This window comes from Hyphomicrobium sp. B1, assembly GCF_049532635.1.
Taxonomy (GTDB): Bacteria; Pseudomonadota; Alphaproteobacteria; order Rhizobiales; family Hyphomicrobiaceae; genus Hyphomicrobium_B.
Genome location: NZ_CP134871.1, coordinates 3,066,477 through 3,124,147 on the forward strand (window position 1 = coordinate 3,066,477; position 57,671 = coordinate 3,124,147).

Genomic DNA, 57,671 nt, shown 5'->3' on the forward strand with positions numbered 1-57,671 from the left:
CAAGCCGCGTCGGCGCCAGCCTCGTCGTCCGCATCGTCTGCCGTGCCGTCGCGCCCCGAAGAGCCGCTCGCGGCGAAGGCCTATAGCATCCTCGATACCTACTGCGCGCGCTGCCATCAGACGGGCAAGCTTGAACGCCCGCTGGCGTCAGGCGGCCTCGCGAATATTCTCGATATCGACGATCTGGCGCGCGATTCCATTTTGGTGAAGCCCGGTTTCCCCGACGCTTCGCGTCTGTACGACGTTCTGGAAACGCGTCACGCCCCACTCGATGTTTTTATCGGCGCCAACGCGGCGGTGGAACCGCAGCCGGACGACATTCTCGCCCTTCGTCGCTGGGTGAAGGATCTTCCCGATACCGCTCAAACGTGTCCGTCGCGACGGCCGATCAGCCTTACCGACCTCGACAAGCTGATGCGGGACGCCCAGCGTCTGGAACGCGAGCAGGGCAAGGACGTCCGCTTCATTTCTCTCGCCCACCTCTACAACGCGTGCGCGACACCGGACGAAATGGCGGCATATGCGGCCGCGCTGAACAAACTGATGAACGCGCTCTCCTGGGCGCCCGAACCCATGAAGCTGACGCCGCTCGATGCCGCTGGAACGGTGCTGTCGTTCCGGCTTCCAGATTTCGGCTGGGACGCGGCGCGCTGGGCGATGATCCAAGACGCCTATCCGCCTGCACTCGTTCACGCCGTCGCGCCGGACATTTTAAAAACCGCGCAGACGAAAGCGGTCATCGTCAACGGCGATTGGCTTGCCGCTGCCGCAGGCGAAACGCCGCTTTATTACAGTCTTCTCGGCATCCCGCAGAAACTATCCTCTCTTGCCGCCATGAACGGTGCGAAGATCGACGACGATATTCGTGCTGGATCCGTCCGCCGCATTGCCGTTCGCGAGAGCGCAGTGACGCGCGGCAATCGTTTGATCGAACGCCACCCCGGCGATCATGCGGGACTGTGGCTGGTCTACGACTTTGCAACCAGTACCAGCGACCAGAACGTTTTCGATCACCCATTGGGCCCCAAATCCGCAACCAGCGCCGCGGCTCCCTTCAAGGCGGATGAAGTCCGCGCGCTGTTCGCGCTACCCAACGGCTTTTATGCGTTCGCGCTCTACGATGCGTCGGGCAACCGCATCGATCGGGTGCTGCCGGGCATTGAGAAGCCATACGCGGGCGATGAGGCCAACGCCGTTGAGCCGACAACGACGGCCGGCACCGATTGCTTTGCGTGCCATACCGAAGGATTGGTCAAAGCCAAGGATGATTTCAGGCCTGCTGGTCCGGTCGATATCTCATCCGCACCGATGCCAGCCGATCGCCGCACGGCGCTGCCGTTGTTTGGCACGGACAGCGAAAACATGCTCCTGATGCTTGGCGGCACGGATCGCTTCCGCGCCGCCGCCAAATCGGTCGGCGTCGATCTCAACCTTCAAATTCACGGCGAAGAGATGGTTTCGGGTCTTGCTCGCCGCTATCGCGAAGGCGCCGATTTTGAGGTTGCGCTGTCCGAGACGGGCCTCGAGCGCACAGACTTCCTGAAAGAGCTTTCAAACGCCAAAGGCCAAGCCGCGCCGCTCGCCCGCCGCCTTCTGCACGGCGTGCTGTCGCGCGCGCAGCTCGAACGACTGTTTTCGCTGCTCAAAGGCATAGACAAGCCGAAGCAGACGGCATCCGCGGGGTTTCTGCGCGAAGTAAAGACAGACATTGGGCTCAGCATGTGGCTCGATAAGCCACGCCCGGTTCCCGGAGACCTCGTGACGATCAAGGCCGAAGCTGACAACGACTGCTACCTGACAATCATCAGCGTCGATGCCGAGGGCGTTGGGACCGTGCTGTTTCCGAGCGATTTCCAGCACGACAATCTGATCAAGGCCGGAAAGCCAGTGAGCGTCCCACCGGCCGATGCACCGTTCCAGCTTCGCTATAAAGCAGCGGGCAGCGAGACGATTCTAGGTCGCTGCTCGACCAGCGCTACGCCGCCGGTCGGCATTGAGCACGACTTCGTGCATCAGCGCTTCACGGTACTCGGTAACTGGGAAAACTTCATTCGCGACACGCTCGTCACCGACTGGGAGATGCGCGCCAACCCGGAAAAGGCCGAGCGCGCCCGTATCGCCCGGGCTGGCGCCATCAGCCGCCGCGAAGCTCAGGGCGAGCGCATCGAGCCACCGCGGCCCGACATCGTGACGGATCGGCCACTACGCGACGGCCGCGCAGTCCTCATCCTCGGCCTTCGCTGACGTCTCGAACGCGGCGCCAAATGCCTGAAAACAAGGCGCTTCATAAAACTGTCGCAAACGGTAGGTGCCGAAACGCATCGCTCCGTAGGCCAATCGCATCCCGCCACTCGCGTTCGGGAGAGAATCCGACAACCCTAAAAAGCGTTTGGGTTCGGAAAGGCTTTACAGAGGGAGCCGAGGTACCTAAATGCACCCCTTCAACATTGTGTCCAGAGCCGACATCGCTCGGCTGCCGCGCGCGAAACCGGATAGCGCTTCCTCAGGAGGTTCTTTCGCGATGGAGAAGTTTGCCACCGCCCTTGAAATGGTGACCGAGATGAAGCCGGATCTTCCGGTCTTCGCCGCGCGTCCCCACGCTGCGGGCCGTGCCGCTCGGTGGTTCATCAACAACTTTCCGGGCGAGGTCGCTTACGCTTACAAGGCGAACAGCTCCGTCTTTCTTCTCGGCGCGCTTTACGGTGCGGGTATCAAGCAGTTCGACGTCGCCTCTGTCGCCGAGCTTGAGGACGCCGCAACGATCCCCGGCGTGCGCCTGCACTTCATGCATCCGGTGAAGTCGCGCTACGCCATTCGCCGCGCCTACTTCGATTACGATATCAAATGCTTCGCGCTCGACACTGAAGACGAGCTGCAGAAGATCATCGAAGAGACGGACGGGGCGAAAGACCTTGAGCTGTTCGTGCGCGTCTCGGTTCCGGCCAAGAACAGCCGCGTGCCGCTGGAGCACAAGTTCGGTATCTCCGGCCAGAAGGCGCAGCGCCTGCTCGTCAAGGCGCGCCAGGTCGCCGACGAACTCGGTATCACCTTCCATGTCGGCTCGCAGACGACGACGCCCGACGCCTACGCGATGGCGTTCGAGGAAGTGAAGAAGCACATCGTTAAGGCTGGCGTCGTGGTCGACGCGATCGATATCGGCGGCGGTTTCCCGTCACGCTACACCGATAGCGTGCCCGCGCGGCTGTCCGACTTCATCGAAGTCATTAAAGCGTCGATGGCGAAGATGCCCGTGACCGAGGATTGCCGCTTGATCTGCGAGCCCGGCCGAGCGCTCGTCGCCGAAGCCGAAAGCCTGATCGTGAAAGTCGATCTGCGCAAACCGGGCAACCAGCTTTTCATCAACGACGGTTCTTATGGTGCGCTCTTCGACAGCGCGCATCTGGGCTTCGTTTTCCCGGTTCGCCTCATTCGTCCGGGCCTCGATCCGAACGAGCCGCTGGAGCCGTTCGAGTTCTGGGGACCGACGTGCGATTCCATCGACCACATGAAGGGGCCGTTCATGCTGCCCGCTTCGGTTCGCGAAGGTGATTACATCGAGATCGGTAATCTCGGCGCCTATGCCCGCGCCATGGGCACGCGCTTTAATGGATACGGCGAATACATCGACGTCATCCTGCAGGATGAGCCGATGTATTCGATCTACACGGAAGATCTCGAACCGATCGCGCGCAACGCCTGATAGTCGGTTAGGCATGGAAAGCGACAACATCGCGGATATCTACCGCGAGTACATTGCGTGCCTGAATAATCGGGACTGGGACCGGCTAACTGCATTCGTTGCCGACGACGTCACGCGCAACGGCAAGCCGCTGAGACTTTCCGGCTATCGAGAAATGCTGGAGCGCGACGTCTCGGAAATTCCCGACCTCCGATTTCACATTCTGCTGATGGTTTGCGAACCGCCCTTTGTTGCAAGCCGTCTGGGCTTTGATTGCACGCCAAAAGGCAGTTTTCTCGGGCTCACCGTCAATGGCCGGAGGGTGTCGTTCACCGAGAACGTTATCTACGAATTTCAGAACGCGAAGATCCAGCACGTCTGGTCGGTCGTAGATAAAGCTGCGATTGAGGCTCAGATCAAAGTCTGAGCCTCTTACGCAATCGCGTGACCTTAGTTCGACGCCTTCGCGAGCGCGACCAACTTCGGCTCGGCCCGATAGTTCTCCGGGAACAGCCGCTTCAGATTGGCGACCTTCGGCAGGTCGTTGATTACGATGTACGGATAGTTTGGATTCAGCGTCAGAAAATTCTGATGATAGTTCTCGGCCGGAAAGAACGTGCGGCCGGGCTCCACCGTCGTGGCGATCTTGTCCGGGAAGATATGCGCCTTGTCCAGCTGTGCGATGTAAGCCTTCGCGACATTCGCCTGTTCCGCCGTCATCGGAAAAATCGTCGAGCGATACTGCGTGCCTGAATCCGGCCCTTGACGGTTGAGTTCGGTCGGATCGTGCGCCACCGAGAAATAGATCTGCAGCAGCTTACCGTAGCTGATTTTCTGCGGATCGAACGTCACTTGCACGGATTCCGCATGACCCGTCGCGCCCGTGCCGACGATCTGATAGTGCGCATCCTGCGCGTCGCCGCCGGTATATCCGGAGACCGCGTTTTTCACGCCGGCAACGTGCTGGAACACGCCCTGAACGCCCCAGAAGCAGCCGCCTGCCAGCACAGCCGTTTCAAGATGCGCGCTTTGAGGCGCGGGCTCATCGATGGCGGGCGGCGGCACGCGCGTGCCTTCCTCCGCATCGACGCCTACGCCGCCGACCGTACTCAGAACAAAGACGACAGCCGCAACGGTGACGATTGAAAAGAAAATGCGGTCGGACCGCAAAAGAGATTTGAACTGGATTGCCATGGACGTCTCCGGGGGGATTGGTCGTGTGCTTCCACACACTCCAATGCCTACGTCTGCCGTGCGCAATCCGTTACGCGAGCGTCCGCGGTAACGTCTTGTTGAACCTTACCGCTTGCACGCGGAATGCGCCTCGGCGGCTTTAGAAAGCGGCCGAGGCGACGCGAGATAAATTGCGTTAGCGCGATATGCGCGAGATCTTCGACCCTTCGAGCGTCAAATTATACATGAGCCCCTTGGGGTCGAGGATGAAGCCGACGACCGGGCTCGTGATCTTGTTGGTGTCGATTGATCCGCCGACGCCGACCGTGATGATTGCCACTGAAGCGTCTGCGCCGACCTTCCATCCCGCGGTTTTGCGAAACTGGCGCAGCGCCTCGGGTGTCATGAACGCGATGATGACCGATCGCGCCTGCACACCGATCTGAAAGCCGAACGAGCCCGAAACGGTATTGTAATAACCGGCGGTGCGCCCGCCGATCAGCAGCGCGCCTTCGCCATATTCTCCGCCGATGCCGAAGCCCGCCTTCACGACGGACGGAAACACCAAAATACCGACAGCCTTGTGCGCTAGCTCGCGCGCGCCGCCGACTTGGCGGAAAAATCGCTGCATGGTCTCATGCACACCGGCGTCGATCTCTGGTCCCGATTCTGCGTGGCTTGCCGGCGACGCCGCGACGAGCGCGAACCACGCGACAAGCGCCACGCTAAGGTGTCTGATGAACATTTTGTGTCTCCCTCGTGCCCCGACCGACGCTTGCCTGCGCTTCATGGCCGAATTTCGCTTGCAGGCCAAAAATTCGGCCCGCGGATTAAGTCGGCGATTAACGGTGTTCGGCAGCAAACACAAATGCCGGATGCTGATTTTCCGGCGAGGCGAGTATTGGGGGAAGGGCGGGCCACCATACGATGAGGCCCGCGTCCTTGGGATGGAAGGCTATCGGATCGTCAGCCAAATCAGCGCCATAGCTGTTGCACCGACAGCCAGACTGACCGGAAGGAGCGCGATCTGAAGCATGGCCTCGCGTCCGCTCACGAGGCCCGTCGCGATGTCGACTCGGCCGTGGAGAAACTGGCGGAAGCTGCGACGCTGCCCGGCTGCGCGGTCGTTCGCGGCGCTGTTGGAATTATAGGCGCCGAGAGTAATACCGCCGAGATACATCGCCGAGATGATCGTCACGATGACAACAGCCAGACCGGTGCGGAGGTCGAACGCGCCAAAACACGTCCAGCTCAAAACCAGGAACCAGGCGCAGGAGGCGAGGCCGATGACGACAGGTGCCGGATGCACGGAGAGGTCATAGCTCGGCACGGCTTCGGCCGTCGGCACATGCGAGGCGGTGAACGGGCGGGGCCTTTGAGGGAGCCAAATCTCAGCTTGGCGAGGAAAGCGATCGTTCAACAGGGATGCGAAAGCCATGAGACTATTCCTTCATTCGTTCATCTCCCGGAACGGTCACACCCTGCGGCGTCGCTCCGGCCATGAACCAAAGATCGATAGTCCGGACCTATAAATCCAACGCATTGGTCCAATTGAACCAATTTGGAAAAGAGATTGAATTGCTGTTCTCCAGCGCCACCTCGTCTCAAGTTTGACTGTTGAAATCCCCGTGTTGTTGTTCCGCTCCTTACGCGCGACTGCTGAGGTGTCGGTAGAGTTGCGCGGAGAGGTCGATGCAATCGATCGATGCCATTGTAGATTTTTTCAGCCGTCTATTTGCAGGCGCAAATTCTCTTTCTTGGCCGCTCGTTGTTTTGTCTTTGCTGCTCTTTTAGGCGCGCCGTCTGGGACCTTTCGACCGCGCTCGTGAAACGTTAGCCAACGCGTTCGTCGCTTTGGAGACATCGATTTTCAAGAACAGGAACCTGGGCAGGTGGTTGCCGCTCCAGATGTCGCGGAAGCGGCTTTGGCCGATGTCGTCGATAACGACCCTGATCTTCAACCATGGATGGAGAATGCCGAGCAAATTCTTCAGCAGGCGAATATTCCCGCAAATCAAGTCCGTGCTCGCCTCATCCGTGCATGGGCCTTCGCCAATCGTGCGCGATCTTTCGACGATATAGGCCGAGTTATTTTCAGGACTCAGGTCGCAGCACTGCGCAGAATTGCTCAAAGCGGTGTTGACGGCCGTGGTCTAAGACGTTTTCACCGCGAGCACGTTTGGGATTGCCGATTGCAGTCGATATGTGAGCGCATAGCCTACCTGCGTGCCCATTAACCGATCCCAATACCGTCCGCACGCGCCCAAATTCGATGAGCGCTGCAGCCGCAGACCAGATCCGCAATGAGTTTCAGTGCATCAGGCCGCCGAGATAGGATGATTGCCGTGACGAGCTCTGGAACTGCTGTGATCCGGCTCATTTTCGAGACTTTCGTTTGCCTCCCGAAGGTTAGCTCGACCCCAAGGAAGCGCACAATAACTGCATCTTCAGATCATAAATCCGGTTCAAAACAAAATAAGCAGTCGACGGATTTATGTTGTCCCACGGTCACGGCCAACAAAGGAAACTGGTGCTAAATTCGAGTCGCGGGACCACGCTCTTCATGAGGGCTTCCAGATGAAACATCGCCTCAAAGCCGCGGTACTAATTATTGCTTCCTGCACTGTCGTTGGATCGGCTGTTTCGGCTGGTGGTGCGGAGCTATCGCATGGATCTTCGCCGACAACTGAGGACGGAAATTGGTCCGTCATCTTCACGACCTACGGCTGGATTCCTTGGCTATCAGGTAATACGGTGATCAAAGGGCGGTCGTTCGACGTCAGTGTCGACCCGAGCGATCTGTTGGGGCATTTGGACTGGTCTACACTACCAGCGTGGATGAGCTATGCCGAAGCTCGCCGCGGCCCGGTCGGACTCTTCAACGATATCGTTTATGCGAGCTTCAGCGGTTCGAAAGGTTTCGCGAAGGACGGGGAGCACGCCACGTTCTCAGGCCATATCTCAGCTGATTACACGCAAGTGACGGTCGAGGCCGGCGGCGCTTATGAGATTTGGCAGGGTCGCAATCCTGTGCTTATGGGAACCTCCGTATTCGACGTGTTGGCCGGCGCTCGCTATTGGCATCAGGACAGCGTGGTTTCCGCCGATTCCGTGACGACCCTGAATGTTGCCGGCCTCGAGTTTGAAAATGGCCGTTGGTTTGCAAAATCAGGTTCGGTCAACTGGGTTGATCCGTTCGTCGGAGCGCGTCTTCGGAACAAGATCGGCCCCGGAGAGGAACTCGACGTTCGTGCGGATTTCGGTGGCTTCGGCGTGGGCAGTGATTTCTCTTGGCAGGTGCTTGCGACTTACAATTGGCAGATGTGCATTCTCGATGGTCATGTGCTTGACGGCTACGTCGGATACAGAGCCCTTTCGGTTGACTACTCGCAGGGCTCTGGGACATCGAGATATGAATACAATGTGCTTCAACAGGGCCCTGTCGTCGGCACAACGCTGCATTTCTAGCGCAAGAACGGCTTTTGCGCTCGATCGAGGGGCTTAACGCCCCCAACTCCTCATACCTACGCCGACAGCGGCAAAGATCGGGGAGGGACCCTAATCCTTCGCCTTCGCATTTTCCTCTTCCATCGTCTTGTGGTCCTCTTGGGACAACTGCTCCGGTCCAATTTTGTAGGTCAGCTTGTCAATTCTGCCGGTAAACCGGAAAGGAAGTTTGTAGCTGCTATCAACTGGCGTGCGGGTGTCCATACCGATGTCTAGTGACTCATCGAGCGCCATCAAGAACGGAATTGTGTGTTCGACCTTCTGCTTCGACAGTTCCCTGCTATCGACGGAGAGCACACCTGTTCCACCCTTGCCGAGACCGGGACCGTCGTATTTGAAATCGAACACGATCGTGTGCTTGCCGGGTGCGAGTGGGGATCCCGCTAACCAGTCCTCGGCTCCGATTCCGCCTTCCCAGCGATAGCGCTTCAAGTTGAGCATGTTGTAGACGAAGACCGGCTTGCCATTGAGCAGGTAGAGCCCATAGCCACCAAAGCGACCGCCCATCGTCGTGATCATGCCGTCGGAACCACCTTCGAGAATAGTCACGTCAGCAGTGATCGTATAATCGCGATTCAGAAGGCTCGGCGCATTACCGACCGGGATGCCTACGTTTTCTCCTTCATATGTGAAGATGGATCGGCCAGCGGTCGCACTCGGACGCGGCGTCAGCAGCCGCGGCAACACCGAGTTGTCGAGCGGCAGAACCTGGTATTTCTTCGCTTCGGTGAGAAACAGCGCTTGCAGCTCCTGGAGTTTCTCCGGCTCCTTCGCGGCAAGATCGTTAGCCTGCGAGAAGTCATCAGCAACATTGTACAGTTCCCATTTGTATTGCTCGACCGGTGGCAGTGGTTTCGTCCCAAGGAGCCACGGCGGGGTCGGTGGCGTCGTGCAGGCATACCAGCCGTCGTGATAAATGCCGCGGTTGGCAAACATTTCGAAGTACTGGGTATCCCGCTTCGACTTCGTATTCGCATTCGCCTTATCAAAGGTGTAGGCCACGCTGACACCTTCGATCGGCTTCTGCTTGATGCCGTCGACCATCTCGGGCGGTTGGATTCCGGCTGCGTCAAGGATGGTCGGCACAATATCAATCATATGATGGAACTGCGTGCGGATGCCGCCAACATCTGTGATGTGGCCCGGCCAGGAAATAGCCATTCCCTGGCGCGTGCCTCCGAAATGCGATGCGATTTGCTTGACCCATTTGAATGGCGTATCGAATGCCCACGCCCACGGGACAGCCATATGCGGATACGTTTCGTCCGATCCCCACGACTCGTAATAGCGGAGGTATTCAAGTTCCGGCAACTTCAGCACGCCATTAGCCGCGGTCATCCAGTTGGGCGTGCCCATCATAGTGCCCTCGGCGCTCGTGCCGTTATCGCCGTTGATGTAGATGATCAGCGTGTTATCGAGTTTGCCGATATCTTGGACCGCCTGTATCACGCGGCCAATCTCATGGTCGCTATAGGCTGTGTAGGCGGCAAAGACGTCGGCCTCACGGATCACGATCTTCTTCTGGATCTCCGAGAGCGAGTCCCACTTCGGCAACTCGTCCGGCCACGGGGTCAACTGTGTGTTCGCCGGGACTACGCCAAGCCGCTTCTGGTTCGCAAAGATCTGCTCGCGCAAATGTTCCCAACCATTGTCGAAGAGGTGCATGGCGCTGATCTTGTCGATCCACTCCTTGGTCGGCTGATGCGGGTCATGAGTTGCGCCAGGGACGTAATAAACGAAGAACGGCTTTTCCGGAGCAGAGGCATTCAGCTCCTTGATGTGCCGAATGGCATCATCCGCCATGTCGCGGACGAAGTTGTATCCAGGCTTGTCGAGCCATGGATAAACAGGAGTGTGATCGCGGAAGAGGTAAGGAGTCCACTGATCGGACTCGCCCCCCATGAAACCGTAGAAATACTGGAAGCCCATGCCGCTCGGCCATTGGTCGAATGGGCCGGCCACGCTGTACTGGAATGAGGGCGTGTTGTGATTTTTACCGAACCACGATGTCGCGTAGCCGTTGTCTGACAATATCCGGCCGATGGTCGCGTTCTCGGGTCCGATGATGGAATCGTAACCTGGATAGCCAGTCGCCATCTCACCAATCTGACCGAACCCGACGGAGTGGTGATTGCGACCGGTAATCAGCGCCGCACGTGACGGAGAGCAGAGGGCGGTCGAGTGGAATTGTGTGTAGCGCAAACCCGATTTGGCGATGCGATCGAGAGACGGCGTAGGTATCACACCGCCGAATGTGCTCGGAACTCCATACCCCGAGTCATCGGTCATTATCAGAAGCACGTTCGGTGCGCCCTTGGGAGGCACAACTCGCGGCGGCCACCACGGCTTGGAGTCAGGGGCGGTCTCATTGATGACCCCGCCAAATTTGGGGGGCGCTGGCGGCAGCTGCCTTCCATCTATTGTCGTGGTGGTGTTGGGTGAACCGGGTGTGCCGGTAATCTGCTGTGACGAAGCTGGCGAGATGCCAAAAACAAATGTAAGGCCAACGGTTCCGAGAACAGCTTTCATGGCGTGTCTCCCATCTGGAAAGACGCTTTTTTCAATTTCTTTTCGTCTCGCGAGCATCGAGGAGAGTCAACGTCACGATGCGAATTCGTTCGTATACGTTGTTTTTCAAAGTACGTTCGTGCGTACTGGGCCTATTTGAATCACGTTCTGACGGTCTGCTTTTTGCCCCTGGCGGAAGAGGCGGATCAGTCTGCTCGTAGGCGATCGGCGGACCAGCGGGTATTCGCATCGAAAATGCTGAAGGAGTTCGAGCGGCGCCAAGGTTTGTGAAGACCGGGGGAGGCTCACTTGGCGCCGCTCGGATGCTCGCACGGGGGGAGCGGAGCATCTTGGCCCGAGCGAGGGATCTCAGGCAAAGGTGATTGTATTTACACTGAGCAGTAATAATTTGATCTAGCTCAATCGACCGCCGGTGTTCGCCAAGTGATGGACGATTTCTTCGCCAAGCACGGGCTATCCATCAAAAGCGAACAGAAGATCGACAATCTTAGGATGGCGATGTCGTTGGTGGCGTCCACTCGGGCGGTAACGCTACTACCAAGATATGCGAAGGACTTCTTGACCTGGTCATCCGTGACCAGCCGTCCGATCGAAGGCGAAGGCGAAATGATCGATCTCGTGGTCGGCTACAACAAGGCCAACCGCTCGCCGGTTTTGCAGCTCTTTCTTTCGCGGCTCAGCGACATTGTCTCGCGCATCAACGAGAGCCACGTCTAAAGCGATGTCAAATGATCCGCTACCGCTTCGCAACCGCAGACATCGAGTGGCTTCATCCCATTAGCAGAGGTCGACTGCAAATTCGTCAGTGATCGCGACGTGTAGCGGAGCACGCCCGCTAGTTGACGAAGACCGCTTTCGTCATGCCTGGGCGTAGACGAAGGCCAAGAGGAGCGCTAAGCGCAATTGGGGTGGGGAGGATCGCGGATGGCCTTTGGAAGCTCTACGCGCGTGTCGGCGCCACCACTATATGGTTTTGCTCTTCTGATTGTGCTTGGCGCAGCGGTCGCTGAATACGCCATGGGCCGTGTGCCGATTTGCACGTGCGGCACGATCAAGCTTTGGCACGGGGCAGTCCAAAGCTCGGAGAATTCGCAACACCTGGCCGATTGGTATACCTTCACGCACATTGTCCACGGCTATCTTTTCTATTTTGTGCTGTGGCTTGTCGTGCCGCGCTGGAGCATACCGCAACGATTCCTTGCGGCAGTTGCTGTTGAATCGCTTTGGGAGGTTTTGGAAAACTCATCCTTCATCATCGATCGCTATCGAACAGCGACATTTTCATTCGATTATTATGGCGACAGCATCGTCAACTCCATGTCCGACATCGCGGCCATGGCCATCGGTTTCGCCATTGCCGCCCGCTTGCCGGTTGCGGTGACCGTCTTGCTGGGCATCGCCAGCGAAGCGCTTATGGCCTACGCCATCAGGGACAATCTGGTTCTTAACATCATCATGCTGATCCACCCGATCGACGCGATCAAAGCGTGGCAGGCAGCAGCGCCTCGATGACGCGCGCAAGCGCGGTCGAGAGATGAACATGTATCCCGCGTGCGGCAGGCCTAGCCTTTACGCTTTTCTAACCCCGTTCCCAAGCTACCTGACGGCTTGGAGTACATTTTAGAAAAACATCCATTACGATTCGCAGCCGCGCCGCCTAATGATCAGCGCACGCATTGAATCGCACAAGGATTGTTTTGGTAATGCAAATGCTCGCTCGTTTGTCGGCAATAACCGCCATGGTCGCATTGACGTGCGCGAGCGAGGGAGTGTTGGTCACGCCTGCTTCTGCGACCAGCGACTCGCTGCGCAATTCGCTCGCGCAGAAGAATTGTCGTCGCGGCACGTTCAAGGACTATTACCTTCAGGGCAACGGCGGCGATCCTCCGTCGAGCTACAAGGGTCGCGTTTACAAGCTCAGCCAAGATTATCCCTCGGAGCTTCCGGCGAAGGAAGAATATCCCTGGCTAAAAATTCCGTTTAAAGATGGCGGTCCGGTAGATCCAGAGGCCTATCTGCGCGCGCTCCTGGACTACGGCCTGGAAGGCAACGTCGCGGCCGACTTCTACGTCGAAGACAATCAAATCCGTAAATGGTACGGCTCGCCGTGGATGGATTGGAACACCGAAGTCGCTTCCGACTGGCCGGGGACCGACGGCCGCGAATTCGTGCACGGATTAACTCATGAATTCGACTCTGCCGGCAACACCTTCGGTGAACGGCAGCTTGAGTTTGTCGACACGTGGGCTCAGGCTTACGTCAACGATCGATACGCATTCGCATTAGGCCAAGTCTATTGCGATCCTGACGATCCTAAGCCCGGCGCGCTCAATCCTGATCCGACAGGTTTGAACAGCATGCCGGATGGCGCGTTTGTCATCAAACTTCTGTTTTCGACAGTGACCGAAGCAGAATTGCCGACGGTGAAAGGCGCACTGGAGTGGGATGCCGATATCTTCGTCAACAAAAGCCCGCGCTTTCGCAACGAAGGGCCGTTGTCACGGTACGAGCGTCGTATTGGCAAGGTGCGCCTTATTCAGATCGACCTGCAAGTGCGCGACGAGCGCAGCCCTACGGGCTGGTTGCTTGGAACTTATGGCTATGACGGGAACGCCAAAGGCGAAACACCTTGGACCCGCATGACGCCGCTCGGCCTGCAGTGGGGCAACAATCCTAAGGTCACCTACGCCGAAACGTGCAAAGGGCCGAACGGACCGTGCAATTATGAACCACTCACCGAACAGTGGATCAATCGTCAAGCCGTCAAGGATCTGGCAACTGCGCCGCTGAGCTTCAATCATCTGGGCTTCGGCGGTCGTCTCGCTGGCCCGGTCGATAATCCGAAAAGTTCGTGCATGGGCTGCCATCAGACAGCCGGCTTTCCGATGGTGCCTATCCTCGCGGAATTTGCGCCTAATGGAGCTGTCCTCGGGCTCGACGCAGAAAAGCATCCCGAAACGGCGCAGGGCCTTCGCATGATGTACTTCGGGAACGTCCCGGGCGGCGCGGTCTTCAGTGATACTCAGCTCTATTCGAGCGATTATTCCCTGCAGCTTGCAATGGGCTTGCAGAATTTCGTCTCGCTCCGCTGTGCAAAGGACGCCCCGTCTCCGCGCCCCTCGCTTTGCGGACAACTCGCTGATTGGACGCGGCTGCAGCGCAAGGCCATCGACAGTGTGACCGTGTTTGGGACGCCTGGACCGGGCGGCGCACCGATCACTCCGAAGTGACAATAGATAAGCGCTTTCGGTAATTCACGTTCCTTCCACCGAGATACTTTGACCGGGCGGCCTTGCCTACAACTTTGCGCAAGTCAGGGGGCACCGCGCCAAGCGGAAGAAATTCAACGATTTCAGGGTGATGGTGGGCGGTATAGGGATTGAACCTATGACCCCACGCGTGTGAAGCGTGTGCTCTACCGCTGAGCTAACCGCCCGATTTGGGAACGGCCCTTATGCGAGGCGGCGGATCGCGCTGTCAAGCCGCAAACGGGCCGCGATCTGGGCCGGAAAGCCGCGGACGGCACATCACGGCTTGGCGGCTGGTGCAGGCGTCACCGTGGCGCTGGCGAGGATAGCCTCGATCGTAGCGCGGCTGGCGTGACCATCGGCCAATGCGATCTTGGGTGCATAGGCAGTCACGATAGCGGCCCGACCTTCGCCGCCGATAACGAGCAGGAACCGTGACTCGGGGCCTTGTGCGCCCTTCGCCTCGGCCGTGACGAACGTATATTCGCCAGTCCGCTTTAGGCCGCCGTCGACGTAGGCCGGATCCGTGAAGCCGAGACTTTTCAGGTAGTCGAGAAACGCCGGTCCTTTGAATTCATGTAGCGCTTCGGACGGTAATGGCGAAGCTTCGATTGTAATGCCGGAAGCATCCTGGTGGATCGCCGGAGGTTGGCTCGATACATCCTTGAAGTCGTCCGCCACTTCGACCGACACGGGACCGACCGTCGCGGTCTTCGCTACGGCCTCCGACACCATGACCAACGACAATGCGAAAGCCGCGAGTAGGGCCGCAACAAGGCGTTGAAACGGAAACGTCTCGGGCATCTAAAACCTCAAGATTGAAGCACTGTTCTTGCTATGTGTCGTTGGCACCGACGCTCTCCCATACACTGCTGCCCCGTTGCAAGAGAAACTCGGCGTACCGCCGTGATTCGCTGCGTGGGCGCGCCGCGCCTCTCTCGTCAAAGTTGCCAAGTATCGCACCGCACCCTTGAAATTCGGGCATTTCCCTTGGGACGTGAGGCCAAGTGGACCTTGCGCCGAACACCGTCATAGTGCCATGTCACCCGGCAAAGACAAACGACGCCGGGGGGCGCTGGTGGCGACTTCTCAAATCGAAGTCGTTGGGGAGGACATTTTTTGCAGTCAGCGGAGCCGGAACGCCCGAACCTGATTTCTTTGGGCCTGAATAAGATTGGCCTATTGGGCATCAGGGCGCCGATCATATCGGCAATCATCGTCCTCATTCTAACGGCTGCTGCGGCGGCCGGCATTTCGCGCCTCAGGGTCGACGACAGCCTGTCGGAGCTGTTCCGCACCAACACCCCCGAATTCAAGATCTACGAAGAGATCGACAAGCGCTTCCCATCGAGCGAATACGACGTTCTGGTCGTCGTCGAAGGCAAGAGGCTGCTGACGAAAGAAGGGCTGACGGCCTTCGGTAATGCCGCCGCCGATCTGCAACTCATTGACGGCGTCAGCGGCATCGTGTCGATGCTGTCCGCGCGCGGCAAACCCGACGCGAGCGGATATCCCCCGCCGATCGTGCCCGACGACCTGCCCGACGATCCGGTCGAGTTCGGTAAGATCGTCGATGCCCTGAAAACCAACGACATCGTCAAAGGCAAGTTTCTGTCGAACGATGGTCAGCTCGCGCTGATGGTGCTGGCGCTCGATCGCAAGGTCGTTGAAGAGAAATCCGCGAAAGTCGTCATCGGCGAGATCGAAAACACGGCGAAGGAAGATCTCAATCCGGTCGGGCTGTCGGTGAAGCTCGCCGGCGCGCCGGTCATGCAGCTTGAGATCCGCAACGCTGTCGAGCGTGATCAGATCGTCTATAACGGCCTCGGCCTTCTCTTCGGCGCAGCGATTGCAGCGATCTTCTTCCGCCGCATATCGCTGATGCTCGTTGCCGCGCTGCCGCCGGTCATTGCTGTGGCCTGGTCGCTGGGTCTGCTCGGCTGGCTCGGGTTCAAGCTCAATCTGTTCCTGAACGTCATGACGCCGCTCATCATGGTGATGGGCTTTGCCGACAGTATGCAGATGGTGTCGGCCTTCCGCATCCGGCTGCGCGAAGGCGACACCAAGCTTCAGGCTGTCCGCTTTGCGATCCTCGTTGTCGGTCCCGCGTGCGTGCTAGCGCACGGCGCGGCGTTGCTGTCGTTCCTGGCATTGTTGTTCTCGGAATCGGGCCTCATCCGCACGTTCGGCGAAGCAGGCGCCATGGCAGTCTGCATCTCGTTCTGCGCCGTCATCGTCGTGCTGCCGATCCTGGCGCTGCTGTTCGTGCGCAACGAGAAGACGCTCGCCAAGGACCACACGCCCGCCGATGGACTGATGGACGCGCTCGGCATTTTCGTCGGCGGCATTGTCGATCGCGTCGTCAAGCATTCGGTCGTCTACACGGCCATCGCCTTTGCGCTGTTTGCCTACTTTGCCTCGCTGCATCTCGCGCTAGAGCCGCGCTATCGCCTCGCCGATCAGGTGCCTGACCGCGAGCAGGCGATTGCCGCGACCGGCCGCATCGATTCCAAGCTCACTGGCGCCAATCCGTTCCACGTCATGATCCAGTGGAAGAACGGTGCCAGCCTCTACGATCCCAAGACGCTGAAAGTGATCGAAGAGACCCACGCGGCCCTTGAAAAAGCCGCGGGCCTCGGCAACGTCTGGTCGCTCGAGAGCCTGCGTCGCTGGCTGCGCGAAAGTGGCCAGGACAACGTCGAGACGATCAAGAAATACGTCGGCCTTCTGCCGGAGCACCTCGTCCGCCGCTTCATCGCCAAGGACGAGAAAGCCGTACTCGTGACGGGCCGCCTGCCGGACGTTGACGCCAGCAAGATTCTACCGCTGGTCCATTCGGTCGATAAGGCGCTCGATCCGATCCGCAAGGCGTATCCTGAATATCAGATCTCGGTGACGGGCTTGCCCGCGCTCGCGGCGCGCAACAGCTACCGGATGATCTCGCAGCTCGACGAAAGCATTCCGCTCTGCGTGCTCGTTGCGGCCGTATTGCTGGCGCTTGCCTTCCGTTCGGTGTTCGTCGGGTTCATCAGCTTGCTGCCTGGTCTGTTCCCTGTCGTAACGGCTGGAGCGATGCTCTACTTCATGGGCGGCGGCTTGGAATTCTCATCTGTCGTTGCGCTGATCGTGGTCTTCGGACTGGGCGTCGATGCGCTGATCCACTTCCTGAACCGATTGCGCATGGAGGAGCAGCCCGGCGTCCCGCCCGAGCTTGCCATTCGTCGCGCGCGCGTTCTGGTCGGCCCGGCCATCATCCTGACGACGATCGTGCTGGCCTTCGGCCTCGGCGTGACGATCTTCTCCGACCTGCCGTCGCTTCGGCTGTTCGGCCTCGTCTGCGGCGTGACGCTGATTGCGTCGCTGGTCGCCGACCTCGTGTTCCTGCCGGCCACGATCCTCGTTTACCGCCGTTATATTAGCGGTCACGACGTTTGATGGCTTGAACACGCGTTAACGGTTGCGGCCGACGCCGGTCGCAGCCTAGTCTCGGCGCAAGTGACTCCGAGCAGGACGCCAGCCGTGACGCGCAAGCTTATCATCGTATTGGCCAACGCCAGTCCGCACAGTGACGAGTCGATCTGCCCGCCGATATTTCAAGCCTCCGTCGCAGCGTCGATGGGCTATCAGGTCGAGGTCGTCTGCACGGGCGGCGCCGCCGAAGTTCTGCGCAACGGCGTGGCCGAAGCCGTACACGTCAAGGCGGCCGAGTGCCGGTCGGTCTACGACTTCATCAAGGAAGCACACGCATCAGGCGTCCGCTTCCATTGCTTCTCAACCGGCCTCGATAGCTGCGCCATGCGCAAGGACGATCTGATCGCCGAATGCAGCGGCGTCATTGGCGCCGCGCATTTCATCGAAGAGATCATGTCGGACGATTGCCGCGTTCTTACCTACTAGCCGTTATGAACTGACCGGCATCCCCGCGAGCTTGCCGATCGCCCCGCGCAGCTCGCGGTAATCGTTGATGACAACGTCAGGCCCGAACGACAGCACCGGATCGATGCTGTAGCCGAAGCTCACCGCCACGACCGGCACCTGCGCAGCCCTCGCCGTCCGGATGTCGGTTTCGCTATCGCCGATCATGATGCTCTTGCCCGGTTGTCCGCCCGCCAATGCGATTGTGCCGGTCAGATGCCGAGGATCAGGCTTGTAGGCGCCGAGACTGTCGCGCCCGGTCAAAGCCGAGAAATAGCCGTCCAGTTGCAGCGCTTCGAGAACGGCGCGCGCCTGCGCTTCCATCTTGTTGGTACAGACCGCGAGCGTCGCGCCTTCGGCTTTCAGCCCGTCGAGCGCTGCGACGATGTGCGGGTAGGGGACACTGCGATCTGCAATGTGGGCCGAATAATAGGTCAGGAAAACCTCGAATAGATCGTGCAGTTCGCGTTCGGGAAGTTTTCGCCCGTGCGCCTTCACCGCGCCGTCGATCATCGCCAGCGCGCCGTGGCCGACGAACGGGCGAATTTCCATTTCGTTGATCCGCTCAAGGCCGAGCGTCGAGAGCACGTGATTCGTCGCTTCGGCCAGATCCGGCGCCGTGTCGATCAAGGTGCCGTCCAGATCGAAGACGATCGTCCAACCCTGCATGAAATCTCCTCGTATTTTCATTGGTTGGCGTCGGCGGCGCGCATTCCGCACGCCACCGTCGACGCTGGACCGTAGTCGTCTCGGTCCGCTCTGTCACGGCGTCACGAATGTCTGGTAGATTTGCGCGGCTTGAAAGCGCCGCACCGCCAGCCTAGACAAGGCGCACGGTCCGGCGAGCAGCAGCCGATTTTGGTCTTTGGGGGCAAGATGAGCACTGACGATTGGAAGAGGCAGGCGGCCGAGCAGGCGCTCGGCTATGTTGAAGACGGCATGAAGCTCGGTCTGGGCACCGGCTCGACGGCTGCGAAGTTCGTCGAGCTGTTGGGGGCACGCGTCAGAAGCGGCCTGAAGGTCGTTTGCGTTCCGACGTCGGAAGCGACGCGCGCCCAGGCGGCAGCGCTCGATATTCCGTTGACGACGCTTGATGAGACACCGGCGCTCGACCTCACCGTCGATGGCGCCGACGAACTCGACGAAGACCTGCGCCTCATCAAGGGCGGCGGCGGCGCCCTCCTCCGAGAAAAGATCGTCGCGGTGGCTTCGAACCAAGTCATCATCATTGCCGACAACAGCAAGCTCGTCGAGGTACTCGGCAAGTTTCCTCTGCCGGTCGAGGTCGTGCCGTTCGGACTGGCGGCGACTGTAAGTCTGATCGCCAAGCTTGCCGACGATCTGGGGCTCGACGGTGAGATCAAGTTGCGCCGTGGTACGGATGGCAAGGCATTCGTAACCGACAATGGCAACCATATTCTCGATTGCGCGTTCGGTTCGATTGACGATCCCGAAGCGCTGGACGACGCTTTAAAGCTCGTTCCCGGCGTCGTCGAGAACGGTCTTTTCCTTGGCATTGCCGATGTCGGCATCATTGCCGGACCAATGGGTGTAGAAGTCATTTCGGCAATTGAAATCGATTTCGAAGAGGATGAATAAAAATGGGCCGCTGGCTGCGAATAATTGCACTGTTTCTCGTCTGTTGTTCGACCGCGGCGCTGGCTGAAGACTCGCCCGCAACGCCACCCGATCCCGCCCGCGTCGCCGCCGCCCGCGATCTGCTTGAAGTCACCGGCGTCACGAAACAGATGGACGGCATGGTCGAAGCCATGTCGCGCGGCTTCGCCAAAGGCGCCAACGCCGACAATTCCGAAGCCGGCAAAAAGCTCTCGGCGCAATTCGACTCGAGCATGAAAAAGCTGCTCGAATATAAAGACCAGATGATCACCGACTTTGCCAATCTCTACGCCGAGACGTTTACGGCTGAAGAGATGAAAACGGTCGCCGACTTCTATCGTTCGGGGCCGGGTGCAAAGTTTATCGCCAAGACGCCTGAACTGATGAAGAAGGGCGCGGAGATCGGTATGAAATACAGCGCCAAGATCGCCGACGAAATCAAAGCCGGGCAGACGCCGCCCATCCCCACCGATCAGAAGTAAGCCTGCATAGCCAAGCGATGTCAGATTTCGAATACGACCTTTTCGTCATTGGCGCAGGTTCGGGCGGCGTGAGAGCCGCCCGCATTGCGTCGAGCCACGGCGCACGCGTTGCGATTGCCGAGGAATTCCGCATCGGGGGCACCTGCGTGATCCGCGGGTGTGTTCCAAAAAAGCTGCTCGTCTATGCCAGCCGCTTTAGCGACGAATTCAAGGACGCGGCAGGCTTCGGCTGGACGCTGCCTGAGAGGACATTCGACTGGCCGTCGCTGATCGCCGCCAAGGACAAGGAAATTTCGCGTCTCGAAGCCGCGTACCGCACGACGCTCGACAAATACAAGGTAGAGGTTTTTCCCGAACGTGCGATGTGCCTGTCGCCCAACGAGGTGCGCCTGTCAGCCTCCGGCCGGACGATCACGGCAAAGACGATATTGATCGCGACGGGCGGCCACCCCAACGTCGATCGCAAGCTTCCCGGCATCGAGCACGTCATCACCTCGAACGAAGTCTTCAACTTGAAGGAGTTTCCGCGCCGTATCGTCATCGCCGGCGGCGGCTATATCGCGACCGAGTTCGCATCGATTTTTCACGGGCTCGGCTCTGACGTCACGCTGATCTATCGCGGCGAGAAAATCCTGCGCGGGTTCGACGACGATCTGCGTGACGGCCTCGTCGAGACGATGAAAGCGCGCGGCATCCGCATCATCAACGAAAAGGTCTTCACCAAGATTGAAAAAACGGCGTCGGGGCTCGTCGGCACGATCACGGGCGGCGAGACGCTCGAAGCCGACCAGATCCTGTTCGCGATTGGCCGTTCGCCGAACGCACGCGGACTGGGCCTAGAAGCCATCGGTGTCCAGATGGACCCCGAGAACGCAATCGTCGTCGACAATCATTCACAGACGACGGTGCCGTCGATCTATGCCGTCGGCGACGTCACCAATCGCGTAAATCTCACGCCCGTGGCCATTCGCGAAGGCCAGGCCTTCGCCGATAGCGTCTTCGGCAACAAGCCGACGCTCGTCGATTATACGACGATCCCCACCGCGGTCTTTACAACGCCTGAGATCGGTACCGTCGGTTTCACCGAGCAGGAAGCGAAAAACCAGTACGGCGACGTGCATGTTTACAAAGGCAGCTTCCGCACGATGAAGGCGATCCTCGGCGGCCGCGATGAGCGCACACTCATGAAGCTCGTCGTACAGTCTGAGACGGATCGTGTCGTCGGCGTGCATATTCTTGGACCAGACGCAGCCGAGATCGTGCAGACGGCCGCCATCGCCGTGCGCCTGGGCGCAAAAAAATCCGATTTCGATCAAACCATGGCCTTGCATCCATCGGCCGCAGAAGAACTTGTGACTTTGCGCGAGAAATGGATGGCCCCTGGCGAAGCGGCGGCTTGATCGGGAGAGTGCACCGCCGTATGGGTTCGGCCCCCCAATCGACGACGTGAGGTTCACATGGCGCGGCTCAGCGGAAAGATCGCAATGGTAACGGGTTCCGGCGGCGGCATCGGCGCGGCGATCGCGCATCGCTTCGCTGCCGAAGGAGCGCACGTCTGGGTGACCGACATCAACGGCGAGACCGCCGAGCAAACCGTTCGCGATATCAAGGGCAATGGCGGCGCCGCGACGGCGATGGCCGTCGACGTCTCGAAAGGCCAGGACATCACGGCGCTGTTCCGCAACATCGAGAGCGCCCACGGTTACGTCGATGTTGTCGTCAACAATGCCGGCATCCTCGTTCGTGGCGAAGTCCGCCAGCTTTCCGATTCCGATTGGACCAAGCTGCGCGAGGTCAATCTCGACGCCATCCTCAGAATTTCGCGTGATGCGCTGCCGCTGCTTCGAAAGTCGAAGTCGGCGTCTCTCATCAACATTTCCTCGATCATGGCGAGCCGAGGACTGCGTCCGCTTGCGGCCTATACCGCCACCAAGGGCGCCGTCACGGCGCTGACGAAGGGGCTGGCGGTCGAATACGCGCCGTTCAACATCCGCGTGAATGCAATCGCCCCTGGCTACGTCGAAACCGCCATCACCGACCGCCTGCTGAAGTTGCCGCCCGTCAAGCAGGCCCTGATCGACAAGACCCCCATGGGCCGCCTCGGCCGCCCGGAGGACATGACGGGCGCGGCGGTCTTTTTTGCCTCCGACGACAGCCTATATTGCACGGGATCGGAACTGGCCGTCGATGGCGGCATGGGAGCCGGGCTTTAATCGCAAGGAACGCCACCCGGGACGGGCTGGCGCGGGGCGGCGATATCACCTATAAGCGCCCCGAGATATTATGCCACAGAGCAGAGGAAGGCACCGCCTCCGGGCGGGGCCCGATAGCTGCTTTTTAGGAGTTGACGATGGCGTCCAACGCCCAAGCCGAAAAATGGTCGCCAGATACCTGGCGCGGCAAGCCCATCATGCAGGTTCCGGAATACCCGGACGCCCAGGCCCTCGCCGACGTGGAAGCCCGTCTGGCGTCCTTCCCGCCGCTCGTTTTTGCCGGTGAAGCCCGTGAGCTGAAGAAGCAGCTTGCTGCGATTGCCGGTGGCCGTGGTTTCCTGCTTCAGGGCGGCGACTGCGCCGAGAGCTTCGTTGAGCATCGCGCCGACAACATCCGCGACTTCTTCCGCGTCTTCCTGCAGATGGCCGTCGTGCTGACGTACGCCGGCGGTGAGCCAGTGACGAAAGTCGGCCGCATCGCCGGGCAGTTCGCCAAGCCGCGCTCCTCGCCGACCGAGAAGAAGAACGGCCAAGAGCTGCCGAGCTATCGCGGCGACATCATCAACGGCACCGAGTTCACGGCCGAAGCGCGCATCCCCGATCCGCAGCGCCAGCTCGAAGCCTATCGTCAGTCGGCGGCGACGCTGAACCTGATCCGCGCCTTCGCGACCGGCGGTTATGCCGATCTCGAACGCGTGCACCAGTGGAACATGGGCTTCGTCAAGGACAGCCCGCAGGGCCACCGTTATCAGGAGCTGGCGGATCGCATCGCCGAAACGCTGCAGTTCATGCGCGCCTGCGGGATCACGTCCGACAACACCTCGCAGCTGCGCACGACGAGCTTCTACACCAGCCATGAGGCGCTGCTTCTAGGCTACGAAGAGGCATTGACGCGCAAGGATTCGACCAGCGGCGACTGGTACGCCACGAGCGGCCACATGATCTGGATCGGCGATCGCACGCGCCAGCCCGATCACGCCCACGTTGAATACTGTCGCGGCATCAAAAACCCGATCGGCCTCAAATGCGGCCCGTCGATGGATGCGGACGGCCTGCTGCGCCTGATCGACCTTCTGAACCCGAAGGACGAACCGGGCCGCCTGACGTTGATTTGCCGCTTCGGCTACGACAAGGTCGAAACACACCTGCCTAAGCTGATCCGCGCCGTGAAGAAGGCGGGCCGCTCGGTCGTCTGGTCGTGCGATCCGATGCACGGCAACACGATCTCGGCTGTCACCGGCTACAAGACGCGGCCGTTCGACCGCATCCTGAAGGAGAGCCTGTCGTTCTTCGAGGTCCATCGCGCGGAAGGCACGCACGCGGGCGGCATCCACGTCGAGATGACCGGCCAGAACGTGACCGAATGCACCGGTGGCGCGACGGCGATTTCCGAGCAGGATTTGTCGGACCGCTATCACACCCATTGCGACCCGCGCCTCAATGCCGACCAGGCCTTGGAGCTGGCTTTCCTCGTTGCAGAGCAATTGAAGAAAGAGCGGAACGCGGACACGCACCTGGAGCCGAAGTCGCTCATCGCCTAACGGCGGGGCCTTTTGTTCGTGACGTTTGTGTGTATGCTGAACAGCGGCCCCGCTTGGCAGGGCCGCTGTTTTCATGTCGAGGGCCTACTCACATGGGATTGCACATCTTCGCCGCGCTGGCGGTTTGGACGTCTGTGGCCGCAGCCATTGCGACCGAGCGCCGCCCGGCGACGCTCAGCGTCGTCCAAGAGGGCGGTGGCATGTGCTGGGACCCCGACGTGGAGTTCCCGGTCCCCTGTGGTGACGACGGCGATTAAGCCAGCGGCTTCGCGGTTCTGGACCTCGGTCGCGCCGCGCCCTAAATAGCGGGCATGACATCACCCGCTTCGCTCAAGATCGCCCTCGCTCAGCTCGACCCCGTCGTCGGGGATCTGCAAGGCAACGCTGAACGCGCCGCCCGCGCCCACGCCCGCGCCAAGGAACTGGGCGCGGACGTCGTCGTCTTCTCGGAGCTGTTTCTCAACGGCTACCCACCGGAAGACCTCGTTCTCAAACCCGCCTTCCAGCAGGCGACGAAAGCTAAGCTCGAATGGCTGGCAGCCGCCTGCGCCGATGGGCCCGCGATCCTGATTGGAACGATCTGGACCGAAGGCCGAAAGGTGCATAACGCCGTCGCGCTGCTCGATGGCGGCCGCATCCAGGCGACGACGCTTAAGGTCGATCTGCCCAATTACGGCGTCTTCGACGAAAAGCGCGTGTTCGCACCGGGACCACAACCCGGTCCGCTGAATGTCCGCGGCGTACGCATCGGCGTGCCCATCTGCGAAGACATCTGGAGCACCGAAGTCGTCGAGACGCTGACCGAGACGGGCGCAGAAATTCTCGTTTCGCCGAACGGCTCGCCGTTCGATTGGCCGAAGCCCGACGCCCGCATGAATGTCGCCGTCGCGCGCGTCACCGAAAGCAACCTGCCGCTCGTCTATCTCAATCAGGTCGGCGGCCAAGATGAGCTGGTGTTTGATGGCGCGTCGTTCGTGTTGAATGCCGACCGCAGTCTCGCCGTGCAGCTTCCGGCTTGGCGCGAAGACGTGTCCGTAACGGAATGGACCCGCACGCCGTCGGGCTGGGTCTGCCGGAAGGATAAGGTCGCGAGGCTCACCGAAGGCAAAGCCGCCGCTTACCACGCCTGCGTTCTGGGTCTCAAAGATTATGTCGAGAAGAACGGCTTTCCGAGCGTCGTGCTCGGTTTGTCTGGCGGCATCGACTCCGCGCTCGTCGCGGCGATGGCCGTCGATGCGCTTGGACCGGAGCGCGTTCACGCCGTGATGCTGCCGTCGAAGTACACCTCCGACGATAGTCTCGAAGACGCCGCCGCCTGCGCCAACGCGCTCGGCATTCGCTACGATAAAGTTTCGATCGAGCCCACCGTCGCCGGCTTGACCTGGAGCCTGAAGGATCTCTTCACAGGGACCAACGCCGACATCACCGAAGAAAATCTGCAAAGCCGCGTGCGCGGCACGATCCTGATGGCGGTGTCGAACAAGTTTGGCGGGATGGTCGTGACCACCGGCAACAAGAGCGAAATGTCCGTCGGCTACGCGACGCTCTACGGCGACATGAACGGCGGCTTCAATCCGATCAAGGACCTCTACAAGACGGAGGTGTACGAGTTGGCGCACTGGCGCAACGCACACGTGCCGGAAGAAGCGAAAGGACCGGCGGGCATCGTCATCCCAGAGCGCATCTTGACGAAAGCGCCGACGGCGGAGCTTCGCGCCAACCAGACCGATCAGGATTCGCTGCCGCCCTATGCGGAGCTGGACGACATTCTGAATTGCCTCGTCGAAAAGGAAATGCCGCTCGCAGACGTCGTCGCGCGCGGCCATTCGGTCGAGACAGTGAAGAAGATCGAGCGGCTGCTGTATCTAGCCGAGTACAAGCGCCGCCAAGCCGCGCCCGGCGTCAAGATCTCCTCGCGTAACTTCGGCCGCGACCGCCGTTATCCGATCACAAACAAATTTCGCGAGGATGTGATGCAGGCGGACCAAAAAGCGCCTCCAGTCCCAAAACCTCCGATAGTTGCCAAAGGCGCCTGACGCCAAACCATCGCTCCGTCATGCCGACGGAGGTCGGCACCCAGACAATCTTCAGCATGCTCAATGTCGAAATTGTCTGGATCCCGGCCTGCGCCGGGATGACGGCAAGAATCAAGCGCCTCGCCGCCGCCTTACGAGGACGACGAACAGAACTTGCGTTCGACGGTGCGCACGCTAGGTTGCGCGCAAATCCGATCATCAATCGAGCTTTTCATGAAACCACGCGTCCGCTTTGCTCCGAGCCCCACGGGCCGCATCCATATCGGCAACATCCGGACGGCGGTGCTCAATTGGCTTCTCGCCAGAAAGTACGGCGGCACATTTCTGCTCCGGCTCGACGATACCGACACCGTGCGCTCGACACAGGAATACGCGGACGCCATCTGCGATGACCTGAAGTGGCTCGGTCTCACCTGGGACGAGTTCGCGCGGCAGCAGGATCGCACGGGCCTGTACGACGAAGCAGCTGAAGCTCTGAAAGCCAGTGGCGCGCTCTATCCATGCTTCGAAACGGAAGAAGAATTGGACCGCCGCCGCAAGCGCCAGCTCGCGATGCACAAGCCGCCGATCTACGACCGTGCCGCGCTCAAGCTTTCCGACGACGAAATCGCAACCCGCATCGGTCGTGGCGACAAACCGCATTGGCGCTTCCGACTTCCGAACACGGAAGAGGAGCGCGGTCTCGCGCCGCAGCCCACGCTCGTGTCGTGGAACGACTTGATCCGCGGCGATCAGACCGTCGATCTGGGCTCCCTGTCCGATCCGGTTCTGATCCGCGAGGACGGCACATATCTCTACACATTTACCAGCGTCGTAGATGATGTTGCCTTCGGCATCACGCACATCGTGCGCGGTGAGGATCATGTCACGAACACTGGCGTGCAGATGGCGATCTTCGAAGCTATGGGCGCAACGCCGCCCGAGTTCGGCCATCACTCGCTGCTTGTCGGCGCGGATGGACAGGCGCTGTCGAAACGTCTCGGCGCGCTGTCCGTGCAGAGCTTCCGCGACGATGGGCTGGAGCCGATGGCGGTGCTCTGTCACGCCGCGCTCGTCGGCACCTCTGATGCGATCGAGCCATTCAAGTCGCGCGATGAGCTGGCCGCCAAACTTGACTTCGCAAAAATCTCGACCGCGCCAGGACGCTTCGACGTCGCCGAACTGAAGACGCTCAACAGCAAGCTGCTGCACATGCTCGACTACGCTGATGTTGCGGATCGCTTGCGCGCGCTCGGCATCGAGGGCCGCGAAGACTTCTGGAATGCCGTGCGCGGCAACCTCGAACTTTTTGCTGATACGCAGGACTGGTGGACGGTTGTGGCGGGAGACATCGATCCGGTCATTGAAGATTCGAAAGTGACCGTCGCGGGCGCGTCGCTGCTGCCGCCTGAGCCGTGGAGCGAAGCGACTTGGTCGGAATGGACCGGCGCGATCAAAGCTCAAACCGGCGCGAAGGGCAAAGCGCTCTTTCACCCGCTGCGGCTGGCGTTGACGGCACGTGAAGCCGGACCCGAGTTAAAATTCCTGCTGCCGCTGATGGGCCGCGACCGCGTCCTTGCCCGCCTGGAAGGTAAGAGAGCTTAGCGGATTGCCATCATCATCCCCGGCTCTCGACACGGTTGCGCCGTGCTCGGCCGAGGATGACGAAAGTTACTGCTGCGGCTGGGCTTCGGTCTGCCAGCCGCCGGCGCCGATGGACGGAGCGGTTTGCGGCTGCGCCTGCGGTTGTCCGCCCGCATCCGGGAGCGTTTCGCTCTGAACGGCGGCGGCCCCCGTTGTCATCGGCTGTTGCGACGTAGCCGCATCAGCCCGGTGCTGTCCTTGAAGCGTCTGTAGGGCGCCTTCAACCCTCTTGTCGCCATCGGCGGGGGTATAGTCGGCCGCCTTGCACGAGCAGCCGTTGACGTATTCCTTGCGATACCGGAACGCGAACTTGAGCTTCGTGTACGGTTCCTGATCTTTCATCGCGACCGCTTGTTCGACGGTCCCGCCGGGATTGGGATAATAGAACAACTCCGACGGCGCCGCGCAGTGCGACGAGCAGACGTCCGCGTCATGATCGAAATGGCTGGGCAGCGTCGAGAAGCTCACCGGAAAATAGAAGCCGTCGCACAGGCGAACGCACAGCGTGCGATACGTTTGCGCGCCGTTTGCAGCGCGCGGGTTCCAGGTATTGCCGCCGCTTGACTCTTCATCTTCCCACATGCCGCCGGTGTTGCCGTCTTCGCGCCGGGCCATTGCAGAGTAATTTGCGCCGCAGTTATTGCGCGCAAGCTCGCGGATGATGTCGTCCTGATACGACCGGCCAGACGAGCCGAGGATATCTTGCCGCTGCGCATCGAGATCGGAGAGCCGCCGCTTCGAATTGTCGACCTGCCGGGCAAGGTCCTTACACTGCGGGATGTTCTTCAGCGACTTCGTGAACAGAAAGTATTCGTAGCAGCCGCGATCGAGCCGCGCTTGCGTCTGGTCGACGGTGGTTTCGAGCTGGCGAATTTCGCCTTCGATGCGAGGCAGATCGGCCTGCGACTGGCCGTTTTTCTTGTTCTCCTGCACAAGCCGCTGCTCAAGCTGCAGACAGATCGGGTTGCGATAGCTCGATGCCGAAGATTGCGGCGGCGCGCTGGGCTGCACGGGAACGCCGGCCTGGGGCGGGGCGGCCGGATAGCCGGGTTGCGGCGGAGCGGACGGATAAGCGGCAGGAGGCTGCCCTTGCGGCGGAGGCATGGGGGCGGGCGGAGGTTCCCGGTAGACAGGCTCCTGCGGTACGGGCGGACGGTCGCCGCCGTCCTGCCGGTCGTCACCGCCGCCGCCGCCGAACGGCCACCAGCTCTGGGCCGAGGCTACTTCCGAGACGAAAAGCAAGGCAATTGCCGCGGCGGCAAGTGCAAGCGCCAGCCGGCGAACGGTCGTGTTGATTGGACTTCCTTGGCTCACGCCTGCTCCCAACGTCCCCTAGACGGTATGCGCGCGCAACGCTCGAAGGCGCTCAAAAATCACGCATTCCGGACCCTAAGCAGCGATTTGCTAGCGGGTCAATTGGGAGCAATTGAGACATTCCACGTTTTACAAGCGGTTTCAGCAGCTTGACGGATGTGGAAAGGAGCGGATAAGGCCCGGCGGCAGACTTATCCCCGTGCCGTGCAGCTATGGCATACTGCGGAAATCATGAATGACGATGGACGAGGTCCGGCTTTGGCGCTGAAACTTTACAACACATTGACCCGGCAGAAGGCCGCGTTCGAGCCGATCGATCCGAATAATGTCCGTATGTACGTCTGCGGCCCAACGGTCTACGACTACGCCCACATCGGCAATGCCCGCCCGGTCATCGTGTTCGACCTGCTGTTCCGGCTGCTCCGCTATATTTTCGGGGCGGGCCACGTGACTTACGTCCGCAACATCACCGACGTCGACGACAAGATCAACGCTCGCGCCGCGCGCGATTACCCTGATCTGCCGCTGAACGATGCGATCCGCAAAGTCACGCAGGCAACGGAAGATCAGTTTCACAAGGATATCGACGCACTCGGCGTTTTGCCGCCGACGTACGAACCGCGCGCGACCGAATACATCCGCCGTCCCGAAGGCGGCGAGGACATGGTCTCGATCATCGAGACGCTGGTGAAGAACGGCCACGCCTACGTCGCCGAAGATCACGTCCTGTTCGATGTCGCCTCGATGCCGGACTACGGCCGCCTCTCGAACCGTTCGCTCGACGAGATGGAGGCCGGCGCCCGCGTCGAGGTCGCGCCCTATAAGAAGGGGCCGATGGACTTCGTGCTGTGGAAGCCGTCAAAGCCTGGCGAACCGGCATGGCCGTCGCCCGCCGGTATCAAAACGCCGGGCCGTCCCGGCTGGCACATCGAGTGCTCGGCGATGTCCGGCGCGTTGCTCGGCCCTGTGTTCGACATTCACGGCGGCGGCATCGATTTGACGTTCCCACACCACGAAAACGAAATCGCGCAGTCGCGCTGCGCGCACGGCACGCCGGTAATGGCGAATGTCTGGATGCACAACGGCTTTCTGCAGGTCGAAGGCGAGAAGATGTCGAAGAGCCTCGGCAACTTCATCACCATCCGCGAGCTGTTGAATGACGGTTGGCCGGGCGAAGTGCTGCGGCTCAATATGCTGCGCACGCACTATCGCCAGCCGATCGACTGGACGAAGAAAGGCCTGGGAGAGAGCCAGAAAATTCTCACTGCTTGGTTTGCACTCGAGGTCATCGATACCAACAATCGCAATGTGATTCCGCCCGCCGTTCTCGAAGCGCTCGAAGACGATCTCAACACGCCGAAGGCCATTGCAGAACTGCACGGGCTTGCGGCCGCCAAAGATGTGAAGGGGCTCGGCGCCGCGCTAGGACTCTTGGGCTTCGACGGCTCCTCATTGAAGGCCGCCGACGCACGCGCGGCAGAAAGCGCTCAGGCTGTTGCGGCGACCATCGAGCCGCTAATCGTAGCGCGCCTCGAAGCCCGCAAGCGTAAGGACTTCAAGGAATCGGACCGTATCCGCGATGAACTCGCTCGCATGGGCATCACGCTGAAAGACGCGAAAAACAAGGACACCGGGGAGATCGAAACCACCTGGGAAGTTGCTCGCTAGGTGACTGCACCCGAATCGAATCATCGACGTCGGCTATCAATGACTGTCAATAACCTCAGGCGGATAATGCACGTTTGATATAGGCTGCCCACCAAATGTGGATGGCAGATATAGGCCATTTGACATAGCTCTCTCGCTGCCTCAGCCTGGAATGGTTGGGGGGGCCCCATGATCAAACGCGCAATTTTGCATATCGGTGGAGAGAAGACCGGTTCCACGACACTGCAGCGTTTTTTGACACGGAATGCCGCGCTTCTAAAGCAAGCGGGCTTCTTTTACCCTTGTGCGTCGAATGACATCTGCTTCGAGCACGATGCGCATTTTCCCGTTGCCGGCGCTCTCATCGACGGCGAGGTCGAGTTCGTCTCTGCCAAACGCCAACCCATGCTACCGTCGGTGCTGGCGCATCTAGCGCAAAGCGCACGCGCGGCGAACGGCAATCTTATTCTGTCGTGCGAGCATTTCTCATCGCGCATCACGCGGCTGCAGCAACTTCAAAAGCTGCGCGACGCGCTGCCGACGGACGACATCAAGATTGTTTTTTACGCACGTGAGCCGTCGGAGCTGGCTTTGGCGTCGTGGTCCGAGAGCATTCGGAACGGGAGTCATCACAGGTTCAGCGCCGACCAGATTTTGCCTCAGGCTCGTTTCTTCAACCATTTGCAGACACTCGATTTATGGGCGGAAGCTTTCGGCAGAAGCAACTTGATCGTGCGAGAGTATGACAGGACGCAAATGGCAGATGGCGATATTCGGCGGGATTTCTGCGAGCAACTCGGCGTGGAGATCACAGATCCGCTGCTCGATGACGACCGGAATATCTCACTCGATTTGCAACGCCTTGAAGTTCTTCGCCACCTTAATGAAGCCCTGCCGAAGTTCAGCGAGTGCGCGGACGGTTGGCGGCGGGCGCAATGCATTCGAGTTTTGGTCACGGAATTTATCCCCGAAGGTGAGCCGCTCGGGCGCCTGCTGAGCAAGCACGAATCCAACGCGATCAAAGCGCGGTTCAGCGAGGTCACGCAAGAACTCAACAGGCGATATTTCGACGGTCGGCTGTCACGCAAATGGTTTCCGCAGGACAATCCCGCCGACCCCGAGCCAAATAGCGTCACGGCCCTGCAAGAGGCCGAGGTCATCCAGGCTTTGGTCGCTACGATCACGCGCATGGCGGAAAGAACGTCTGAGGATGGCACCTCGCATGCAGTCGGGGGGGCTCGGGCGTACCGGAAAAGACGGCTTCGCAACACTCGGCGGAAGTTGAAACAGGCTCTCCAGGTAACGAAACAACGGCTGTTAGCGCCGTTCGAAGCCCGCGGCGCTTGATTGAAGGTGAGCCGAACGGTCGCTCCGAATTCGGCGCGCGATAGTCGCTGAATATAAGGGCGAATGGGCTCCCTGGACGGGACCCGCTGAGCGGCCGTCGGGCGTACGGAAGACACGCCCGACGACAAAGACAAATCACCTCAACCCGCGAAATACCCCGGCTGCCCAATGTCGGCGATGAGCCCGATCTCTTTGGGCGTCCACCCAAGCCGCTGCTGCGTCAGAGCACTGGATGCCGGCATGTCGAGACCGGCGAACATCGCGAGCGGGCCGAAATATTCGCCGGCTTCTTCTTTCTTGATCGACAGCAGAGGCACGCCTACGGCGCGAGCGACGATCTCCATGACATTAAGCATAGGCACGCCTTCCTCGCTGACGGCGTGATATATGCTGTCCGCCGTCCCTTTCTCCAACGCGAGCTTATAGACGCGGGCCACATCCAAGACGTGCGCCGCTGACCACCGTTGGCTCCCGTCGCCGACATAAAGCAGCCACGCCTTTCTGGCGCGCGCTTTCAACGAGATAAGAAATCAAACCGGCCTTTCCTTTGGCGCCATGCACTTGGGGAAGGCGTATCGCCATCGCCCGTGCGCCGCGCGGCGCGTAAGCCAGTCCTGCCTGTTCAGAGACGCGCGGTATGTGAAGGCCGGCCTCACGCCTCATGTCTTCGGTGACGACCACGCCAGGAGCGATCAACCCCGTTCCCGATGTGACGATGAAAGGCTTATTCGTGCCTTCGAGTGCATCCCCCATCGCTTCGATGGCGCGCTTGTCGATCTGTCCGTTCTCCGCGAATTTCGCGAAATCATGGATGAATGCGCAGTGGATTGTCCCATCGGTCTCGCGAGCGCCGACTTTAAGACTATCGAGATCTTGCAGGTCGCCACGGTGCACATCGCCACCCGCAGCAGCTAGCGCCGCCGCCGCATCATCTGAGCGCGCCAAGCCCAGCACCTGATGTCCGGCTCCGAGCAATTCTTTGACGACGGCAGATCCGACGAAGCCCGTGGCGCCGGTCACAAAAACACGCATGACATCCTCCTTAGTTACGTCGGAGGCTATCTTGTGCTAGCGTCGATGCCGGTAAAGACGTGAGTTTATACGGGTATAATTACTAATACGATGAGCCTGTCGGACACCAAAGAAAGCGCGCTCGGCGCTTACCTGCGAGATCGCCGGACGAAGCTCGATCCCGCATCGTTCGGCTTGCCGCTCGTGCGCAGGCGCACGCCAGGACTCAGGCGCGAGGAGGTGGCACAGCGCGCCAACGTCAGCGCCACTTGGTACACGTGGCTAGAGCAGGGGCGCGGCGGTGCGCCATCTGCCGACGTGCTCGACCGTATCGCACGTGCGCTGATGCTGACGGACGCCGAGCGCGAGCATCTGTTCATTCTGGGCCTCGGTCGCCCGCCGGAGGTGCATATCAAGGAAGATGAAAGCATCACACCGCGTCTGCAGCGCGTGGTCGACGCTTTCGAGATCAGTCCCGCGATGATCAAGAACGCGATGTGGGATGTCGTCGCCTGGAACCGCGCGTTCGCAACCGTCCTGACCGACTATGGCAAGCTCCCGCCGGAGAAGCGCAACCTCTTGCGCGTCGTCTTTAGCGATCCTCAAGTTCGCTCGGTGCAGTACGATTGGGAGAGCGTCGCGCGGTTCATCGTGGGCGTTTTCAGGGCGGACGTGGCGCGGATAGGCGCGACTGCGCGCGTGAGTGCACTGGTCGATGAGCTTTGCCAGTCGAGCCCGGATTTCGCACGGCTATGGCGCGACAACGATGTGCGCAACTACGGGGGCGGAATGAAGAAGCTCCGGCATCCGGTTCTCGGCACCGTCAGTTTCGAATATTCGGCATTTGCCGTCGATTGCCGCCCTGATCTTGGAATGATCGTATACAACCCCGCAACGCCCGAAGACGCCGAGCGGGTAAAGTCTTTGATCCGTTCGGCCGGCGGTTGAATCCTAAAGCCTGTGTGCTTTTCGGGTGACGACCTAGGCCTACGAGCGGCCTTCGTGATGCGGCACTCCGTCAATCAGCCGGAAAAATGCCGTGAGGCGGGCAGCGTCATGAAACTGCTCCAACCGCGAGATCTGCATGCCGCGAAACATCACGATCTGACGATATGTGCCAGAATGACTTTGTCCCGTTTCTCTATCTTTCAGGAAATAGGAGACGCGCGAACGTCCTATACCGGCGTGAAATTGAAAAGCTTCAACCACCGCCATGCCGGTGGCCTTTGCGTTGATGTCTCTTAGGAAAACGCCCATGGCGTCCTTGCCCTGGATGACCAGAGGGGGAGAGGTGCTGTCGACTGCATTGCGCTGAAACCATAGATCATCGGCATAGGTGCGGAGGACACCCTCGATATCGCCGGCGCTCCAGGCGCGGTGCGCCTCATCAATGATGGCTTTTGCCGTTGCGAAGTTCAGCGACATTCGTCGGTCTATTCAAAGGCCCGCTGTGTGCACGGTTAGTCCGTACCGACAGTTTCGGGCAGGCACTCGACAACGTCAAAGGAATTACGGCGGCGATTTTTGGTTATTCCGAGGGTAATGGCTCGGCGGAAGAGCGAAAAATATGGCACGGAAGGAGGTCAACAGGGGGCTTGCATCGGCCCCCGCATGGGGTTAGGCCCATCGCAGCATCCCATAAGCCCTGGCGACACCAGAGAAGGCCGGTTAACGCCGGTCCGCGCCGGTTTATTTAGCCCAGACGTTTACCCTCAGACGCAGCCATGTCCAACGAATACCCGCTCCGCCCCTTCCTGCCCGCCGATGCGATGGCACTGCGCGATCTTTTCGCCCAGTCCATCGACGAGCTGACGGTCGATGACTATGACGAAGATCAGAGGCTCGCTTGGGCCGCCAGCGCCGAAGATGCCGCCGAATTCCGCGCCCGCTTGGCGGCGGCCTTGACACTTGTCGTCCAACTCGACGGTGAATATCTGGGTTTCGGGTCCCTTAAGGACAATAAAACCATCGACATGCTCTACGTGCATCCCGACTACGCAGGCGAGGGGGTTGGCACCGCGCTGGCCGATGCGCTGGAGAAGATCGCAGGCGCCAGGGGCGCCGAGGCTGTCACGGTCGACGCAAGCGACACGGCCGTGCCCTTCTTCGAAAGCCGTGGCTACGTCGCGACGCAGCGCAATTCTGTTCCGCGCGACGACCAGTGGCTTTCCAACACGACCATGATAAAGCGGCTCGCCGAGAGCCAACCGAAGAAAACGACCGAACCGTCATGAGCAAGGAACGCCTTTATCTTTTCGATACGACGCTGCGTGACGGCGCGCAGACGACGGGCGTCGACTTCTCGCTCGAAGACAAGCGCCGGCTGATGCGCGTGCTCGACGACCTCGGCATCGATTATATCGAAGGCGGCTATCCAGGCGCCAACACGACCGATACGGACCTGTTCACGTCACGTCCGAATTTTAATTCGGCGCGCTTCACCGCGTTCGGCATGACGAAGCGGGCAGGGCGGTCGGTCTCGAACGATCCTGGCTTCCAGGCAGTCTTGCAGTCGGCAGCCGACAGCATCTGCCTCGTCGCCAAATCGTCGGACTATCAGGTTCGCGTCGCGCTCGGCATCACGAACGAGGAAAATCTCGAAGCCGTTGATCAATCGGTGCGCGCCGTCGTCGAGACGCAGCGCGAAGCCATGATCGACTGCGAGCATTTCTTCGACGGCTACAAGTCAAACCGCGACTACGCCATCTCCGTCGCCAAAACCGCCTACGATGCCGGTGCGCGCTGGGTGGTGCTGTGCGATACCAACGGCGGCACGCTCCCGCATGAGGTTGAGCGCATCGTCGCCGATGTCGCCAAGCACGTGCCGGGATCGCACCTCGGCATCCATACGCATAACGACACCGAAAATGCCGTCGCTAACACGCTGATGGCGGTCCGCGCAGGCTGCCGTCAGATCCAGGGCACGTTGAACGGCCTCGGCGAGCGCTGCGGCAATGCCAACTTGACGTCCATCATTCCGACGCTGCTCTTGAAAAGCGAGTTCGCGGAATACTTCGAAACCGGCGTCACGCCGGAGAAGCTGCGCACGCTGACGCATGCGAGCCGCGTTCTCGACGAGCTTTTGAACGAAGCGCCGAACCGCCACGCGCCGTATGTCGGCGAAAGCGCCTTCGCGACCAAGGCCGGCATTCACGCGTCGGCGCTTCTGAAAGCGCCAGAGACCTATGAGCACGTTCCGCCCGAGAGCGTCGGCAACGAACGGCGCATCCTCGTCTCGAAGCAAGGCGGGCGCTCGTCGCTGACGTCGGCGCTCGAACGCCTCGGCCTGCCCTCCGATAAGGACGACACGCGCGTGCAGGCGCTGCTGGACGAGGTGAAGGCGCGCGAGGATCAAGGCTATTCATACGAAGCCGCCGAAGCCTCGTTCGAGCTTCTGGCCCGGCGCGCGCTCGCGACCGTGCCTCGCTATTTCTCGGTCGATAATTTCCGCGTAACGGTCGAGCGCAAGGAAGAGCGCTCCAGAGCCCGCAACGGCAACGGCACAGTTTCACAGGCTGTGGTCACCGTTTCGATTGCGGGTGACGACGCGGCGCTGGTGTCGGTCGGCGAGGGGAATGGTCCGGTGAACGCCCTCGATAAGGCGTTGCGCAACGACCTCGGTCGCTATCAGAAGCACATCGAGAATGTCGAGCTTGTCGATTACAAGGTTCGCATCCTCACGCAGACGCGCGATGGCGGTACCGCGTCCGTCACGCGCGTTCTCGTCGAAAGCCTCGACATGGAAACCGGTGAGCGCTGGACCACCGTCGGCGTCTCGCCCAACATCATCGACGCCAGCTTCGAAGCACTGCTCGATAGCATCAACTACAAGCTCCTGCGCGACAACGCCGTTGCAGGATGACCGCCTTCGCTGCAAGCGCTGTCACCTAGACTGCCGAAAGCGCTTGCGTGAGATCGGCAACTAGGTCGTCAGGATGCTCAATCCCGATTGAAAGCCGGATCGTTCCTTCAGAGACGCCGATGGCTGCGCGAACGTCGGCCGGGACGCCGGAGTGCGTCGTCGAAGCGGGATGGCATGCCAGCGATTCCGTGCCACCCAAGCTAACCGCGAGCTTGAAAATTTCCAGCCGGTTCAAAAACTGAAAGGCTTGGCGCTCGCCGCCGGCAATGTCGAATGAGAATGTCGAGCCTGCGGCTTTGCATTGTGTTTTGAAGACGCGATGCTGCTTCGTTCGGGGTTCGAGGAAAGCCAGATAGTGGACTTTGGTAACCGCCGGATGATCGCGTAGAAACTTAGCGACGGCCGTCGCATTTCTGTTGGCACGCTCCATGCGAAGTTCCAGCGTTTCGAGCGAACGGCCAAGCATCCAGCAGGAATGCGGATCGAGTTGCGTTCCGATCGCGCCGCGCAAAAGTTTTACGGGGCGGGTCAGTTCCGTGCCGCCAAGAACGGCGCCGGCAATGAGATCGGAATGGCCACCGACGTACTTCGTCAGAGAGTAGATCGACAAGTCCGCTCCGAGCGCCAAGGGTTTTTGAAATAGTGGTCCTAGGAGCGTGTTGTCGCAAATGAGAATGGCGCGATGCCCTTGCTGCTTTGACGTTTCCTCCGCAATGCGCTTGACGAGCGCGATATCGACCAGCGTATTCAGCGGATTTGACGGCGTTTCGATCAGGAAGAGCGCAATGCGCCCCTTCGTTTGCGCAAGTGCAACGGCCGCGCGCACGCTTGCTTCATCCACGCCATTGGCAAAGCCGACCGCACGAATGCCTAAAGGTTCAAGCGTCCGCGACAGAAGCGTTTCTGTGCCGCCATAAAGCGGCTGCGAGTGGACGATGACGTCGCCAGGCCGCGCAAAGGCCAGCACCGTCGTCGAGATGGCGGACATGCCCGACGAGAACAAGATGCACGCGTCCGCTTCCTCGTAGACCGCGAGACGTTCCTCCACGATCTCGCTGTTGGGATGGTTGAAGCGCGAATAGACGAGGCCCGCCGACGTCCCTTTTGGCGGCTGCTTTCGGCCCGCAACGTAATGAAAGAAATCGCGGCCTTCTTCCGCCGATTTGAACACGAACGTCGAGGTCAGGAACACCGGCGGCTTGACCGCGCCTTCCGACAGAAGCGGATCGTAGCCATACCCAAGCATCAAGGTTTCGGGGTGAAGTTTGTGCTTGCCGATATGGGTTTTAGACGGGCGCGGAGGAGCCATGACGTGCGGCCTCGGGTTGGCGGCCGGGATCGCAAGGCGCTTAAGATTCGCAATCCGAGACGCGATTCAACGAAAAGACAGTATGTTTGTCTTTGAGCGGGGAGGAGTCAAACGAGGCGCGATGTTTTGGTATTGCCGGTCAGCTAAAGCGCGCGCTGCAAGCCTACATCCAGCTCTTGCCGTCTTCCGCCTGGCATCCCGCGGGCGGCAGTGCGTTGGGAAAGTTCGCGTGCAGCTTATCGCAACCCCATTTACGGAGCGGCGCGGGGAGCGCGCTGTTGATCTGAATGCCCGTCTCATCGTACGGGCTCGTCTTGTTCGTCACGTAACTATACCAGCGCTGACCGAAGAAAATAACGAACGCCACGAAAGTGATGACGACGATACGGAGTGCTCTGCGCATGGGGGAACCCTAATTCATCTGCGAACCCCACGCCATGCCGCGCGAATGTGTCGAGGTCGCGACGTTTGACGGCGGTCGGGCAAGAACGACGCAACATGCCCGTGCCCCGTGCCTGGCGGCCGGCTTCCCGCAGGGGAGTCGCCGGTTACCACAAAAATTCAACCTCCCGCAATCGCGCCGACGATGAGAAACGGTTGCGCTCCCCGCACGACGTCGTCGGGCAATGGCGCATCCGGAGCATCGTGCGAAAGATCCCGCTGGCATGCGAAAAACCGCAGAAACGGGCGCCGCTTCTGAGTGCCCTGATCCCGTATCGTTCCCCGCAGCACAGGATACGTTTTCTCCAGCGCATCAAGCAGTGCCCGCTGCGTAACCGGCGCATCGACTTCAACGACCACCTCGCCGTTGATGCTGGCGTGCTTCTTCAGATGCGACGGTAAGACGACACGGATCATGTCAGCGTTTGCACCTCGACGGAAAGCACAGCCGGCAGATCGCGAACGATCGTGCTCCACGTATCGCCGGCGTCGGCCGAACCGTAAACTTGTCCGCCAGTCGTTCCGAAATACACGCCGCACGAGTCCAGCGTATCGACGCACATCGCATCGCGAAGAACGTTCACATAGCAGTTGGACTGCGGCAGGCCGTTGGTCAGCGCTTCCCAATCGTTGCCGCCCGTTCTGCTCCTCCACACCTGGAGCTGGCCATCTATTGGAAAATGCTCAGCGTCGCTCTTGATGGGGACCACGTAGATCGTCTCGGGTTCGTGCGCGTGAACATCGATGACGAAGCCGAAATCGGTTGGCAGATTGCCACTGACCTCGTGCCACGAGTTGCCCGCATCGTCCGAGCGCATCACGTCCCAATGCTTCTGCATGTAAAGCACCTCGGGCCGCGTCGGATGCATTGCCAGGCGATGGACGCAATGCCCGACTTCCGCTGTCGGATCGGGCATGAATTCCGATTTCAAGCCTCGATTGATCGGCCGCCACGTTGCGCCGCCGTCGTCTGTTCGAAACGCGCCGGCCGCCGAGATGGCGATGAACATGCGCTGCGGATCTTTCGGGTCGAGCAGAATGGTATGCAGGCACATGCCGCCCGCACCGGGCTGCCAATGCGGACCCGAGCCGTGGCCGCGCAGGCCGGAAAGCTCCGCCCACGATTTGCCGCCGTCCTTCGACTGAAACAGCGCCGCATCTTCCACGCCCGCATAGACCGTATCGGGATCTGCGAGTGACGGCTCGATGTGCCAGACCCGCTTGAACTCCCACGGATGCGGTGTCCCGTCATACCATTGGTGCGTGCCGGGAACGCCGTCGTAGGCGAACGAATTATCGACGGCTTCCCATGTCTTGCCGCCGTCGTCGGATCGCTGGATTTGCTGTCCGAACCAGCCGCTCGATTGCGATGCATAGATGCGGTTCGGATCGGCAGGCGAGCCTTTGAGATGGTAGATTTCCCAGCCCGCGAAATGTGGCCCGCTGACGTCCCAATTTTTGCGCGCGCCATCGGCCGTCAGAACGAATGCCCCTTTCCGCGTACCAACCAGCAATCGAACGCTCGTCATGTCGCCTCCCGTTCTCGTTGTCCGGCGATCCGCTTTGTGGCCCCGACTGAAGGCCTTTTTTCGGTCGCCGTCCACTTCAAGACGAACGGCTGCCGTCCATTCCGACAGGGCATCGCAAAAAAGAATTGAACGACTTTCGTTATTTCGCCTTCTAAACACGCCCGAACACACAAGGTGTTTCATCAGATGACGGGTGAGTAAAAAAACACCGTCATCCCGGCGAAGGCCGGGATCCAGACAAACCGCAGCATGCCGGATGGGGAGGCTTGACTGGGTGCCGACCTTCGTCGGCATGACGAAAGAGTTCCTGCCCGGCGGCCGGCTCCCCGGAAGGGAGCCGCCCGGCACCAATCAAGAAATCATCACCGGGGCTGTCGCAGCAACAGTCACGCCGTCATCGTCGATCCAGGCGATCTCGATCGTGCCGGGGCCTGAAATGCGCAACTGAAATGCGAGATAAGGGTTCGCCGAAATGCCCGGCCCGAACTCGGCGCGGAAAACCTGTTGGCCGTCGAATTTCGCAATGAACGTGTTGATGATATCGCGCGGGATTGATTTGCCGTTTTTGTCGTGGCGGTTGCCCGTTTCCATGACATGGCGAATGAGCGTCTTCACCTCGATGACGTCACCCGCCTTGATCGTATCGGGCAGCTTGATGCGGGGACCTGTGGCAGCCATCCGATCGCTCCCTAAATCCCGCAGCCGCCGATAAGCACTTTTACGCGGGTCGTCGACACCAGCATGTCGCCGCCGGAAAGCTCAGCCAGCACGATCACGTCCTGCGTCTTCGCTAGCCGCATGCGGCTCTGCACACGCGCGACGGCATTCACCGGCGACAGATGGAACGTGGCGACATGCGCATGCGGGTTCGCGGTCGAAAGAATATGAATGGCTTTGACGTGGTCTGCCTCCGTCATCGGGCTATCAACGGCAATGGTAATCGGCACGAAATTGCCGTTGTCCGCCGTCTCGGGAAGATCGACGCTGATCTTGCCGTCGATTGGCTTCGCATTGCCAACGATGCGCGCGAAATCGTCCTTGAAGTCCTGGCTCGGCACGAATGTGTCTGACGCGCTGGTAACGGCATTCGCGCGCGCGATGAACGGCGCCAGACCAGCTGCCACCGCTCCGGCGATGACGAACGTCCGGCGGCTTAAGACGGCAATGTCGATCCGGTCACGCAAGCCAGCCTGCCTCAAATCGCCTTGATTGCTGTTCGATATATAGGAATGGGGTTCGCCGGACGCCTAACCTTACGATTTATTTTCCTGACATGCCCCGCTGCCCGTGGCAAATCTCGGTCAAAATGGCCGTTAAGAACGAAAAGAGGGCGCATGTCGGCGCACCAGCATCAGGCCAAATCTGGGGGCGGGGAATGACCGGGATCACGCGCCGTGAATTCAATGCATTGGCGGCGGGCGTCGGTGTTGCCGCCTTGACCGAGCTGCCGCGTCCGGCATTGGCCGCTGGCCCTGCGAAGATCGTCGTCATCGGTGGTGGACCCGGCGGCGCGGCCGTCGCCAATCGCCTCAAGTCGGCCGACGCTACGCTCGACATCACGCTGATCGAGCCCAAGGTAAAATATACAACCTGCTTTTATTCGAACCTGTATCTCGGCGGCTTCCGCACTTTCAAATCTATCACGCACGATTATGAGGGCGTGAAAAAGCGCGGCATCACGGTTCTGACCGACACCGCGACGGGCATCGACACGACGGCGAAAAAGGTGACGCTCGCCAAGGGGCCGACGCTGACGTATGACCGCCTCGTCGTTGCACCGGGCATCGATTTCAAATGGGATGCCATCGAAGGCTATTCGCCGGAAGCCGCGAAAATCATGCCCCACGCGTGGCAGGGCGGCCCGCAGACGTGGCTTCTGAAGGAAAAGCTGCTCGCGCTGCCTGACGGCGGCCTCGTCGTCATGGCCGTACCGCAGAACCCGTATCGCTGTCCGCCGGGCCCCTACGAGCGCGCCTGCATGATCGCGCATTTCCTGAAGACGAAGAAGCCGAAGGCTCGGCTCGTGCTTTTCGATGCCAAGAAAACCTATTCCAAGCAAGCCGTGTTCGAGGAAGCCTTCAACGAGTATTACAAGGACATCGTCGAGATCAATCTGACCAACGAGATTGACGATTTCTCGGTCATCAAAGTCGATGCGAAGACAGGCGTCGTCACCACGAAAGCCGGGCGGACTGAACGCGCCGCGCTCGCCAACATCATCCCGCCGCAGAAGGCAGGCGCCATCGCTGCGAGCGCCAGCTTGACCGAGGGCGACTGGTGCCCGGTCAATCCGGAGAATTTCACGTCGACCAAGGCAAAAGACGTCTACGTGCTCGGCGATGCCGCAATTGCGAACGAGATGCCGAAATCGGCCTATTCGGCCGTTAGCCAGGCGGGCGTCGTCTCAAACGACATAATCGCCGATCTGCAAGGCAAGCCGAGAACGGCCGGCCGTTTCCGCAACACCTGCTGGTCGATGCTCGCGCCCGACAACAGCGCCAAGATCGGCGGCGACTATGTGCCTGCAACCAAAGACGGAAGAGCATACCTGGAGATCAAGGACGGCTTCATCTCGAAGCCGGACGACAGCGCCGAGCTTCGCCGCCAAGTGAACGAGGAAAGCGCCGACTGGTATCAAACCATCATCGAAGACCTGTTCGATGAACCGTCCCAGCAGGTGACGCTTCCCAACTTCCGCAATCCTTAAGCTTTATCGCGCAGCATCTGGCCGGGCCGAAGGGACGGCCTATGTATCTGCAAGATTAGCGACTGCCGTACAAACGTGATTAATTAGGCTCAGAATAGACCCTGGAAGCCTTCGCCCTGGACATCTGGCGGCGGGCGACCCAAGTTGACGTATACGTCAACGGATGATAGGGCGCGCTGAGACTGATCGCCTAGCGGCAGCCCTGTTCGGGAGGCACGGAAATGGCACCCATTGTTCTGATCCTGGTGGCTTTTGCCGCTGTTTTGGCGCTGGGAATGGTACGAGCGCCCCTCTGGGGCTGGGCGGCCGCCGTCGGCGCCTGGACGCTGCTCGCGACGGACGGCCATATTGGTCTCGTCTCCTGGACCGCGTGGCTGCCGTTCGTGGCGCTGGCCGTGCTGTCGATCCCGGCTGTGCGCCGGAGCCTCATCATCGCGCCGGTCTTCGCCCAGATCCGAAAAATTCTGCCGCGCGTCTCCGACACCGAAGCACAGGCCCTCGAAGCAGGAACCGTCGGCTTCGACGCCGAACTTTTTTCCGGCACCCCCGACTGGGACAAGCTCAAATCTGTGCCGCCGATCGAACTGACGCCCGAAGAGCGCGCCTTCCTCGACGGCCCGACCGAAGACCTCTGCCGTATGATCGACGACTGGCAGGTGCGCCATACGCTGCACGATGTGCCGGACGAGATCTGGGATTTCGTCAAGAGGAACGGCTTCCTCGGCATGCTGATCTCGAAGGAGCACGGCGGCCTCGGATTCTCTGCGCAGGCGCAATCGCTGATCCTCGGCAAGATCGCCTCGCGTTCGCCCGACGTCGTCACGATCGTCATGGTGCCGAACTCTCTTGGGCCGGGCGAACTCATCGAGAAATACGGTACCGACGAGCAGAAGCACTATTACCTGCCGCGCCTCGCCAAGGGTGAGGAAGTGCCGTGCTTCTCGCTGACCGGCCCGACGTCCGGCTCCGATGCCGCTACGATGCGCGATGTGGGTTACGTCACGCGCGGCAGCTACAAAGGCCAGGATACGCTCGGCATCAGCCTCTCGTGGGACAAGCGCTACATCACGCTCGGCCCGAAGGCGACGCTTGTCGGTCTGGCGTTCCGTCTGTTCGATAAAGACAACCTGCTTGGCAAGGGCGAGGACGTCGGCATCACGCTGGCGCTGATTCCGGCCGATCATCCGGGCATTAACATCGGCCGCCGCCATCTGCCGTCCGGCGCCGCCTTTCCGAACGGCCCCAACTGGGGCAACGATGTTTTCATCCCGATGGATTGGGTCATCGGTGGCGACAAGATGGCCGGCAACGGCTGGCGCATGCTGATGGAATGCCTTTCCGCCGGCCGCGCGATTTCGCTGCCGTCGTCCGGGACGGCCGGCGCCAAGATGATGCTGCGTGTGACGTCGGCTTATGCCCGCATCCGCAAGCAGTTCGGCCTGCCGGTCTCGCGCATGGAGGGCATCGAGGAAGCGCTCGTCCGTATGATCGAGACGGCCTATGTCAACGAAGCCGGTCGCGCGATGACCGCTGCGATGGTCTCACGCGGCGAGAAGCCGTCGGTCATCTCCGCGATGATGAAATACCAGACGACGGAGAAGCTCCGCCGCGCCGTCAACGACGCGATGGATATTCACGGTGGCCGCGGCATCTGCGACGGCCCCGCGAACTATCTGCAATCGGCGTATCAGATGGTTCCGGTCGGCATCACCGTCGAAGGCGCGAACATTCTCACGCGTACGCTCATCACCTTTGCGCAAGGTGCGCTGCGCTCGCATCCCTATCTCTATAAGGAAGTGCAGGCGGCCCAGAACCCCGACAAGAAGCGCGGGCTCGACGATTTCGAAAACGCCTTCAACAATCACATCGCCTTTTCGCTATCGAACGCGACAGGCGCGTTCGTGCACAACGTCACCGGCGGCGCTTTCGTGAAGGCGCCGGATCACGCGCTGCGCATGTCCGACTGGTATCGCCAGCTTGGCCGCGCCAGCCGCTCCTATGCCTTCGTCGCGGATCTGACGGTCGCGCTTCTGGGCGGCGGTCTGAAGATCAAGCAGAAGATCACCGGCCGCATGGCCGACGCGCTCTCCGAGCTTTACCTGCTGTCGGCCACTTTGAAGCGCTACGAAGATGATGGTCGCCCCGAGGGTGACGAGTTGATCGTCCAGCTGGCCGCCGAAAATGCGCTCCATCGCTTCCAGGAAGCCATGAGCGGCGTCATCGACAATTTCCCGGTTCGCTGGGCGCGGCCGCTGATGCGCGCTGTCGTCTTCCCACTCGGCCGCCGTCGTAAACCCGCCTCCGATACGCTGGGGCATCGGGTTGCGCGCCACGCCTTGCAGCTGGGCGAAGTTCGCGACCGCCTGACGCGCGATATCTACGTCTCGAAGGACGTCAACGACCCGACCGGTATCCTGGAAGTGACCCTGGAAAAGGTGATCGCCGCCGAGCCCATCGAGAAAAAGCTCGAAAAGGCCATCCGCGACGGCGTCGTGCGCCGCTATCATGGCAACGACTGGTTTGCCGAAGCGGTCGCCAAGGCTGTGATTACCGAGGCGGAAGCCGAACAGCTTCGCGAGGTCGAACGGCTTGTCGCGCGTGTCATCGCGGTCGACCATTTCGATCCGGCGGAAGTAAAACCGAATTACGTGACGCTCGGCCACAACGTTCGTGGCGCCGAGAGCTTGGCAGCGGAATGACCACTACCGCATCCTATTTGTGTTGAGGTGACAAACGATGACGGAATTTGCGGCTGAGCCGAGCATTCTCGATCTCAAGGACTGGCGTTACTGGGTCGACGGCGAGGACATTGCCTGGGCCATATTCGATCGCGAAGGCGAGAGCATGAATTCGCTCGGTCGCCGTCCGATCGAAGAACTGGCGACGATCATCACGCGAGCTGAAGCCGATGTCGCGTCCAAGAAAATCCGCGGCCTCGTCATCATGTCGGGCAAGGATCGCGGCTTCGTCGTCGGCGCCGACATCCGCGAGTTCGAAACCTTCACCAGCGAGCAGGACGTGATCTCGGCGTTGAAGCCGGTGAACGAACTCTTTGAGCGCATCGAGAAGCTGCCTGTCCCAGTTGTCGCCGCGATCCACGGTGTCTGCGTCGGCGGCGGCCTGGAACTGATCCTCGCCTGCCACTACCGCATCGCCACCCGCGATGATGCAACTCGCGTCGGCTTCCCTGAAGTGAAGCTCGGCATCTTCCCCGGCTTCAACGGCACGGCGCGGTCGATCAAGCAAGCCGGCCCGATGGCCGCGATGCAGGCGATGCTGACGGGCGGCATGATCCGCGCGACTGTAGCAAAGGCGCAGGGCTTCCTCGATCAGCTCGTCGGCAGCCCCGGCGAATTGCATTGGGCGGCGCGCAAGGCGGTGCTGCAAAATCGCAAGTCGAAATCGGCGGGCGCAGCGAAGGCGCTGCTGGCGAAATGGCCGGCGCGCGGCTTCCTCGCAGGCAAGATGCGTCAGGAGACGGCAAAGAAAGTCCGCGAGGATCACTATCCCGCGCCGTTCCGCCTGATCGACCTGTTCGAAAAATACGGCGGCGACCTCCAGACCATGAAGCGCGAGGAAACGAAAGCCTTCGCGCCGCTGATGATGTCGGACACATCGAAAAACCTTCGCCGTGTCTTCCGCCTGACCGAACTTCTGAAAGGCCAGGCCCCGCGCGGGCTGAAGTGGCGTCCGAGCCGCGTGCACGTCATCGGAGCAGGCACCATGGGCGCCGACATTGCAGGCGTCTGCGTAGCCTCCGGCATGGAAGTGACGCTGCAGGACATTTCGCCTGAGCAGCTCGAAAAGGGCATCAAGGCTCAGGGCAAACTGTTCGCCAAGAAGTTCAAGACCAAGGCGACGCGCGACGCGGCCAAGGCTCGCCTTATTGCCGATCCGGAAGGCAAGGGCGTCGCCCACGCCGATGTGATCATCGAAGCGATCGTCGAGCGGCTCGACATCAAGCAGAAGCTGTTTGCCGATCTCGAAACCAGGATCAAGCCCGGCGCTGTGCTCGCGACGAATACGTCGTCGCTGAAGCTCGAAGACATCGCTGCACCGCTGAAAGATCCCGGCCGCCTCATCGGCCTGCACTTCTTCTCGCCCGTCGCGCAGATGCCGCTGGTCGAAGTCGTGCGCGGAACGAATACGCGCGACGATGAAGTGAAGAAGGGCGCAGCCTTCGTCACATCCATCGACAAGTTCCCGCTGATAACGAAAGACGTGCCGGGCTTCCTCGTCAACAAGGTGCTGACGCCGTACATGTTCGCCGCGATGACGCGATTGGAGCAGGGCGAAGACAAGGAGAAGATCGACGAGGCAGCGCGCATCTTCGGCATGCCGATGGGACCGATTGAATTGGCCGATAACGTCGGTCTCGATATCTGCGCCCATGTCGCGAAAATTCTCGGCCAGTCGAGCGAAGGCTCGCGTCTCGATCGCCTTGTGGCGTCCGGTCGGCTCGGCAAAAAAACGGGCGAGGGCTTCTACGTCTGGAAGGACGGCAAACCCGTCAAATCCGACAAGAAATACACCAAAGCCGAGCTTGATGCGTTAGGCCGCGAACTCGTCGCACCGATGATCGACGAAGCGCAGAAGTCGCTGGATGAGGGCGTTGTTGAAACCGCCGACCTCGTCGATGCCGGCATGATCTTCGGCACCGGCTTCGCTCCCTTCCGCGGCGGCCCGCTGCACTACAAGAAAAACCTCGCCGCAAAAAGCCCGTCGCCCGCGACGCAAGCCGCCGCTGCTGAGTAATTTTTTATTCCCTCTCCCCGTTCCTACGCGCGAGGGGGATACTGGAGAAATGAGATGGCAAGAGAACTTCGGCGCGTTGCGGTGATCGGCGGTACTCGCATTCCGTTCTGCCGTTCGAACACCTTTTACGCCGACCAGTCGAACCTCGACATGATGGCAGGTGCGTTGAATGGGCTCGTCGATCGCTATGGCCTCAAGGGCCAGCACGTCGACGAAGTCGTCGGCGGCGCGGTCGTCACGCACTCGAAGGATTTCAATCTCGCGCGCGAAGCCGTTCTTTCGACCAAGCTCGCCCCTTCGACGCCGGGCGTCACGCTGATTCAGGCCTGCGGAACGTCACTGCAATCGGCGCTGATGTCTGCGGCCAAGATCGCAACGGGCGAAATCGAAAGCGCGATCTCCGTCGGTTCCGACACGACGTCGGACGCGCCGATCGTCTTCACGAAGAAATTTTCCAAGCGTCTGATCGCCGCCCAGCAGGGCAAATCGGCGATGGACAAGGTGAAGGCCTTCAAGGGCCTGTCGCCCGCAGAACTCGCGCCGCAGCCGCCCGCCGTGTCCGAGCCCCGCACGGGGTTGTCGATGGGGCAGCATTGCGAACTGATGGCGCAGGAATGGCATATCCCGCGCGCCGACCAGGATCAGCTCGCGTTCGAAAGCCACCGGAAGGGCGCCGCCGCCTACGACGAAGGCTACATGGATGACCTCGTCATTCCCTTCGCGGGCGTCTATCGCGACAATAACCTGCGCCCTGACATCACACTCGAAAAACTCGCATCGCTGAAAAACGCTTTCGAGAAATCGGATCGTGGCACGCTGACGGCCGGCAACTCGACGCCGCTGACCGACGGCGCGGCTAGCGTTCTGCTCGCGTCCGAAGAATGGGCGAAAGCGCGCAATCTTCCGATCCAAGCCTACATCACCTACGGTCAGCATATCGGCAACAATTTCGTCGGCGGCGACGGCCTGCTGATGGCGCCGACCATCGCCGTCTCCAAGATGCTCGACCGTGCGGGCCTCACGCTACAGGATTTCGATTTCTATGAAATCCACGAAGCGTTTGCCGCGCAGGTGCTGTGCACGCTGAAAGCCTGGGAAGACCCGGCTTACTGCAAGAAGCATATGGGCAAGGACACACCGCTCGGCTCGATCGACCGGACGAAGCTCAACGTCAAAGGCTCATCGCTCGCGTTTGGCCATCCGTTCGCCGCGACGGGCGCTCGGATCGTCGCGAATATGGCCAAACTCCTGTCAACGAAAGGCGGACGCGGGCTCATTTCGGTCTGCACGGCTGGTGGTATGGGCGTGACGGCAATCATGGAATCCCCAATGACTATCGAAGCCCAGGCCGCCTGAGGCCCTGACGGGAAGACTCTCGGCCTCCGATGCGCTATGTCCCTCGCGGCCACCGATCGCGAGGGAAGGGACGAATGGGCGCGAAAGACGATAAGCAACTCGAAGCCGCGCGCACGCTTGTCCGCAGTCTGGCGGAGCGTTTGGACGTCGATGGCTGGGTGCGGCTATGGGACGGCACGCGCCTGCCGCTCAGCAAAGCGCCGCAATCGAACTTCGAAATCTCGATCCGCGACCCCGGCGTGATCGGTGCGATCCTGCGCCGCCCGTCGCTCGATTCCATCATTCGCCAATACGTCGAGAAGGGCATCGACTTCTCCGGCGGCACGCTCGTCGATTTCGGCAAGGGCCTACAGGACGGCCGCAAGGGCGTGAAGCTGAAGCCGGGCGAGATCGCGAGTCTCGCACTGAAACTCTCGCCGTTCCTGTTCGCGAAACCATCGGAAGCACGGGACGCACACGGCTTTGAGGGCGAGATCACCGGCAAGAACCGCCAGACCGCCGACAACAAGGCCTACATTCAGTTTCACTACGACCTGTCGAACGATTTCTACGCGCTCTTTCTCGATCCCGAGATGGTCTACTCGTGTGCCTACTACACGGATTGGTCGAACGACATCGCACAGGCCCAGCACGACAAGCTGGAGATGATCTGCCGGAAGCTGCGTCTGAAGCCCGGCGACCGAATGCTCGACATCGGCGCGGGCTGGGGTGGCCTGCTGTGTCATGCCGTGCAGAACTTCGGCGTCACCGCACATGGCGTGACGCTCTCGGAAGAGCAGCTTGCGTTCGCACGTGAGAAGGCCAAGCGTCTCGGCATCGCCGACCGCGTGACGTTCGAACTGTCGGACTATTCGAAACTGACCGGCAAGTTCGACAAGATCGCCTCCATCGGCATGTACGAGCATATCGGACTTAAGAACATCCCGACGTATATGCAGAAGGTGCGCTCGCTTTTGAGCGACGACGGCCTGTTCCTCAATCACGCCATTTCGCGCCGTGCGCCGAAGCACAAGCCGGGTTTTTTCAAAGGCCGCATGCGGCCGGAGAAGAAGGCCATCGCCAAATACATCTTTCCCGGCGGCGAACTGGACGACATCGGCCACTCGATCTCCGCCATGGAGCGCGCGGGCTTCGAAGTGCACGACGTCGAAGGCTGGCGGCTGCATTACGCGCGCACGTGCCAGCTGTGGTGCGAGCGCCTGACGGAAAACAAGGACCAGGCGATTCAGTACGTGGGTGAGGAGAAGTATCGCATCTGGGTCGCATATCTCGCAGGCGTCAGCCTCGCGTTCTCGCGCGGCACGCTGCGGCTGTTCCAGACGCTCGCGTCGAAGTCGGCAAAACGCACGCCCATGCTACCGCCAACCCGCGCGGACCTTTATCGCTAGCGCCGCAAGCTCGATGGATTTGCAATAACTGTCGTCGTCGGGCTCGTCCCGTGGATCCATCGGGCATCCGCACGAGCATCGAAATGGATCCTCGGCCTAAAGCAGGCCATACGCGACAACGAGAATCTAACGCTCGCGCGCTTTCAGATGTGCATCGCAACGCGCGCGGATTTCGTTGAGATCGGCCAGCGACCGCTCGATGTCGCGCCGTTTCGTCTCAAGATCGTCGATCGCGTCCGTCACCTTGTCGAGCAGCAGCCGCGTCTGCGCTAATTGCCCCGGATCGGAATCGTAAAGCGACAGATATTCGCTGACGTCTTCGACGGTGAACCCGAGGTTTCGACCGCGCAGGATAAGAATAAGCCGCGCCCGGTCGCGCTTGGAATATTTCCGCGTCGTGCCGATCCGCTGCGGCGAGATCAAGCCGCGGCTCTCGTAAAAGCGGATGGTGCGCGTTGTGATCCCGAATTCCTTCGCCAGCGCCGAAATCGAATAGGCCGTGGCCTCCCGCGGATTCTCGCGTTGGAGCGCTTCGGTGCGCGCGAGCGGAGCGGTTTTGACCGTCATGCCGATTTGCCGCGCTGGGCTTCCTCGGCGGTCAACTCTTTCTTGGACAGCTTGCCGATCAAGGTCTTCGGCAGGCTGTCGCGGAACTCAATAGCCGCTGGCATTTCGATCTTCGAGATTTTGGCTTTCAGGAATTCGAGCATCTCCGGTGCCGTCGCCGTCATGCCGGCCTTCAATTTGACGAACGCCTTCGGCGCTTCGCCGCGGTAAGGGTCGGGAATACCGATGACGGTCACTTCCTCGACCGCCGGATGCGCATAAATCGCCTCCTCCACGCGCCGCGGATAAACGTTGAAGCCCGAGCAGATGATGAGATCCTTGATGCGGTCGACGATGGCGAAATAGCCGTTCTCGTCCATCACCGCGACGTCGCCGGTTCGCAAAAAGTCGCCGACGAACTGCTTCGCGGTTTCCTCCGGGCGCTTCCAGTAGCCCTTCATGACCTGCGGCCCTTTGGCGCAAAGTTCCCCGCGCTCGCCCTGCGCAACCTCCTTCGTCGGGTCATCCAGACTTCGCAGCGAAATCATGGTCCCTGGAAGCGGCATGCCGATAGAGCCCGAAACCGGCTCACCGTCGAGCGGATTGGCTGTCAAGACCGGAGACGTCTCGGAAAGCCCGTAGCCTTCCACGACCTTCGTCGATCCGGCTGCCATCGCCTCGAATTTGAGTTTCGTCTCGAGCGGCAGCGGCGCCCCGCCGGAAAGGCAGAATTTGAGCGACGAAAGATTGTACGACTTGATGTGCTCGAAATTGAGCATCGCCGTCAGAATTGTAGGCACGACCGGCATCATCGTCGGCTTTTCGCTGTTGATCAGCTTCAGCGTCTCGATCAGCTGGAAGCGGGGAATGAGCACGATTTTGGCTGCCAGCTCGACACCGACCGTCATGACGACCGTCATGGCGAACACGTGAAACAGCGGCAGGGCGCCCAGCACGCACTCCTCGCCGGGCTTCAGAACCGTGCCCCAGGCCACGACCTGCTTGGTGTTCGCAACGATATTTGCGTGCGTGAGCATGGCACCCTTGGGCGTGCCGGTCGTGCCGCCGGTGTATTGCAGAACGGCGATATCGTTGTCGGGGTCGATGGCAACGGGCGACAACGGGAATCGCGTCGCGGCTAGTTCGAGGCCATCGACCACTCGCGAAGCGCTGGGCGAGCGGGCGACGTTGGCGATGTCCTTGCGCTTGAAAATCCGGAACAGCACAGATTTCAGCGGCGAAAGCACGCTGGCGAACGGCACGACGATGGCGCGCGAAATGACGCTGGCCTGCAGCAAAGCCTCGATCTTGGTGAACAGCAGGGCCAGATCATGGGTAACCATGATCTCCGTTTCGCTGTCCCTGGCCTGGAACGTCAGCTCTTCGACAGTATAAAGAGGATTGAAGTTGACGACGGTTCCACCCGCTTTGAGTATCCCAAAATAATACACAATAAAAGTCGGGGTATTCGGCAGAAAAAGCCCGACTTTGGTGCCCCGTTTTACTCCGATCCGTTGCAAGCCGGCAGCCACACGGTCGACCTCGGCCGCTAGATCCGAATAGGACGTGGAGCGGCCCAGAAAGCCGATGGCGGGGTTTTGGGGGTAGCGGGCGGCGGCCTCGTCCAGCAGTCCGGGCACGGTCCCCTTGGGGATTGGCATGCGCCAATCGATGCCTGCCGGGTAATGATCGACCCACCGGGGCGACATCTGGGACACAGGTGAGGTGGCTTCTGCTGTCATGGTCTGTCCGGTCACTCGATTTTATTTTATCCGGATCGCGTTGACCTTCGCTGAAGATGTCTTAAACCGTGCAGTAACCAGCAAGGGACGCGCGAATATTAGACAATTTTCGGCGGCCAACGCTAGCGCTTGATCGCTCATGTAAACACCTGTCGATGAGGCAGCGAGCGGTCGAGGTCGGCGACGAGGGGGCAAGCGCGACGGTCCGTACCTAGACTTCGCGGTTGTTTAAGGATAAGTGACCCCCCCGCTTGCTGATCAAGGGCTCTTGATTTAGTAGATGCCAAGCAAAACTGGCCCGTCGCAGGGATTGCGAGGGTGGGAGAGGCCGATGGACGAAGTCGCGACTAAGGTTATTGAAATCCTCAAGAAGCATATGAAGGAGCCGCGCGACGATATCTCGCTCGACACCCAGCTTACAGATCTCAAGATCGAGTCACTTGATCTTGCTATGATCGTTTTCGACATTGAAGATGGCTTCGGGATTGAGATCCCATACAACGCCAATGAAGAAGTCGAAGCGTTCAAGACTGTCGGCTCAGTCGTTGATCGCGTGAAGTCGTTGATTGCCGAAAAGCAGGCTTCCGCAGCCAAGGCTTAATGGCCGCGAGCGATCTTCTGTCGAAATTAAATATGTGAAGGCCGGAACCCCCTACCGGGGGTTTCCGCGCATTCGCTAGGCAAGAAAGATTGATGATGTCGAATAGTAAGCCGGGACGCCGTGTCGTCGTCACGGGTCTCGGAGTCGTAACTCCGATCGGGCAGAACGTTCCCGATTTCTGGGCTGGTATTAAGGCCGGCAAATCGGGTGTCAGTGAACTGGAAGGCTTTCCAGTCGACGATCTCAAAATTCTGATCGCCGCTCAGATCAAAGGATTCGATCCCAAGCAGCGCCTGAAGCACTTCAAGCGCGACCGGATCATCACCCTCGCTGACCGCTACTCCTGGTTCGCTGCCGCTGCCGCGGACGAAGCGATAAAGATGGCGGGCCTGGAAATGCCGATCGCCGATCCGTATCGCTCGGCGTGCATCATCGGCTCGGGCGCCGGCGGTCTGACGACGTTTGAGACCGCCTATCGCGATCTCTTCATTCACAACAAGCGCGCCACGCATCCGCTCACGCTTTTGCGTATCATCGGTTCGTCGGCTGCGGCCCACGTCGGCATCGAATTCGGCGTCAAAGGCCCGACATTCGCAACCTGCTCGGCCTGCTCGACAGCGACGCACGCGATCGGCATCGGCCGAGATTACATTCGTGACGGCATGGTCGACGTCGCTCTCGTCGGAGCGTCTGAATCCGTCATCAACTACGGCACGATGAAAGCCTGGCAGGCGCTGCACGTGCTCTCCCCCGAAGGCTGCTTCCCGTTCGCGAAGAAGCGTAACGGTACCGTTCTTGCCGATGGCGCGGGCGTTCTCGTGCTCGAAAGCCTCGAACATGCCCAGGCCCGCGGCGCGACGATCCTCGCCGAACTCTGCGGCTATGGCATGGCGTCCGATAGCCAGGACATGGTGAAGCCGACGGTCGAAGGCCCGAGCGTCGCCATGAAGGATGCGCTTGCAGATGCCGGCATCACGCCCGAGCAGATTGACTATCTGAACGCGCACGGCACGGCGACCGCCGACAACGATCTCAACGAGACGAAGGCGATCAAGAACGTCTTCGGCGATTACGCCTACAAGCTCGCCATTTCGTCGACGAAGTCGATGCACGGCCATCCGCTCGGTGCGGGCGGCGGTATCGAAGCCGTCGCGACGATCATGGCGATGCGCGAAAACTGGGCGCCGCCGACTATTGGTCTCGATGAGCCCGGCGAAGGCTGCGATCTCGACTATATCCCGAACGTCGGCCGCGAAATGAAGCTCGGCTATACGATGTCGAACTCGCTCGCGTTCGGCGGCTTGAATACCTCGCTGGTGTTCGGACCTGCGCCGAAGTGATCGCATTGCAATTCGGCCGTTGCCAAATGACGCCAGGCGCGGCCGTCTTTCGCAGTCGCAATAAACACATTGCGCCGCGCAAACGGCAAATCCTGCGCGATTTTCGAGCGCGCAGGACATTTTGTTCGCGTTCGAGACCCGTAAAAGGCTTGCTGACTGCGGTTCTCGATGAGAGACTTCCCCATTGCGGCCGCATTCTCATCCCGGTCGCGACGTGCTGATCGGGATTTGTGCGGTATGCGAAAGATCGTGATCCGGGCCGGGAGTGTTGCCATTCGCGCAAGGCTGCTCGACACGCCTACGGCCGAACGGATATGGGCCGCACTGCCCATCGAGTCTGCGGCGCGGACTTGGGGCGGTGAAATCTATTTCGACGCTCCGGTCAGTTCAGCAGCCGAGCCTGATGCCCGTGTCACCGTCAAAGCCGGTGACATTGTTTTTTGGCCGGAAGGCGACGCAATTTCCATCGGCTTCGGTCCAACGCCACTGTCGCGCACACGGGGTGAAATCCGTTTGGCCGGACCCTGCAACGTCTGGGCGGAAGCGCTTGATGATGTCCGTCAGCTTAAATCGGTGCATTCCGGCGTTGTCATCTCCGTCAGCGAAGCCGAATGCTGATTTGATGCTGGTAGTGAGTTGCTGACGTGCTTCGATCAGGCTCCGCGGCCCTTAAATCGGTAGCTTGCATCGACGATCTCCGGTGTTTGGCGCACCGGCGCGTTCCAAGCGATTTCATGGGCTATTACGAGTCGGGCTCGTATTCCGAAACGACGCTCGCCGCCAATCTTCGCGATCTTCAGAACATCAAGATCCGCCAGCGCGTCTTGGCAGGCGCCGCCAATCGCAATCAAATCCAGACGGTGCTGGGTGAGACGCAGCCTTTGCCGCTTGTGTTGGGGCCGGTTGGTCTCAGCGGTATGGCCTATCGTGACGGCGAGATCGCTGCGGCACGCGCCGCCGAGAAGGCCGGTATTCCCTACACCCTGAGCACGCTCTCGATCTGCTCCATTGAAGACGTGGCCGAAGCCGTCTCGAAGCCGTTCTGGTTTCAGCTCTACTTCATGAAGGATCGCGGCTTCGTGGCCGATCTCATTGCGCGTGCGCGTAAGGCGAATTGTAGCGCATTGGTTTTGACGGTCGACCTTCAGGTGCTCGGCCAACGTCATCGCGACGTGCGCAGCGGCATGACCGTTCCGCCTCGCATCAAGCTCAAAACGATTGGTCGCATCGCGTCGAAACCTGCCTGGATCGCGAACGTGCTGATGGGCAAGCGCAAGACCTTCGGCAACGTCGCCGGGCGCATTCCCGGCACCGAAAATCTTCTCTCCTATATGGACTGGATCAACAGCCAGTTCGACCAGGCGCTGTCGTGGAACGACGTCGCCTGGATTCGTGAGCAATGGCCCGGCAAGCTCATCATCAAAAGCATCATGGACGCCGACGATGCGCGGATGGCCGTCAAAAGCGGTGCGTCGGCGATCGTCGTTTCCAACCACGGTGGCCGCCAGCTCGATGGCGCGGCCTCGTCGATCTCGATGTTGCCGCGCATCGTCGATGCCGTCGGCGACGACGTGGAAGTGCATTTCGATGGCGGCATTCGCTCCGGCCAGGACGTGTTCCGCGCCCTCGCGCTTGGTGCTCGCGCATGTTGGCTAGGCCGCAGCTATCTTTACGGGCTTTGCGCGGCAGGCGAAACAGGTGTGACCAAAGCCATTGATCTCATCGCCAAGGAACTCGATGTCACGATGGCGCTCGCGGGTATTCGCACCATCGACCAGATCACGCGTGATTGTCTCGAAAACTGATTGTCCGTCATTCCAGACGCTGCAGGTTGCGCAGCACGGGAAAGAGCTTCATCCAGATCAGCGCCACCGCAATCGTACCGAGCCCGCCGAGAACGGCCGCGGGGACGGCGCCGAGCAAAGCCGCCGTCATTCCGCTCTCGAATTCACCGAGCTGGTTCGAGGCGTTGATGAACAGGAAGTTCACCGCGCCGACGCGCCCGCGCATATCGTCGGGCGTTGCCAGCTGCACCAGCGACACGCGAATGACGACGCTGATCGTATCGGCTGCACCCATCACGGCGAGGGCGAGAACCGATAGCCAGACCTCCTTCGAAAGCGCGAACACGACAGTCGCGATCCTGAACACGATCACAGCTTGGAACATGCGCATGCCGACGTGCTTTGTAATCGCATGGCGCGCCAGAATGCCGGTCATGATCAAAGCGCCGATGGCTTGCGCACCGCGCAGCATGCCGAGACCCCAAGGTCCGGTGTGCAGGATGTCGCGCGCATAAATCGGCAGCAATGCCGACGCGCCGCCCAGTAACACCGCGAAGAGATCAAGCGAGATCGTGCCAAGGATCGCCGGATTGTTTCTGACGAAATGCGCACCCGCAAACAGCGCGCCGGCGGTCGGCGATTCGCGCGGCGCGACCGGCCGGTCGAGTACAATGGCGCCATTAAGCACTGACGCAACAATCCAGAACACGGTCATGATGACGTAAGGCACGGCAGGCGAAATGCCATACGCGAGGCCGCCGATTGCGGGTCCGCTGATCGCCGCGAACTGAAAAACACCGGTCGAAAGCGCCGTCGCCTTCTGCAGTAAGCCTTCCGGCGCAACGCCCGGAAGCAACGCCGCGGTCGCAGGGCTTTCGAACGCGCCAGCGACGCCGAACACCGCAACGGCCAGAAAGATCTGCGGCACCGTGATCCAGCCTTCATAGCTGCCCCACGCCAGAAAAACCGCCGCTGCTGCCTCAACGATCTGGCAAAGCTGGATGACGCGCTTGCGGTCATACCGATCGGAAGCGTGCCCGGCCACGAACACCAGAATGGCCGTCGGCAGAAACTGCACGAGGCCGACCATGCCGAGGTCGAACGCGCTGCTCGTCAGGTCATAGACCTGCCAGCCGACTGCAACCGTCAATATCTGCGAAGCGAATTTCGAAAAACCGCGCCCCCACAGGAAGTATTGCAAGGGCGGATGGCGCCAAAGCGTTTGCGGCTGGATCTGCGAGGATTGCGTGTCCATCAGGCGGCGGGCGCCGTCTCCCTAAAGCGGATTGTCTTGAAGCAGAAGCTGCCTTTGGCCGTGCCGAGAGGTTCGAGACTTGGTGAACGTTTCTGAGTTCTCCGAACGGAATGCACGCATCAAACGAGAAGTGTGCGGACTATATTTTTTAGAGGTTCCTGAGGCTTGAGTGAC

Annotated in this window: 48 protein-coding genes, 1 tRNA gene and 2 pseudogenes (1 of these 51 only partly in view); 32 read left to right on the forward strand and 19 right to left on the reverse strand. The window is 60.4% G+C overall.

What is annotated here, in order from left to right; translation table 11 throughout:
• From RLW55_RS14665 to RLW55_RS14675, 3 genes are all read left to right on the forward strand, one after another.
• Positions 1-2,244 carry the 3' portion of a DUF4384 domain-containing protein gene (locus RLW55_RS14665; protein ID WP_423414567.1) on the forward strand. Its footprint begins 96 nt before the window's first position, so 2,244 of the gene's 2,340 nt are visible here — the last part of the coding sequence; its start codon lies beyond the left edge, outside the window; its stop codon occupies positions 2,242-2,244.
• A 277-nt stretch (positions 2,245-2,521) separates the two neighbouring features.
• On the forward strand, positions 2,522-3,700 hold the full coding sequence (locus RLW55_RS14670) for a decarboxylase (RefSeq protein ID WP_013947930.1): 1,179 nt from the start codon (positions 2,522-2,524) through the stop codon (positions 3,698-3,700).
• A 13-nt stretch (positions 3,701-3,713) separates the two neighbouring features.
• Positions 3,714-4,106 (forward strand): ester cyclase, encoded by a 393-nt coding sequence (locus tag RLW55_RS14675; RefSeq protein WP_414462835.1) that lies wholly within the window; start codon positions 3,714-3,716, stop codon positions 4,104-4,106.
• Between the two features lie 23 nt (positions 4,107-4,129).
• On the opposite strand, the gene msrA is transcribed toward RLW55_RS14675, so the two are convergent.
• The 3 genes from msrA to RLW55_RS14690 form a co-directional block, all read right to left on the reverse strand.
• Positions 4,130-4,873 carry a peptide-methionine (S)-S-oxide reductase MsrA gene (gene msrA / locus RLW55_RS14680; RefSeq protein ID WP_423414568.1) on the reverse strand — a complete coding sequence of 248 codons (744 nt, stop codon included), beginning with the start codon at positions 4,871-4,873 and terminating at the stop codon, positions 4,130-4,132.
• 175 nt (positions 4,874-5,048) lie between these two features.
• Positions 5,049-5,597: a BPSL1445 family SYLF domain-containing lipoprotein gene (locus RLW55_RS14685; RefSeq protein ID WP_423414569.1), complete on the reverse strand. Its 549-nt coding sequence runs from the start codon at positions 5,595-5,597 to the stop codon at positions 5,049-5,051.
• 210 nt (positions 5,598-5,807) lie between these two features.
• On the reverse strand, positions 5,808-6,290 hold the full coding sequence (locus RLW55_RS14690; RefSeq protein ID WP_423414570.1) for a hypothetical protein: 483 nt from the start codon (positions 6,288-6,290) through the stop codon (positions 5,808-5,810).
• Positions 6,291-6,777: 487 nt separating this feature from the next.
• On the opposite strand from RLW55_RS14690, the gene RLW55_RS14695 reads away from it, so the two are divergent.
• Together RLW55_RS14695 and RLW55_RS14700 are read left to right on the forward strand one after the other, a co-directional pair.
• Positions 6,778-7,089, forward strand: coding sequence for a hypothetical protein (locus RLW55_RS14695; protein WP_423414571.1), 312 nt, complete (start codon positions 6,778-6,780; stop codon positions 7,087-7,089).
• Between the two features lie 340 nt (positions 7,090-7,429).
• The gene (locus RLW55_RS14700) at positions 7,430-8,320 is read left to right on the forward strand and encodes a hypothetical protein (protein WP_423414572.1); all 891 of its coding nucleotides are present in this window, start codon (positions 7,430-7,432) and stop codon (positions 8,318-8,320) included.
• A 90-nt stretch (positions 8,321-8,410) separates the two neighbouring features.
• Here the strand turns inward: RLW55_RS14700 and RLW55_RS14705 are convergent, their stop codons facing one another.
• Positions 8,411-10,888, reverse strand: a complete 2,478-nt coding sequence (locus RLW55_RS14705; RefSeq protein ID WP_423414573.1) for an arylsulfatase — start codon at positions 10,886-10,888, stop codon at positions 8,411-8,413.
• Positions 10,889-11,305: 417 nt separating this feature from the next.
• Between RLW55_RS14705 and RLW55_RS14710 the strand changes: the two are divergent.
• From RLW55_RS14710 to RLW55_RS14720, 3 genes and pseudogenes are all read left to right on the forward strand, one after another.
• Positions 11,306-11,605 (forward strand): annotated as a pseudogene (locus RLW55_RS14710) (LysR substrate-binding domain-containing protein); the annotation flags it as partial.
• 207 nt (positions 11,606-11,812) lie between these two features.
• Positions 11,813-12,400, forward strand: a complete 588-nt coding sequence (locus tag RLW55_RS14715) for a DUF2585 domain-containing protein (protein ID WP_423414574.1) — start codon at positions 11,813-11,815, stop codon at positions 12,398-12,400.
• Between the two features lie 191 nt (positions 12,401-12,591).
• Complete coding sequence (locus RLW55_RS14720; RefSeq protein WP_423414575.1) at positions 12,592-14,118, forward strand: hypothetical protein; 1,527 nt, start codon at positions 12,592-12,594, stop codon at positions 14,116-14,118.
• A 131-nt stretch (positions 14,119-14,249) separates the two neighbouring features.
• Here RLW55_RS14720 and RLW55_RS14725 read toward each other — a convergent pair.
• Together RLW55_RS14725 and RLW55_RS14730 are read right to left on the reverse strand one after the other, a co-directional pair.
• Positions 14,250-14,324 (reverse strand) — tRNA-Val (locus RLW55_RS14725).
• Positions 14,325-14,415: 91 nt separating this feature from the next.
• On the reverse strand, positions 14,416-14,940 hold the full coding sequence (locus tag RLW55_RS14730; RefSeq protein WP_409560020.1) for a hypothetical protein: 525 nt from the start codon (positions 14,938-14,940) through the stop codon (positions 14,416-14,418).
• A 315-nt stretch (positions 14,941-15,255) separates the two neighbouring features.
• Between RLW55_RS14730 and RLW55_RS14735 the strand changes: the two genes are divergently transcribed.
• Both RLW55_RS14735 and RLW55_RS14740 read left to right on the forward strand, forming a co-directional pair.
• A complete protein-coding gene (locus RLW55_RS14735; RefSeq protein WP_423414576.1) occupies positions 15,256-17,571 on the forward strand; it encodes an efflux RND transporter permease subunit in 2,316 nt (771 codons plus the stop codon).
• Positions 17,572-17,655: 84 nt separating this feature from the next.
• Positions 17,656-18,033 carry a DsrE family protein gene (locus tag RLW55_RS14740; protein WP_013947844.1) on the forward strand — a complete coding sequence of 126 codons (378 nt, stop codon included), beginning with the start codon at positions 17,656-17,658 and terminating at the stop codon, positions 18,031-18,033.
• A gap of 3 nt (positions 18,034-18,036) precedes the next feature.
• On the opposite strand, the gene RLW55_RS14745 is transcribed toward RLW55_RS14740, so the two are convergent.
• Positions 18,037-18,720 (reverse strand): HAD family hydrolase, encoded by a 684-nt coding sequence (locus RLW55_RS14745; RefSeq protein WP_423414577.1) that lies wholly within the window; start codon positions 18,718-18,720, stop codon positions 18,037-18,039.
• A 207-nt stretch (positions 18,721-18,927) separates the two neighbouring features.
• Between RLW55_RS14745 and rpiA the strand changes: the two genes are divergently transcribed.
• The 8 genes from rpiA to gltX all read left to right on the forward strand — a co-directional run bounded on the left by rpiA (position 18,928) and on the right by gltX (position 27,524).
• Positions 18,928-19,650, forward strand: a complete 723-nt coding sequence (rpiA, locus tag RLW55_RS14750; protein WP_409560017.1) for a ribose-5-phosphate isomerase RpiA — start codon at positions 18,928-18,930, stop codon at positions 19,648-19,650.
• Between the two features lie 2 nt (positions 19,651-19,652).
• On the forward strand, positions 19,653-20,150 hold the full coding sequence (locus RLW55_RS14755) for a DUF2059 domain-containing protein (RefSeq protein ID WP_409560016.1): 498 nt from the start codon (positions 19,653-19,655) through the stop codon (positions 20,148-20,150).
• A 17-nt stretch (positions 20,151-20,167) separates the two neighbouring features.
• Positions 20,168-21,550, forward strand: coding sequence for a glutathione-disulfide reductase (gor, locus tag RLW55_RS14760; protein ID WP_423414578.1), 1,383 nt, complete (start codon positions 20,168-20,170; stop codon positions 21,548-21,550).
• A gap of 57 nt (positions 21,551-21,607) precedes the next feature.
• Positions 21,608-22,363, forward strand: coding sequence for an SDR family NAD(P)-dependent oxidoreductase (locus RLW55_RS14765; RefSeq protein ID WP_409560014.1), 756 nt, complete (start codon positions 21,608-21,610; stop codon positions 22,361-22,363).
• A 137-nt stretch (positions 22,364-22,500) separates the two neighbouring features.
• Positions 22,501-23,904 (forward strand): class II 3-deoxy-7-phosphoheptulonate synthase, encoded by a 1,404-nt coding sequence (locus tag RLW55_RS14770; protein WP_423414579.1) that lies wholly within the window; start codon positions 22,501-22,503, stop codon positions 23,902-23,904.
• Between the two features lie 92 nt (positions 23,905-23,996).
• Positions 23,997-24,161 (forward strand): hypothetical protein, encoded by a 165-nt coding sequence (locus RLW55_RS14775; RefSeq protein WP_423414580.1) that lies wholly within the window; start codon positions 23,997-23,999, stop codon positions 24,159-24,161.
• A gap of 54 nt (positions 24,162-24,215) precedes the next feature.
• Entirely contained in the window at positions 24,216-25,940 is a 1,725-nt protein-coding gene (locus RLW55_RS14780; RefSeq protein WP_423414581.1) for an NAD+ synthase, read from the forward strand.
• Positions 25,941-26,153: 213 nt separating this feature from the next.
• Positions 26,154-27,524, forward strand: coding sequence for a glutamate--tRNA ligase (gltX, locus tag RLW55_RS14785; RefSeq protein WP_409560011.1), 1,371 nt, complete (start codon positions 26,154-26,156; stop codon positions 27,522-27,524).
• Positions 27,525-27,590: 66 nt separating this feature from the next.
• Here the strand turns inward: gltX and RLW55_RS14790 are convergent, their stop codons facing one another.
• The gene (locus tag RLW55_RS14790; RefSeq protein WP_423414582.1) at positions 27,591-28,877 is read right to left on the reverse strand and encodes a DUF2865 domain-containing protein; all 1,287 of its coding nucleotides are present in this window, start codon (positions 28,875-28,877) and stop codon (positions 27,591-27,593) included.
• Between the two features lie 258 nt (positions 28,878-29,135).
• Between RLW55_RS14790 and cysS the strand changes: the two genes are divergently transcribed.
• Positions 29,136-30,545 (forward strand): cysteine--tRNA ligase, encoded by a 1,410-nt coding sequence (gene cysS / locus RLW55_RS14795; RefSeq protein WP_423416417.1) that lies wholly within the window; start codon positions 29,136-29,138, stop codon positions 30,543-30,545.
• 168 nt (positions 30,546-30,713) lie between these two features.
• Positions 30,714-31,871: a hypothetical protein gene (locus RLW55_RS14800; protein ID WP_423414583.1), complete on the forward strand. Its 1,158-nt coding sequence runs from the start codon at positions 30,714-30,716 to the stop codon at positions 31,869-31,871.
• Between the two features lie 140 nt (positions 31,872-32,011).
• On the opposite strand, the pseudogene RLW55_RS14805 reads toward RLW55_RS14800, so the two are convergent.
• Positions 32,012-32,903: pseudogene (locus RLW55_RS14805) on the reverse strand (SDR family oxidoreductase).
• 90 nt (positions 32,904-32,993) lie between these two features.
• On the opposite strand from RLW55_RS14805, the gene RLW55_RS14810 reads away from it, so the two are divergent.
• Positions 32,994-33,830 (forward strand): helix-turn-helix transcriptional regulator, encoded by an 837-nt coding sequence (locus RLW55_RS14810; RefSeq protein WP_409560007.1) that lies wholly within the window; start codon positions 32,994-32,996, stop codon positions 33,828-33,830.
• Between the two features lie 39 nt (positions 33,831-33,869).
• On the opposite strand, the gene RLW55_RS14815 is transcribed toward RLW55_RS14810, so the two are convergent.
• Complete coding sequence (locus RLW55_RS14815; RefSeq protein WP_414462817.1) at positions 33,870-34,307, reverse strand: nuclear transport factor 2 family protein; 438 nt, start codon at positions 34,305-34,307, stop codon at positions 33,870-33,872.
• 299 nt (positions 34,308-34,606) lie between these two features.
• Here RLW55_RS14815 and RLW55_RS14820 point away from each other — a divergent pair, with 299 nt between their 5' ends.
• Complete coding sequence (locus RLW55_RS14820; RefSeq protein ID WP_423414584.1) at positions 34,607-35,116, forward strand: GNAT family N-acetyltransferase; 510 nt, start codon at positions 34,607-34,609, stop codon at positions 35,114-35,116.
• The gene (gene cimA, locus RLW55_RS14825; RefSeq protein WP_423414585.1) at positions 35,113-36,744 is read left to right on the forward strand and encodes a citramalate synthase; all 1,632 of its coding nucleotides are present in this window, start codon (positions 35,113-35,115) and stop codon (positions 36,742-36,744) included. The genes RLW55_RS14820 and cimA overlap by 4 nt, the downstream gene beginning before the upstream one ends.
• A gap of 25 nt (positions 36,745-36,769) precedes the next feature.
• Here cimA and RLW55_RS14830 read toward each other — a convergent pair whose 3' ends face one another.
• The 6 genes from RLW55_RS14830 to RLW55_RS14855 all read right to left on the reverse strand — a co-directional run bounded on the left by RLW55_RS14830 (position 36,770) and on the right by RLW55_RS14855 (position 41,207).
• Positions 36,770-38,053 carry a cystathionine gamma-synthase family protein gene (locus RLW55_RS14830; protein ID WP_409560003.1) on the reverse strand — a complete coding sequence of 428 codons (1,284 nt, stop codon included), beginning with the start codon at positions 38,051-38,053 and terminating at the stop codon, positions 36,770-36,772.
• 163 nt (positions 38,054-38,216) lie between these two features.
• On the reverse strand, positions 38,217-38,456 hold the full coding sequence (locus RLW55_RS14835) for a hypothetical protein (RefSeq protein ID WP_414462813.1): 240 nt from the start codon (positions 38,454-38,456) through the stop codon (positions 38,217-38,219).
• A gap of 158 nt (positions 38,457-38,614) precedes the next feature.
• Positions 38,615-38,911, reverse strand: coding sequence for a MoaD/ThiS family protein (locus RLW55_RS14840; RefSeq protein WP_414462812.1), 297 nt, complete (start codon positions 38,909-38,911; stop codon positions 38,615-38,617).
• Positions 38,908-40,023 carry a WD40/YVTN/BNR-like repeat-containing protein gene (locus RLW55_RS14845; RefSeq protein WP_423414586.1) on the reverse strand — a complete coding sequence of 372 codons (1,116 nt, stop codon included), beginning with the start codon at positions 40,021-40,023 and terminating at the stop codon, positions 38,908-38,910. Before RLW55_RS14845 ends, RLW55_RS14840 begins: the two co-directional genes overlap by 4 nt.
• Positions 40,024-40,374: 351 nt before the next feature.
• A complete protein-coding gene (gene soxZ, locus RLW55_RS14850) occupies positions 40,375-40,701 on the reverse strand; it encodes a thiosulfate oxidation carrier complex protein SoxZ (protein ID WP_414462810.1) in 327 nt (108 codons plus the stop codon).
• A gap of 11 nt (positions 40,702-40,712) precedes the next feature.
• Positions 40,713-41,207 (reverse strand): thiosulfate oxidation carrier protein SoxY, encoded by a 495-nt coding sequence (locus RLW55_RS14855; protein WP_423414587.1) that lies wholly within the window; start codon positions 41,205-41,207, stop codon positions 40,713-40,715.
• Positions 41,208-41,398: 191 nt separating this feature from the next.
• On the opposite strand from RLW55_RS14855, the gene RLW55_RS14860 reads away from it, so the two are divergent.
• From RLW55_RS14860 to RLW55_RS14880, 5 genes are all read left to right on the forward strand, one after another.
• A complete protein-coding gene (locus RLW55_RS14860) occupies positions 41,399-42,730 on the forward strand; it encodes an FCSD flavin-binding domain-containing protein (protein WP_423414588.1) in 1,332 nt (443 codons plus the stop codon).
• A gap of 221 nt (positions 42,731-42,951) precedes the next feature.
• Positions 42,952-45,429, forward strand: a complete 2,478-nt coding sequence (locus RLW55_RS14865; protein WP_423414589.1) for an acyl-CoA dehydrogenase — start codon at positions 42,952-42,954, stop codon at positions 45,427-45,429.
• Positions 45,430-45,466: 37 nt separating this feature from the next.
• On the forward strand, positions 45,467-47,485 hold the full coding sequence (locus tag RLW55_RS14870) for a 3-hydroxyacyl-CoA dehydrogenase NAD-binding domain-containing protein (protein WP_423414590.1): 2,019 nt from the start codon (positions 45,467-45,469) through the stop codon (positions 47,483-47,485).
• A gap of 54 nt (positions 47,486-47,539) precedes the next feature.
• Positions 47,540-48,841: an acetyl-CoA C-acetyltransferase gene (locus RLW55_RS14875; RefSeq protein ID WP_409559994.1), complete on the forward strand. Its 1,302-nt coding sequence runs from the start codon at positions 47,540-47,542 to the stop codon at positions 48,839-48,841.
• 74 nt (positions 48,842-48,915) lie between these two features.
• On the forward strand, positions 48,916-50,229 hold the full coding sequence (locus RLW55_RS14880; RefSeq protein WP_423414591.1) for a class I SAM-dependent methyltransferase: 1,314 nt from the start codon (positions 48,916-48,918) through the stop codon (positions 50,227-50,229).
• A 126-nt stretch (positions 50,230-50,355) separates the two neighbouring features.
• On the opposite strand, the gene RLW55_RS14885 is transcribed toward RLW55_RS14880, so the two are convergent.
• Positions 50,356-50,796 (reverse strand): MerR family transcriptional regulator, encoded by a 441-nt coding sequence (locus tag RLW55_RS14885; RefSeq protein ID WP_409559992.1) that lies wholly within the window; start codon positions 50,794-50,796, stop codon positions 50,356-50,358.
• Positions 50,793-52,517: a long-chain-fatty-acid--CoA ligase gene (locus tag RLW55_RS14890; protein WP_423414592.1), complete on the reverse strand. Its 1,725-nt coding sequence runs from the start codon at positions 52,515-52,517 to the stop codon at positions 50,793-50,795. The genes RLW55_RS14885 and RLW55_RS14890 overlap by 4 nt, the downstream gene beginning before the upstream one ends.
• Before the next feature lie 331 nt (positions 52,518-52,848).
• Between RLW55_RS14890 and RLW55_RS14895 the strand changes: the two genes are divergently transcribed.
• From RLW55_RS14895 to RLW55_RS14910, 4 genes are all read left to right on the forward strand, one after another.
• The gene (locus RLW55_RS14895; protein ID WP_013947813.1) at positions 52,849-53,118 is read left to right on the forward strand and encodes an acyl carrier protein; all 270 of its coding nucleotides are present in this window, start codon (positions 52,849-52,851) and stop codon (positions 53,116-53,118) included.
• 92 nt (positions 53,119-53,210) lie between these two features.
• Positions 53,211-54,458: a beta-ketoacyl-[acyl-carrier-protein] synthase family protein gene (locus RLW55_RS14900; RefSeq protein WP_423414593.1), complete on the forward strand. Its 1,248-nt coding sequence runs from the start codon at positions 53,211-53,213 to the stop codon at positions 54,456-54,458.
• Between the two features lie 237 nt (positions 54,459-54,695).
• Positions 54,696-55,076 (forward strand): cyclophilin-like fold protein, encoded by a 381-nt coding sequence (locus tag RLW55_RS14905; protein WP_013947810.1) that lies wholly within the window; start codon positions 54,696-54,698, stop codon positions 55,074-55,076.
• Positions 55,077-55,144: 68 nt separating this feature from the next.
• The gene (locus RLW55_RS14910) at positions 55,145-56,263 is read left to right on the forward strand and encodes an alpha-hydroxy acid oxidase (RefSeq protein ID WP_423416418.1); all 1,119 of its coding nucleotides are present in this window, start codon (positions 55,145-55,147) and stop codon (positions 56,261-56,263) included.
• A gap of 7 nt (positions 56,264-56,270) precedes the next feature.
• Here RLW55_RS14910 and RLW55_RS14915 read toward each other — a convergent pair whose 3' ends face one another.
• A complete protein-coding gene (locus tag RLW55_RS14915) occupies positions 56,271-57,497 on the reverse strand; it encodes an MFS transporter (protein WP_423414594.1) in 1,227 nt (408 codons plus the stop codon).
• Positions 57,498-57,671 lie beyond the last annotated feature (174 nt).

What these genes read in the sequence shown, in the direction of transcription:
- RLW55_RS14840 (WP_414462812.1), bottom strand. Translation starts at nt 38,911, where the DNA reads ATGATCCGTGTCGTCTTACCGTCGCATCTGAAGAAGCACGCCAGCATC.
- RLW55_RS14905 (WP_013947810.1), top strand. Translation starts at nt 54,696, where the DNA reads ATGCGAAAGATCGTGATCCGGGCCGGGAGTGTTGCCATTCGCGCAAGG.
- RLW55_RS14675 (WP_414462835.1), top strand. Translation starts at nt 3,714, where the DNA reads ATGGAAAGCGACAACATCGCGGATATCTACCGCGAGTACATTGCGTGC.
- RLW55_RS14875 (WP_409559994.1), top strand. Translation starts at nt 47,540, where the DNA reads ATGGCAAGAGAACTTCGGCGCGTTGCGGTGATCGGCGGTACTCGCATT.
- rpiA (WP_409560017.1), top strand. Translation starts at nt 18,928, where the DNA reads ATGAGCACTGACGATTGGAAGAGGCAGGCGGCCGAGCAGGCGCTCGGC.
- gltX (WP_409560011.1), top strand. Translation starts at nt 26,154, where the DNA reads ATGAAACCACGCGTCCGCTTTGCTCCGAGCCCCACGGGCCGCATCCAT.
- RLW55_RS14705 (WP_423414573.1), bottom strand. Translation starts at nt 10,888, where the DNA reads ATGAAAGCTGTTCTCGGAACCGTTGGCCTTACATTTGTTTTTGGCATC.
- RLW55_RS14715 (WP_423414574.1), top strand. Translation starts at nt 11,813, where the DNA reads ATGGCCTTTGGAAGCTCTACGCGCGTGTCGGCGCCACCACTATATGGT.
- cimA (WP_423414585.1), top strand. Translation starts at nt 35,113, where the DNA reads ATGAGCAAGGAACGCCTTTATCTTTTCGATACGACGCTGCGTGACGGC.
- RLW55_RS14885 (WP_409559992.1), bottom strand. Translation starts at nt 50,796, where the DNA reads ATGACGGTCAAAACCGCTCCGCTCGCGCGCACCGAAGCGCTCCAACGC.
- RLW55_RS14690 (WP_423414570.1), bottom strand. Translation starts at nt 6,290, where the DNA reads ATGGCTTTCGCATCCCTGTTGAACGATCGCTTTCCTCGCCAAGCTGAG.
- RLW55_RS14730 (WP_409560020.1), bottom strand. Translation starts at nt 14,940, where the DNA reads ATGCCCGAGACGTTTCCGTTTCAACGCCTTGTTGCGGCCCTACTCGCG.
- RLW55_RS14890 (WP_423414592.1), bottom strand. Translation starts at nt 52,517, where the DNA reads ATGACAGCAGAAGCCACCTCACCTGTGTCCCAGATGTCGCCCCGGTGG.
- RLW55_RS14775 (WP_423414580.1), top strand. Translation starts at nt 23,997, where the DNA reads ATGGGATTGCACATCTTCGCCGCGCTGGCGGTTTGGACGTCTGTGGCC.
- RLW55_RS14865 (WP_423414589.1), top strand. Translation starts at nt 42,952, where the DNA reads ATGGCACCCATTGTTCTGATCCTGGTGGCTTTTGCCGCTGTTTTGGCG.
- RLW55_RS14835 (WP_414462813.1), bottom strand. Translation starts at nt 38,456, where the DNA reads ATGCGCAGAGCACTCCGTATCGTCGTCATCACTTTCGTGGCGTTCGTT.
- RLW55_RS14770 (WP_423414579.1), top strand. Translation starts at nt 22,501, where the DNA reads ATGGCGTCCAACGCCCAAGCCGAAAAATGGTCGCCAGATACCTGGCGC.
- RLW55_RS14800 (WP_423414583.1), top strand. Translation starts at nt 30,714, where the DNA reads ATGATCAAACGCGCAATTTTGCATATCGGTGGAGAGAAGACCGGTTCC.
- msrA (WP_423414568.1), bottom strand. Translation starts at nt 4,873, where the DNA reads ATGGCAATCCAGTTCAAATCTCTTTTGCGGTCCGACCGCATTTTCTTT.
- RLW55_RS14915 (WP_423414594.1), bottom strand. Translation starts at nt 57,497, where the DNA reads ATGGACACGCAATCCTCGCAGATCCAGCCGCAAACGCTTTGGCGCCAT.
- RLW55_RS14870 (WP_423414590.1), top strand. Translation starts at nt 45,467, where the DNA reads ATGACGGAATTTGCGGCTGAGCCGAGCATTCTCGATCTCAAGGACTGG.
- RLW55_RS14860 (WP_423414588.1), top strand. Translation starts at nt 41,399, where the DNA reads ATGACCGGGATCACGCGCCGTGAATTCAATGCATTGGCGGCGGGCGTC.
- soxZ (WP_414462810.1), bottom strand. Translation starts at nt 40,701, where the DNA reads ATGGCTGCCACAGGTCCCCGCATCAAGCTGCCCGATACGATCAAGGCG.
- RLW55_RS14765 (WP_409560014.1), top strand. Translation starts at nt 21,608, where the DNA reads ATGGCGCGGCTCAGCGGAAAGATCGCAATGGTAACGGGTTCCGGCGGC.
- RLW55_RS14820 (WP_423414584.1), top strand. Translation starts at nt 34,607, where the DNA reads ATGTCCAACGAATACCCGCTCCGCCCCTTCCTGCCCGCCGATGCGATG.
- RLW55_RS14895 (WP_013947813.1), top strand. Translation starts at nt 52,849, where the DNA reads ATGGACGAAGTCGCGACTAAGGTTATTGAAATCCTCAAGAAGCATATG.
- RLW55_RS14830 (WP_409560003.1), bottom strand. Translation starts at nt 38,053, where the DNA reads ATGGCTCCTCCGCGCCCGTCTAAAACCCATATCGGCAAGCACAAACTT.
- RLW55_RS14880 (WP_423414591.1), top strand. Translation starts at nt 48,916, where the DNA reads ATGGGCGCGAAAGACGATAAGCAACTCGAAGCCGCGCGCACGCTTGTC.
- RLW55_RS14700 (WP_423414572.1), top strand. Translation starts at nt 7,430, where the DNA reads ATGAAACATCGCCTCAAAGCCGCGGTACTAATTATTGCTTCCTGCACT.
- RLW55_RS14720 (WP_423414575.1), top strand. Translation starts at nt 12,592, where the DNA reads ATGCAAATGCTCGCTCGTTTGTCGGCAATAACCGCCATGGTCGCATTG.
- RLW55_RS14670 (WP_013947930.1), top strand. Translation starts at nt 2,522, where the DNA reads ATGGAGAAGTTTGCCACCGCCCTTGAAATGGTGACCGAGATGAAGCCG.
- RLW55_RS14755 (WP_409560016.1), top strand. Translation starts at nt 19,653, where the DNA reads ATGGGCCGCTGGCTGCGAATAATTGCACTGTTTCTCGTCTGTTGTTCG.
- RLW55_RS14845 (WP_423414586.1), bottom strand. Translation starts at nt 40,023, where the DNA reads ATGACGAGCGTTCGATTGCTGGTTGGTACGCGGAAAGGGGCATTCGTT.
- RLW55_RS14810 (WP_409560007.1), top strand. Translation starts at nt 32,994, where the DNA reads ATGAGCCTGTCGGACACCAAAGAAAGCGCGCTCGGCGCTTACCTGCGA.
- RLW55_RS14900 (WP_423414593.1), top strand. Translation starts at nt 53,211, where the DNA reads ATGATGTCGAATAGTAAGCCGGGACGCCGTGTCGTCGTCACGGGTCTC.
- RLW55_RS14815 (WP_414462817.1), bottom strand. Translation starts at nt 34,307, where the DNA reads ATGTCGCTGAACTTCGCAACGGCAAAAGCCATCATTGATGAGGCGCAC.
- RLW55_RS14745 (WP_423414577.1), bottom strand. Translation starts at nt 18,720, where the DNA reads ATGCAGGGTTGGACGATCGTCTTCGATCTGGACGGCACCTTGATCGAC.
- RLW55_RS14685 (WP_423414569.1), bottom strand. Translation starts at nt 5,597, where the DNA reads ATGTTCATCAGACACCTTAGCGTGGCGCTTGTCGCGTGGTTCGCGCTC.
- RLW55_RS14780 (WP_423414581.1), top strand. Translation starts at nt 24,216, where the DNA reads ATGACATCACCCGCTTCGCTCAAGATCGCCCTCGCTCAGCTCGACCCC.
- gor (WP_423414578.1), top strand. Translation starts at nt 20,168, where the DNA reads ATGTCAGATTTCGAATACGACCTTTTCGTCATTGGCGCAGGTTCGGGC.